We start from the raw sequence: 55,645 nt of genomic DNA on the forward strand, positions 1-55,645 counted from the left end.
AGGCCGCCCTCAAACAGCTGCGCCCTTGCTTCCCCGTCCACCCTGTCCCCACCGGCGGCTCCGAATGCGCCCCGCCCACCCGCCGGCCCCGGCACCCCGGACAAGACCTGCACCGTTGGTTACCTAGCCATTTCAGTACGGTGGTCCTGTTCGATGAGAAAAACCCTTTGTCGTCTCTGGACCTGCGATCGTCACTCATCACCGTCGGTAGTTCATGATCGGTGGGGGAGAGCGGCCCGCGGTGGGGCGCATTCGGAGCCGCCGGTCAAGGACGGTTCAAGAACCTGACCCCTTAGCCATCCGGATGCCATGGATGTCGATTCAGCCTAGGCCGGCGCGCCGGAGGCGGCGGCCTCCTCCAGGCATTCGATCAGCAGCGTCGTGCTGGGGGACATGGTCCGGTTGCGGTTCCAGGTGATGCCCAATGGGCGCATCAGCTTCGGGAAATTGAAGGGCAGCACCGATACCAGGCCCTGGCGCCGGTAGTGGTGGGCGATGTCGCGCGTCATGGTGGCGATGGCATCGGTTTCCTGGAGGTAGGCCAGCACGAACTGTACTGACAGCGCTTCGACGAAATCGGCCGGCATCGGGAAACCGTGCTGCTCGAAGGTGCGCTCCAGCGGCTCGTGCAGCAGCCCCTCGGACGACGGCAGTACCCACGGGCAATGCATGATGTCGGCCCATTCCAGGCGCTTGCGCCGCGCCAGCGGATGGCCGGGCCGGGCGATCAGCACCACCGGTTCCTGCGACAGCACCTTGCCGCCCAGTTCGGGCAGGGCGTGCTTCTCGGCCAGGCGCCCGACGATCAGGTCGAGTTCACCCTGCAATAACTGCGGCAGCAGGCGTTCCATCGTGCCTTCGCGCAAGAAGACGTTGGTCCGGGGTGCGCGCTGCTTGAGCAGCGCGACGCTGCGCGGCAGCAGGGCGGGGACGACGTTGGACAGCACGCCGACGCGGATGCGCCCCGTGTCGCCGTCCAGCAGCCCCTTGAGTTCGTCCCGCGCCTGGGAAAAATCGTTCAGCAGGCGGCGCGCGTGGCGGATCAGGCATTCCCCGTAGAGCGTCGGCGTCACGCCCTTGGGCGTGCGCTCGAACAGCTTCAGGTCCAGTCCTTTTTCCATCTCGCCCAGCATCTTGGACACCGCCGGCTGCGTGACGTTGATGTGCGCGGCGACCTTGCCGATATGGCGCAGCTCGTCCAGCGCCACCAGCAAACGCAGGTGGCGGGGCCGCAATTCGTTCCGTATGTACCAGTCGAGCTGCGTCATGCCTGCTTCCGTCGCACGAAGTGCGGGCGATCTTAGCACCGGCGAGGGCGGCGCCGTATCTGGGTGCGGTGCAGCATTACCCCGGGGTAATGACGTGGACCACATTCTTCATTGGACGCTCTCCGGGGCCGATTCCACAATGGCCGCCGACCAACAGGAGACAATCATGGGCCCGTCCCGTCCGTCATCGATGTTCGCTCATCCTTCCGCGCGGAACGCCCGGGCGCCGGCACGGCGCGCCGTGCTCGCGGCAGCCGCCGTGCTGGCGGCGCTGTCTTTCGCGCCGCCCTGCCTGGCCCAGGGGAGCGAGTCGTTCCCCTCCAAGCCGCTGCGGCTGGTCGTGCCCTTCGCGCCGGGCGGCGCGGCGGACGTGATCGGCCGTTCGGTGGCCGAGCAATTGCAGCGCGAGCTGGGCCAGTCGGTGGTGGTGGTCAATCGCGACGGGGCCGGCACCATCGTCGGCGTGAACTATGTGGCGAAGGCGCCGGGCGACGGCTACACGCTGTTGCTGAGCGGCGATGCCGCCACCATCAACACCGCCAGCGGCCGCACGCTGCCCTATGATTTCCTGCGCGAACTGACGCCGGTTTCGGTCCTGTTCTCCGGCGCCCAGATCCTGCTCGTCAGCAAGGACAGTCCTTTCAAGACCCTGCAGGACATGGTGTCCTACGCGCGCGCCAATCCGGGCAAGCTGCGCTATGGCAGCTCGGGCATAGGCACGTCCATCCACCTGTCCGAAGCCTCGTTCAACGCCGCGGCGGATATCGAGGCGCTGCACGTACCCTATCGGGGCGTGGCGCCGGCCATCACCGATCTCATCGGCGGCCAGGTGGATTACGTGATCGCCGGCTCGTCGCTGGCCACGCCGGCCATCCAGAGCGGCCAGTTGCGGGCCCTCGCGATCACCACCGCCAAGCGGTCGCCGATGCTGCCCGACATCCCGACCGCCAAAGAGCAGGGCGTGGATGTCGAGACGATGGGATGGTATGGGCTGTTCGTGCCGGCCACGACGCCGCCGGCGATCGTCGCCAGGTTGAACGCCGCCACGCTGGCGGCGCTCAAGTCGCCGGAGCTGTCCGAACGCTTCAAGTCCATCGGCGGCGAAGCGCGCGGCACCTCGCCGGCGGAGGCGGGCGCCTTCGTCAAGGCCGAGATCCGCAAGTTTTCGGAACTGATGCGCCGGCTCAACATCAAGCTCGACAACTGACCGTGCAGGACATGTCCATGGATAGCCCCGCTTCCGAAGCGGCCGGCGACACGGTGCTCGTGCGCCGCGAAGGCGCGGTGATGCACGTGTCGCTGAACCGGCCCGATGCCCGCAATGCCCTCAACACGCCAGTGCGCCAGGCGTTGGCCATGGCGTTCCGGCAGGCCGAGGCCGACCCCGGCGTGAGGGCGGTGCTGGTGACCGGAGAGGGGCGCCATTTCTGCGCCGGCGCGGATATCCGCGAACTGCGGGCGCGGACCATGCTGGAGGCCGGTTGGGCGCCCGAGCGTCTTGACACGATGGTCGAGACGCTGTCCAAGCCGGTGGTCGGCGCGCTGCACGGATACGTGCTGGGGGGCGGCCTGGAACTGGCCCTGGCGTTTACCGTGCGCCTGGCGTCCGAGGATTTCCGGGGCGGTTTTCCTGAAGTGAAGCTGGGCATCTTTCCCGCGCTGGGCGGCACGCAGCGCTTGCCGAGGCTGGTGGGGGAGGGGCGGGCGCTGGAGCTGATGCTCAGGGGCCGGATCGTCGACGCCCGGGAGGCGCTGGGCATCGGCCTGGTGACCGAGGTCGCGCCGGCGGGCGAGCTGCGCGAGAGAGGCCTGGCGCTCGCGCAGGAACTGGCGGCGGGGCCGCCGGTCGCGATGCGCGCCATCATGGAATGCGTCCGCCGCGCGGGCGACCTGGGGCGGGCCGATGGGCTCGACTACGAGCGGCGCCTGTTCGGCATCGTCTGCGGCACCGCGGACAAGGCGGAGGGCGTGGAGGCCTGGCTGGAGAAGCGCCCGCCGCGCTTTTCTGGCAGGTAGCCGGACATCAAGGCAGGACGGAGAACATAGTCATGAATCTGCAAGGCTTGCTGGAGCCTCGTTCCATCGCCATTGCGGGGGCGTCGGCGGATCCCTCGAAGTTGTCCGGGATGATCCTGGGTTTCTTGTCGAAGAGCGGTTTCGAAGGCCGGGTCTATCCCATCAACCCCCGCTACCAGACCATCGCCGACATGCCGTGCTATCCGTCGGTCGAGGCCTTGCCCGAGCCGGTCGACCTGCTGGTGTGTGTCGTCCCCATCGCGGCGGCCTTCGACTCGATCGAGGCGGCCGCGCGCCGCGGCGTCCGGTTCTGCGTGCTGATGACGGGCGGTTTCGGCGAAGGCCGCAGCGGCGACGAGGGGCGGGCCCGCCTGGCGCGCCTGCAAAGCCTGTGCCGCGAGACCGGCATGCACGTGGTCGGGCCCAATACCGTCGGCATGGTCAATTTCCGCAAGCGGCTGCCGCTGACCTTCGCGGACTGGTACGGCCGGGACACCGGCCAGCGCGGTGGCGTGGCCATCGTCACGCACAGCGGCAGCGTGGGCGGCCTGATCTTCTCGTCGCTCCAGCTCAACCGCATCGGCGTGGACTACTGGATAGGCCTGGGCAACGAAGCCACGCTGGAGACGGCCGATTTCATCGCCCATTTCAGCGCCGATCCAGAGATCCACACCATCATCTGCTACATGGAGGGAATCCGGGACGGGCGCAAGTTCATCGCGGCGGCCGAGGCGGCGCGGCGCACCGGCAAGCGCATCGTCGTGCTCAAGGCCGGCGAATATCCCGATTCCGTGCGTTCCACGATCGCGCACACCGCCCGGCATCCCACCGACCGCGACGTGTACGCGGGGGTCTTTCGCCAACTGGGCGTGATCCAGGTGGTGTCACTGTCGGAGCTGAGCTATGTGATGACGCTGCTGACCAGCGTGGGCGACCGGCTGGGGCCGCGCGTGGGCATCATCTCCGCCTCGGGCGGCGCCTGCTCGGTCATCGCCGACCACGTGATCCAGGCCGGCCTGGAATTGCCCGAGCTGCCGCCCGTCCTTCAGCAGGCATTGGATCGCGGCATTCCGGTCTATGGCTCGTCCAGCAATCCGGTCGACCTGTCCGCCGACGTGGTGGCGCGCGGGGAAATCCTCGGACACACGCTCTTGACGCTGCGCGAGGACGACAGCATCAATGTCTGGATGCTGTTCGGGCGGCCCATCATCGACCGCTATTACCCCATGCTGATCGAATTCGTGAATGCCACGGGCAAGGCGATGGTGGTCTGTTGCGGCGTGCCGCTGGCGCCGGACGTCCAGGCGGCCCTGTCCGAGCACGGCATCGCCGTGCTGCTCGATCCCGAGTTGTGCCTGCGCGCGCTGGCGCGCATCGCCTGCCGCCCGGCCGAGGAGCCCGTGCCCGCGCCGCCGCTGCCGGAGCGCACCGCGGATGCGCGGGTCCTCCGCGGCCGGCAGGCGGGCGAACTGCTGGCGCGCCATGGGCTGGAGGTCTCGGCGTCGGCCGCGCCCTGGCTGCGGGTGGAGATCGCGCGCGACAGGGATTTCGGCCCGGTGATCATGGCCAATTGGCTGCCGGCGTACCGGGTCGGCACGCACCGCGTGGTGCGCGCGCTGCCCGCTACCGGCGCGGATCTGCTGGCCCTGGTCGACGACCTGGGCGAGCAGTTGCAGGAATGGCCCGCCGAGCCGGTCGATATCGAGGAGGCGCTGGCCACGGTGGTGAGGGCCTACGAGCAATCCCCCGGCGTGCACGGGCTGGGCGTCGAGTTCGGCGGCGCCGACGGACGGGTGGTGGTCTGCGAGGCGTCCCGGCGCGAGACGCAGGCCGGTTGATCATGGACGAGACCTACATCGCCGGCGTGGGGGAGTTGCCGCAGGGCCGGTCGTCCTTGCCGGACACCATGGCGCTGCACGCGGAGCTGGCCCGCCGCGCGCTCGATGACGCGGGCATGGAACTGCCGCAGGTGGACGCGGTGCTGACGGTCCCGCCTCGCACCGATCCCTATCTGATCCACGCCGCCGCCCTGGCCGAACACCTGGGCATCGAACCCGCGGTGGCCTGGACCCTGGAGGCCGGGGGCGCGGCGCCCATGGCGATGGTGGAAACCGCGCGCGGGCTGATCCGCGGTGGCGGCGCGGCCACGGTCCTGATCGTGGCCGCCGACATGCCCCTGGGCGCGGCGTCGCGGGACGCGTACGTGAAGACCCTGGCCGAGGCGGGCCCGGTGCATCCGGAATGGGAGGTGCCCTACGGTCCCACCGTTCCCGCGATGTTCGCGCTGGTCGCCCGCGCCTACGCACAGCGCTGGGGCGACATCGACGAGCAACTGGCCGCCGTGGCGGTACACGACCGGACGGCGGCGGCCGCGCATCCCAACGCGCATCACCGGGAGGCCATCGATGCGGCGGCCCATCGCGCCAGCCGTGTCATCGCCGATCCGCTGCGGCTCCTGGACTGCGCGCCGGTGTCCGACGGCGGCGGCGCGCTGGTGGTGACCGGGGCGCCGGGGGCACGCCGGGTGCCGGTCCGGGGCGCGGGTTTCGCCACCAGCCACATGCATCTGTCGGCGGCCGCGTCGCTGACGGCGTTCTCGGCCGGCAAGGCGCTCGACACGGCATTGCGCCAGGCGGGGGCGGATCGGCGCGACATCGATCTGGCGCTGGTCTACGACTGCTTCACGATCGCCATGCTGGTGAACCTGGAGGACCTGGGGCTGGCCGGGCCGGGGCAGGCGGGCGGGGGATTCCTCGACGGCGTTTTTGGCCGGGAGGGCGCGCTGCCCGTGAATACGCATGGCGGCCTGCTGTCGCACGGCCATCCCGCGCGGGCCGGCGGCATCGGCAATGTGGTCGAGGCTGTCGTGCAGTTGCGAGGCGAAGCCGGCGCGCGCCAGGCCGGCCCAAGGCGGTTGGCGCTTGCGCATGGCATGGGCGGCGTGTTCGCCACGCATGGCGTATTGCTGCTGGGAGCGCCGTGATGATGTCTGCTTCTTCCGCCGGACTGCTTGCGCCGTACCGCGAGGCGGCCGGACGGGGCGTGTTCCTGCTGCCCCGTTGCGGCGATTGCGCTGCCTGGCAATGGCCGCCCCGCGCCGCCTGCCGGCGTTGCGGCGGCGCGCTGGCCTGGGGGCAGGCCAGCGGCGGCGGACGCCTCGCGACCTGGAGCGTGGTGACCCGGGCGCCGCGTCCGGAACTCCAGTCCGATGTGCCCTACGTCGTGGCCTTCGTCGAGCTGGACGAGGGCGTGCGCCTGTTTTCCCGCGTCGTCGGCGCTGATGCCGGCGCGTTGCGGGCGGGCATGCGGGTAGGCTGCCGTTTCGATCCGCTCTCCGATTCCGCCGTGCCGGTTCCCGTATTCGTCGTTGCAGAAGGTTGACATGGATTACCTGATTCCCGCGGAGTTCGTGCAGTTCGCCGACCTGGCGCGCCAGTTCGTGCGCAAGGAACTGTGGCCGCATGAAGAAGACGTGGAGCGTGCCGACCGCGTGCCCCCGGAGCTTGCCCGCGGCCTGCGGGCCAAGGCGGTGGAGCTTGGCCTGTTCGGTTTCAACATGCCCGAGGAGGCCGGTGGCCCCGGTTTGCCTTATCTGGCGCAGGTCCTGATACGCGAACAGTTGGGGCAGGCGAGCGTGGCGCTGGCCGACCTGGCCGGCCGTCCGCCCAAGGCCCTCCTGGCCTGCCGCGGCGAGCAGCGCGAGCGTCTGCTGGCGCCCGCGGTGCGTGGCGAGCAGGTCTGGGCCTTCGCGCTGACCGAGCCCGGTGCCGGGTCGGACGCCGGATCCATCCGGACCCGTGCCCTCCGCGTGGAAGGAGGCTGGCGGCTGACCGGCACCAAGCACTTCATCTCGCACGGCGATCACGCCGATCGTGTCATCGTGATCGCCAAGGCGCGGCAGGACGGTGGCGAGGCCCCGGCCGCCTTCGTCGTGGCGCACGGGGCGGCGGGTTTCTCGGTGGGGCGCGTCCATCGCAAGATGGGGTGGCGCGGCTATCCGGTGTGCGAGCTGGTGTTCGACGACGTGTTCGTCGCCGATGCGGATGTGCTGGGCGAAATCGGCGGCGGCCTGCGGCTGGGGCTGGCCAATATCCTGGAGTCGCGGATAGGCGTGGCCGCGCATTGCGTGGGCATGGCCCAGCGCGCCTACGATTACGCGATCGAACATCTGCGTGTGCGCCGCCAATTCGGGCGGCCTTTGGGCAGCTTCCAGGGCTTGCAGTGGATGGTGGCCGAGATGGCGGTCGACATCGAACAGTCGCGCGCCCTGCTCTATGCGGCGGCACGCGAAATGGACCGGGGTGCCGATGCACGCGCGGCCGTTTCCATGGCCAAGCTGTCGGCCACCGAGATGGCGGGCAGGGTGGCGGACCGCGCGCTGCAACTGCTGGGCGGCGCGGGCTACATGGCCGAATCGCCGGTGGAAATGATTTATCGCGATGTCCGCGCCTTTCGCATCGGCGAGGGCACCAGCGAAATCCAGAAGAACCAGATCGCCCGGGCGTGCCTGGGGCGGGAGATGTTCGCATGACAGTCGCGACGAACGGGCCGCTGGCGGATGTGGACCGCTGGACCCTGGGGCGGTTCGTCGACGAGATCGGCGCGCGTTTCGGCGATGGCGGGGCGATGGTGGCCAGCGACCGCCAGCACGGTCCCGGCCTGCGCCGGTGGACCTACGCGGAACTGGCGCGCGATGCATGCGCGCTGCAATGGGCCCTGATGCGGCAAGGCGTGCGGCCGGGCGACCGGGTCGGCGTGATGCTGTCGAGCTTTCCGGAGTGGGTGCTGTATCTGTTCGCCGTCACGCGGCTGGGGGCGGTGTTCGTTCCGATCAATCCGCGGTTCCGCAGCCGCGAGCTGCGGCACGTGCTGGGCCATTCCGGCGCCCGCGCGCTGATCGCCATGGGCAGCTACCTGGGCCACGATCACGCCGGCCAGATCGCCGAGGCCCGCGCGGATGCGGCGCTGCCGGCGCTGGAGACGGTGATCGGCGTGCACACCGCGCCCGCGGCGGACGCGCAGGATACGGCAGCCTTGCTCGACACGGGCCGGCGGTATCTGGACGAGCATGGCGTACCGCCCCGCGCGGACGACGCCGATGCCGTCGCGGTCTTGTTCTATACCTCGGGCACGACTTCGTTTCCCAAGGGCGTGCCGCTGACCCACGCGAACCTGCTGCCGCATTCGGTGCGCGGCGGCCGCTGGCTGGAGCTGCAACCCGGCGAGAGCGTGCTGACCCTCTATCCGTTCTTCGGGATCTCGGGCGGCGCCAACAAGGTCCTGTCCACACTGGGCGCCGGCGCGCGGCTGGTCTTCCAGGACAGCTACCGGCCGGACGAAGCGGCCGAGCTGCTGCGCGCGCAGCGTTGCACCGTCATCCACGGCGTGGACGTGCAGATCCGCGAACTGATGGCGGCGTGCCGGCGCGATCCCCCGGGCGATGAGCCCGAGCGCCGGGCCACCATCGCCTTCACCGCCGGGCTGGACGAGGCGCTGGCGCGCGAGATGGGGCCCGGGCTCGGCCTCCATCGTTTCATCCATGCCTACGGCATGACCGAAACCAACCCCATGATCCTGTACAACCGCCTGGACGATGCGTTCGAGGTCAGCGTGAAGGCGGGCGGACGCGTGGCCGAAGGCGTCGAGGTGCGTGTGGTGGATCCCGAGTCCGGCCTGGACAGATCGGCCGGGCAGGAAGGCGAGATCGTGGTGCGCGGGCCCACGGTCATGCGGGGGTACTACAACGATCCCGAGTCCACCGCCGCGGCTTTTCGGGACGGCTGGTTCCACACCGGCGACCTGGGCGTGCGGACCGCGGACGGCTTCCTGTTCTACGTGGGCCGGCTCAAGGACATGCTGAAGGTGGGCGGCTTCAACGTCGCCCCGCAGGAGGTCGAAGGGCTGCTGCGGACCCACGAGGCGATCGCCGACGTCGCGGTCGCGGCCGGCAGCGATCCGCGGCTGGGCGAGGTGCCCGTGGCCTTCGTCAAGCTGCGTCCTGGCATGTCGGCGGACGCGGACGGATTGATCGCCTGGAGCCGCGCGCGCATCGCCAATTTCAAGGTGCCGCGGGCCATCTATTTCGTCGACGAGCTGCCCTACCATACGGCGGCCAACGGTTCCAAGCTGCAGCGCCACGTCCTGCGGGAATGGGCGCGCCAGCGCGAAGCCTCAACCCTTTGATCACCCGGAGTGACCATCATGCGCATCTGGCACCAGAGCTTTACCGTACTGCAGGACTTGCCCGCCTATGCCGACGCGCTCAAGCTGCGCATCGGCGAGGTCGTCCGGCCCGACACCGAGGTCGTCCTGCACGGACAGATACCCGGCACCTACACGAGCGACTATCCCGGTTCGGACCTGGCCTACGGCGTGCTGTACTGGATGCACGGCCTGCAATGGCTGGCCGCCGCGCGCGAGGCGCAGCAGCAGGGCTTCGACGCGATGGTGCTGGCCAGCATCGCCGGTCCGATGGCGCGCGAGATCCGGACCATCGTCGATATCCCCGTGGTCGGATACGGCGAGGCCGCGTTCAATCTCGCGGGCCTGTATGGCCGGCGTGCCGGCATGCTGTTTTTCATCAAGGAACGGCTGGATTTCTGGCCCGAGCAATTGCGCCACTGGGGACTGGAGAACCGCTTCGCCGGCATCGAGCACGCGGGCGTGTCTTTCAAGGACGTGCTGGCCGGGCACATGGATCCGTCGCGGCGCGACGCGGTGGTGGCCCGCATCGTCGAGCAGGGCGAAAAGCTGGTGCGGGAAACCGGGGCCGATGTCATCGTGCCCGGGGAGTTGCCGATGAACCTGTTGCTGTCGAAGGCCGGGGTCGAGCGGATCGGCGGCGCCACCGTGGTCGATGGGTTGGCCGTCTCTTTCAAGATGGCCGAGATGATGGTGGACCTGCGACGCCTGAGCGGCATGCGGCCCAGCAACCACGGCTATTTCCACCAGTCGCCGGATCCGCGCCGTTTCGAGCAGGTGCTGCAGTTCTATGGCGTATCGGAGCTCGGCTCGAAAATTCCCGAGTGCTGAACGCGGGACACGAAGAACGATACGAGGAGACCTGACATGTGGATCCATCCTGCGTGCGCCGTCGGACGTCGTCCATGGCACCGGGTGTGCGCGGTGCTGGCCGCCGGGCTGCTGGCTGCCGGTACCGCCCTGGCCCAGCCTTATCCGTCCCGCCCCGTGACCGTTATCAACCCCTGGACGCCAGGAGGGCCGGCCGATGCCGTGGCGCGCCCCATCCTGCAGAAATTGTCCGAACGCCTGGGCCAGCAGTTCGTGGTCGAGAACCGCGCCGGCGCCAATGGCGTCATCGGTTCGGCCATGGTCGCCCGGGCCAGGCCCGACGGCTACACCCTGCTGTTTTCGCACGTGGGGCCGATCACCATCAGCCCGGCACTGCAACGCGACATGCCCTATGACCCGGTGAAGGACCTGGCGCCGATCACCCAGGTCGTGTCCGCGCCGCTGGTCCTGGTGGTCCGGCCGCAGTTGCCCATCCACGACCTGGGCGAACTCATCGCCTATGCGAAGGCGCATCCCGGCAAGCTGTCCTACGGGTCGGTGGGGCCGGGCAGCACCACGCACCTGGCGGGGGCGATCCTGGGCAAGAGGGCGGGCGTGGACCTGCTGCACGTGCCCTACAAGGGCGCGGCTCCGGTCATCACGGACATGCTGGGCGGGCAGATCGACATGGCGTTCCTGAACATCTCGGGGGCCGTGGCGTATCTGAAAAGCGGGCAGTTGCGGGGCATCGCGGTCAGCACGCGCCGCCGGTCGGCGTTGCAGCCGGAGCTGCCGGCCATCGTCGAGCTGTTCCCGGACTACGAAATCAACTCCTGGTATGGCCTGATGGCGCCGGCCGGAACGCCCCAGGCGATCATCGACAAGCTGCAGGCCGAGATCGCGAGCATCGTGAAACTGCCGGACGTCGTACGGCAACTGGAAGGACTGGGCCTGGCACCGGAGGGCACGACGCCCCGGCGCTACGCCGAGCAGATCCAGGCGGACCTGGCTCGCTGGCGGGAGGGCGTGAAAGCGGCGGGGTTGACGCCGGAGTGACCGGCGGCGAGCGGACTGCCAGGGCCCGCGCCTTGGGCGCGGGCGGGGGTTGGCGGGAACGGGTCCTAGACGGCCATGGGCGCCGTCAGCGGCGCGTGGTGTTCATATCCCACCAGCGAGAAGTCGCCCGGCTCCACGCGTTCGAGCCATTCCGGTTCGTACTTGCCGGTGAGGGCATGGTCGGGGATGCGGTCGGACAAGGCCAGTTGCGGCGCGGGGAAGGGCGTGCGGGTCAGTTGTTCCCGCAGCATGGGCAGGTGGTTCTCGTAGATGTGGGCATCGCCCATGAAATAGCTGAACCAGCGGGGCTGGTAGCCGGTCAGCCGGCCCACCAGATGCAGCAGCGCGGCGCCTTCGGTCAGGTTGAACGGCGTGCCCAGGCCGATATCGTTCGAGCGGATGTACAGGCACAACGAGATTTCGCGCGTGGTCGCGTTGGGCAGGAACTGGTAGAGCAGATGGCAGGGCGGCAGCGCCATTTCCTCGATCTGGGCCCAGTTCCAGCCATGGAAGAGGATGCGGCGGTCGCCGGGATTGGCGTGGATGGTGTCCAGGCACTGGCGCAACTGGTCGACGGCCTTGTAGAGCAGCACCTTGCGCGCGCCGTCCTCGTCGAACTCGGCCACGCGGGCATAGCCGCGGCCCAGCGCGTCCTGCAACTGGGCGGTGCGAGCCGCGTCGAGGACCTTGTAGGCGGGCCACTGGCGCCACTGGACGCCATAGACGGGGCCCAGGTCGTCTTCGCCTTCGCGATAGGGGTTGGCCAGCCACTGCGCGTTCTCGTTCGCGTTCTGGTCCCAGACCTTGCAGCCCAGTTCGCGGAATTCCGCGGCGCTGCGCGAGGCGCGCAGGAAGCCCACCAGTTCGCCGATGGCGGACTTGAACGCCAGCCGCTTGGTCGTGACGGCCGGGAATCCCTGGCGCAGGTCGAAGCGCAGCGAGGCGCCGGGCAGGCTGAGGGTGCGGACGCCCGTTCTGTTCACTTGCCACGAGCCGTTGTCGAGAACGGATTGGACGAGGTCGAGGTATTGTTTCATGGGCTTGGGCTGGGAGGTACGGCGGCTTCGATTATCGCATGTCCCCGCGCGCGGCCAGGTGGCGCGAAGTCCGCGTTACGCGGGCCGTGTTCCGGGACGGGCGTTGCGCGCCGGGGACCCTGGCACGAGTCCTGCGTGCGATAGTTACGGTTGTCAGTTCCCTGTTGCACTCATGCGTCTCGCCTCCATTCCCGATACCCTGCGCCGCCTCTGGGCGCACGACACCTTCGTCTACAGCCTGCGCGTGTTCATCGCCCTGGCCAGCGTCATGGCCCTGTGCGGGTGGAATGACCGGATGGATCTGGTCATTCCGGCGTTCCTGGGCGTCATCGCCTGCGCGCTGGCCGAGACCGACGACAACTGGCGCGGCCGGCTGCTGGCCCAGGTCGTCACGCTGGCCTGCTTCGCCGTGGCGGCCGTCGCGGTCAAGGCGCTGTTTCCCTATCCCTGGCTGTTCCTGGCGGGGATGGTGCTGTCCACGTTTTGCCTGACCATGCTGGGAGCCATCGGCGAGCGCTACCGCGCCATCGGGTATGCGACGCTGATCCTGGCCATCTATACCACCATAGGCGTGGAGCAGGGCGGCGGCGAGGGCGGCTTCTGGCACGAGCCGGCGCTGCTGATGGCCGGGGCGGCCTGGTACGGCCTGTTGTCGGTGCTGTGGGCGGCGCTGTTCGTGCACCAGCCCGTGCAGCAGCGGCTGGCGCGGCTGTATGCGGCGCTGGGGGACTACCTGGTGCTGAAGGGCTCGCTGTTCGAACCGGTGCGCGGGATCGACCTGGAGGCGCGCCGGCTGGAGCTGGCGCAGCTCAACGGCAAGGTGGTGGTGGCGCTGAACGGGGCCAAGGAGAGCATTTTCAGCCGCCTGGGCCAGAGCCGGCCGGGCCGCAAGACGGCCCGCTATCTGCGGCTGTACTTCATCGCGCAGGACGTGCACGAGCGCGCCAGTTCTTCGCACTATCCCTACGACGAGCTGGCCGACGCCTTTTTCCACAGCGACATCATGTTCCGCTGCCAGCGGCTGCTGGGCCTGCAGGGGCAGGCTTGCCGCCGGCTGGCGCGGGCGATCCGGATGCGCCAGCCCTTCGATGCCGGGGACGAGGCGCGGCAGGCCCGGGCCGACCTGGATGCCTCGCTGGATTACCTGCGCCGGCAGGGCCGGCCGGAATGGATGCGGTTGCTGCGGTCGGTGGGGGCGCTGTCGGCCAACCTGGCGGAACTGGACCGGCGGCTGGGCAGCGCGAGCAATCCCGACAAGCTGGACGAGCAGCAGCAGGACAACAGCCTGCTGGATCGTTCCCCGCAGTCGGTGGGCGAGGCCTTCGACCGGGTGCGGCTGCAATTGACGCCGGGGGCGCCGGTGTTCCGCTATGCCGTGCGGCTGACGCTGGCGATGGCGGCGGGCTACGGCATGCTGCATCTGGTCCATCCGCAGCAGGGCTACTGGATCGTGCTGACGACGCTGTTCGTCTGCGCGCCCAGCTATGGCGCCACGCGTACCCGGTTGGTGCAGCGGGTGCTGGGCACGGTGCTGGGGCTGCTGGTGGGGTGGGTGCTGTTCAAGCTGTTTTCCAGCCTGCTGGTGCAGGCGCTGTTCGCCGTGGTGGCGGGCGTGGCTTTTTTCGCCACGCGTTCGACGCGCTACATGATCGGGACGGCGGCGATCACGGTACTGGTATTGCTGTGTTTCAACCAGATCGGCAACGGCTATGACCTGTTCGTGCCGCGGCTGGTGGACACGTTGATCGGCGCGGCGATCGCGGGGCTGGCGGTGCTGGTGGTGATGCCGGACTGGCAGGGGCGCCGGCTGACGCAGGTGGCGGCCAATGCGCTGGCGGCGAACAGCCGTTATCTGCGCGAGATCATGATCCAGTACGAGACAGGCAAGCGCGACGATCTGGCCTATCGGCTGGCGCGGCGCAATGCGCACAATGCGGACGCGGCGCTGTCGATGGCGATGTCGAACATGCTGGCCGAGCCGGGGCATTTCCGGCGGGATGCCGATGCGGGGCTGCGGTTCCTGACGTTGTCGCATACGTTGCTGAATTATCTGTCGGGGCTGGGGGCGCATCGGGAAAGCCTGTCGGACCATGCGAGCGACGCGCAGATCGCGCGGATGACGATGGAGGTGATCGACGCGCTGGACGGGATTGCGGCGGGCTTGGCGGGGAAGGGCGGGCTGGCGGCCAGCAGCGAGGAGGAAGGGGCCTTGGCGCGGGCGCTGGAGCAACTGCCCGAGGATGATGCCGATGATGGGCACCGGTTGGTGCTGACGCAACTGGGGTTGATCGGTGGGGTGCTGGGGCCGCTGCGGAAAGTGGGGAGCCGGCTGGTCCGATTGGAGAGCCGGGAGGTGGAGCAGGAGCTTGCCGGGGCCGAGGCCCCGGGCGGGGGTGTGCGCTAGTAGCCGACGGCCTGGCCGTCGCGGCGTGAATCCGAGGCCGCGATGTAGCCTTCGTCGCCGCGATAGATCAGTTGGGCGGTGCCGAAGTCCAGGCTGTGGCGTTCCGAGACCTCGACGGTGTGGCCCAGGCTGCGCAGGCCGTCGACCACCGCGGCGGGCGTGTGGGCTTCCAGGCGGACTTCGCCGGGCTCCACGCGGAAGCGCGGGGCGTCGCTCATGGCTTGCGGGTTCTGGCCGAAGGCGCCCAGGCGCACCAGCATCTGCATGTGGCCCTGGGCCTGCATCGAGCCGCCCATGACACCGAAGGCCATGACGGGCTGGCCGCCGCGGGTGACGAAACCGGGGATGATGGTGTGCATCGGTTTCTTGGACGGGGCGACGCAGTTGACGTGGCCGGGGCGCAGGTTGAAGCCGATGCCGCGGTTGTGCAGCGAGATGCCGGTGCCGGGGACCACGACGCCGGAGCCGAAGCCCTGGAAGTTGGACTGGATGAACGAGACCATGGTGCCGTCCGCGTCGGCGGCGGCCAGGTAGACGGTGCCGCCCAGCTTGGGGGTGCCGGCGGTGGGGGTGCCGGCGCGGGTGGGGTCGATCAGGGCGGCGCGCTGCGCGAGGTAGGCGGGGTCCAGCAGGTCGTCCAGGCCCAGGCGCATGGCGGCGGGGTCGGCGATGTGTTCGTGCAGGTCGGAGAAGGCCAGTTTCATGGCCTCGATCATGGCGTGGTACATGGCGGGGCTGTCCAGGCCCATGCCTTCCAGATCCAGCCGGTCCAGCATGCCCAGCGCGGCCAGGGCGGCGATGCCCTGGCCGCTGGGGGGGATCTCGTGCAGGGTGTAGCCGCGGAAGTCCTGGCGCAGGGGTTCGACCCACTGCACTTCGTGGGCGGCCAGGTCGGCCAGGGTCATGGCGCCGCCGGTGCGCTGCGCGAAGTCGACGATCTTCTGCGCCAGCGCGCCGCGGTAGAAGCTGTCGCCGCCGGTCCGGGCGATGTCGGCCAGGGTGTCGGCCTGTTCGGGGAAGCGCCAGCGGTCGCCGGCCTGGGGCGTGCGGCCGTCGCGGAAGAAGGCTTCGGCGAAGCCGGGTTCCCGGGCCAGGTTGGGGGCCTGGCGGGCCCACAGGCGGGCGATCTGCGGCGTGACCTGGAAGCCTTCCCTGGCGTAGTGCAGCGCGGGCTGGACCAGTTGTTCGAAAGGCAGCTTGCCGAAGCGCTCGGACAGCGCGCGCCAGCCGGCGACCTGGCCGGGCACCGTGACGGCGTCCCAGCCGGTGACGGGCATGGTCGCGCGGCCGCGGAAGTGGTCCAGGGTCCAGGCGGCGGGCGAGCGGCCGCTGGCGTTGATGCCGTGCAGGCGTCCCTCGTGCCAGATGATGGCGAACAGGTCGCCGCCTATGCCGTTCATGACCGGTTCGACCACGGTCAGCACCATGGCGGCCGCCAGCGCGGCATCGACGGCGTTGCCGCCTTCGTACAGCATGCGCAGGCCGGCCTGCGAGGCCAGCGGCTGGCTGGTGCTGACGGCATTGGCCGCCAGCAGAGGCATCTTCTGCGAGGTATAGGGGAAATTCCAGTCGAAAGGCAGCATGGCGTCGCTTGCGGGTAGTCGTCCTGGAGCACAGCATACCAAGGGCCGGGCCGCGGCACTCCACTACAATGGACGCCGTCCGCCGGGCCGCGCCGGCGCGCCATCCGGGGCTTTCGTCGCGGCTGCTTCCTTGCCACCACCATGAACCGTATCCTGCCTCCCCTGTGCGCCGGCCTGCTGGCGCTGGCCGGCACCGCCGCCACGGCCCAGACCTGGCCCGCCAAGCCCGTGCGTATCATCGTCGCCTATCCGCCCGGCGGGGTCAGCGACATCGTGTCGCGCGCCCTGGCCGACAAGCTCGGCGGCCAGCTCGGCACGACCGTCATCGTCGAGAACAAGGCCGGCGCCGGCGGGACCCTGGGCATGGACGCGGTCGCCAAGGCGGCGCCCGACGGCTACACCATCGGCTTTTCCTCGATCAGCCCGCTGTCGCTGAATCCGCTGCTGGGCCGGGTCAACTACGATCCGTTCAAGGACATCGCGCCGGTCGCCAGCGTGATGTATTCGCCGGTCGTGCTGCTGGGTACGCCGGCGTTCCAGGGCAAGAGCCTGGCCGACGTGGTCGGGCAGGCGCGCAGCCGTCCCGGCGCGCTGCGCTGGGGCACCTCGGGCCTGGCCACGGTCGGCCACATCACGCTGGAGCAGTTCAAGCGCGCGGCCGGGGTGGACATCACCCACATTCCCTACAAGGGGGGCGGCCAGCAGCAGAATGACGCGCTGGGCGGCCAGTTCGAGCTGCTGTCCACCAATCTTGGCCCGGTGCTGAACGGCCACATCAAGGCCGGCAAGCTGCGGCCGCTGGCCGTGGGGGCGCCCGAGCGCATCGATTTCCTGCCCGACGTGCCGACTTTCACCGAGGCCGGCTTTCCCAAGGCCAACCTGATGTCGGTGTTCGGCGTCTTCGCGCCGGCGGGCACGCCCGAGGCGGTGCTGGGCCGGCTGAACGCCGAGATCAACAAGGCCCTGGCGCTGCCGGACCTGCGCGCGCGCCTGGTGGACAGCGACAATGTGCCCACCGGCGGCAGCGCCGCGGCCTTTGCGCGCCTGATCCGTGCCGAGTACGACAACAACCGCGACATCATCCGGCAGGCCGGCATCAAGCTGGAGTAGCGCCGGTTCCGGTTCGCCTTTCCCGCGCGAACCGGCCTACACTGTCTGCTTCGCCATAGGCGGGGCCGGCCTGGCCGGCCCCGCGTCCTTTTTCCTTTTCGTTCGTCCATCCATGGCCCAATACGTCTTCACCATGAATCGCGTCGGCAAGATCGTGCCGCCCAAGCGGCAGATCCTGCGCGACATCTCGTTGTCGTTCTTCCCGGGCGCCAAGATCGGCGTGCTGGGCCTGAACGGTTCCGGCAAGTCCACGCTGCTCAAGATCATGGCCGGCGTGGACCAGGACATCGAGGGCGAAGCCCGCCCCATGGCCAACCTGAGCATCGGCTACCTGCCGCAGGAACCCCAGCTGGATCCCGCGCACACCGTGCGCGAGGCGGTCGAGACCGGGCTGGGCGGCGTGTTCACCGCCAAGAAGCGGCTGGACGAGGTCTATGCCGCCTACGCCGAACCCGACGCCGATTTCGACGCGCTGGCTTCCGAGCAGGCCGAGCTCGAGGCCATCATCGCGGCGGGCAGCGGCAGCGGCAACGACGACATCGAGCACCAGCTCGAGATCGCCGCCGACGCCCTGCGTCTGCCGCCCTGGGACGCGGTGGTGGGTCACCTGTCGGGCGGCGAGAAGCGCCGCGTGGCGCTGTGCCGCCTGCTGCTGTCCAAGCCCGACATGCTGCTGCTGGACGAACCCACCAACCACCTGGACGCGGAAAGCGTGGACTGGCTGGAGGTGTTCCTGCAGAAATTCCCGGGCACCGTGGTGGCGGTCACCCACGATCGCTACTTCCTGGACAACGCCGCCGAATGGATCCTGGAACTGGACCGCGGCCATGGCATTCCGTGGAAGGGCAACTACAGCTCCTGGCTGGAGCAGAAGGAAGACCGTCTCAAGCAGGAGGAGGCCAACGAGTCCGCCCGCCAGAAGACCATCAAGAAGGAACTGGAATGGGTGCGCCAGAACCCCAAGGCGCGCCAGGCCAAGTCCAAGGCGCGTATCGCCCGCTTCGATGAACTGAGCTCGCACGAATACCAGAAGCGCAACGAGACCTCCGAAATCTTCATCCCGGTGGCCGAGCGCCTGGGCAATGAGGTCATCGAGTTCAAGAACGTCAGCAAGGGCTATGGCGACCGCCTGTTGATCGACGATCTCAGCTTCAAGGTGCCGGCCGGCGCCATCGTCGGCATCATCGGCCCCAACGGCGCCGGCAAGTCGACGCTGTTCCGCATGATCGCGGGCAAGGAACAGCCCGATAGCGGCGAAGTCGTGCGCGGCGGCACCGTCAAGCTGGCCTATGTCGAGCAGACGCGCGACGCGCTGGAAGACGGCAAGACCGTGTTCGACGCCGTGGCCGACGGCGCCGACATCCTGACGGTCGGGCGCTTCGAGATGTCGTCGCGCGCCTACCTGGGCCGCTTCAACTTCAAGGGCGGCGACCAGAACAAGACTGTCGGCAACCTGTCGGGCGGCGAGCGCGGCCGGCTCCACCTGGCCAAGACGCTGCTGGCCGGCGGCAACCTGCTGCTGCTGGACGAGCCGTCCAACGACCTGGACGTGGAAACGCTGCGCGCGCTGGAAGATGCCCTGCTGGAATTCGCCGGCAGCGTCATGGTGATCAGCCACGATCGCTGGTTCCTGGACCGGATCGCCACCCACATCCTGGCCTTCGAGGGGGATTCGCAGGTGGTGTTTTTCGATGGCAACTACCAGGAATACGAGGCCGACAAGAAGCGGCGCCTGGGAGAGGAAGGCGCCAAGCCCAAGCGCGTGCGGTTCAAGGCGTTGAAGTAGGCGGCGGAGCGGCCGCCTTCAGGGGCGGGTCGCGGCCGTTCGGGCCGGACCCGGCGTCTTCCCGTATCAGAGGGCTGATTGGGCCGGCGCGGGCAGCGTCATGATCACCGCCAGTCCGCCGAGTTCGGCGGAGCGGCCGAAGGCGATGCTGCCCCGGTAGGCCTCGACCAGGTCGCGGGTGATGGCCAGGCCGAAACCGGTGCCGGGGCGCGATTCGTCCCAGCGGCGCCCGCGCTCGATGTGGATGGCTTCGTCGTCGGGCAGGCCGGGGCCGTCGTCTTCCACCCGCAGGGTGAAGCTCCGGTCGGGACCCGGTCGGGCCTGGACGCGCACCCGGGTGCGCGCCCATTTGCGGCCATTGTCCAGGAGGTTGCCCAGCAGTTCGGTCAGGTCGCCTTCGTCGCCGGCAAAGCGCAGGCCGCCGGCGATGTCGACGTCCCAGTCCAGCGCCTGGGCATCGGGCAGGGTGGTCAGGGCGCGCAGGGTCTTGCGCGCGACGGCGGCGACATCGGCGGTGTGGCGGCCCAGCGCCGCCGCCATGCCGGCGCGGGCTCGCGCGAGGGCGCGGGCGACGTGCTTGTCCATGGCGCGCACCTGTTCGTCGATGTCGTCGGCCAGCCGGTCCTGTTCCTGGGCGCGTATCTGGCGCGCCAGGGCCCCGAGCACGGCCAGCGGCGTCTTCAGGCCGTGGGCGAGATCGCCGGCCTGGGTGCGCGCGCGTTCGACCGCGGCATCCTGGAAGGCGATGAGCCGGTTCAGGTCGTCGACCACCGGTTGTACTTCGTCGGGGACGTCGCGCGAGAGCTGGCGGCGCCGGCCCGCGTGGATGGCGCGCAGGTCGGTACGCAGGTTGCGGAACGGCCGCAGCGCCAGGTGGATGAAGCCGGCCATGGCGATCATGAGGACGATGCCCAGGGCGAACAGGGACGGCACGAGCAGGTTGAGGAAGGATCGGCGCTCGGCCTGCAGGTCGGCGCTGTCGAGCGCGACGGCGATGTGGACCGCGGTTTCCGGGCCCGGGTCGTCCAGCACGACGGTGCGCGTGATCGCCAGCAACCGCGCATGCTCCGGCCCGGCCACCCAGTCCGATCGAAGTTGCGCGCCGGCCCGCGCGGGCGCGACCTGCAGCGTGGTATCCCACAGCGAGCGCGAGCGCAACTGGCGGTTGCCGGGCGCGTCGATCTGCCAGTACAGGCCGCTGTAGGGTTGTTCGAAGCGGGGTTCGGCCAGGGGCGCGTCGAGCGCGATGCTCCCGTCGGTCTCGATGCGCAATTGCGCGGCCAGCGTCTTGAGGAAAACGTCCAGCTCGGCGGTGGCGCGGCGCTCCATCTGCCGGTCGAAGATCAGCGTCAGTCCCACGCCGCTGATGGCCAGCGCGAGGGCGATCATGAGCGCGGCGGCGCATCCCAGCCGGACGAGCAGCGAACGCCTGCTCATCGGCCCGGGTCGGGAATCAGGTAGCCGTGGCCGCGCCGGGTCTCGATCAGGTCCACGCCCAGCTTGCGCCGCAGCCGCGCGACCAGGGCCTCGATGGCGTTGGTGTCGCGGTCGCTGCCGGTCTCGTAGATATGGTCGATCAGCTCGCTTTGCGACAGGATCCGGCCGGGATGATGCAGGAAGTAGGACAGCAGGCGGTACTCCAGCGCAGACAGCGTCATGGCCGATCCATGCACGGTGACGAGCCGGGTGCGCGTGTCGATCTCGACCGGCCCGGCGCGCAGGATGGCGGACGATTGCCCCGCCGCGCGCCGCGTGATGGCCCGCAGGCGGGCCAGCAGTTCTTCCATCTGGAATGGCTTGGCCAGATAGTCGTCGGCGCCGGCGTCTATGCCTTCGACCTTGTCGCGCCAGCCGTCGCGGGCGGTCAGGATCAGGATGGGAGTGGTGATCTCCGAGGCCCGCAGGCGCTTGAGCACGGTCAGGCCGTCCAGCTTGGGCAGGCCCAGATCCAGCACGATGGCGTCGTAGTCTTCGGTGCCGGCGAGGAACCAGGCGGATTCGCCGTCGGACGCCTCGTCGACCGCGTATTGCGCGCGTTCCAGTCCGGCGCGTATGTCGGCCGCGATACGAGGCTCGTCTTCGACTACCAGTATGCGCATGGTTATTTGATCTTCAGGATTTCCAGGGTGCGGGCGTCGATTTCCAGCTTTTTGCGGTGGCCGCTGGGAGGGAGCACCTTGACCTCGTAGATCCAGATGCCGTCATCGCGATCGAGCTCGATCTCAATGATATCCCCGGGCACTTTATCGCGCACCACGCCCAGCACCGCCGACAAGGGGCGGATTTCCCCCTGCATCAAGGCGGCGCGGGCGCAGTCCTGGTCTTTCTTGCAGTTGTCCCGGTCGCGCGCCTGGGCGGGCGCGCAGGCGAGGGTGCCCGCCAGAAACACGGCGGCGAGGGCCGGCAGGAGCCGGGGACGAAGGCGGAGGTGAAGCAGGCTTGCAGACATGGACGGACACTAACAGGCGCTGGCTGATAAAACGCTGACAGGGGCGGTCAGGAAGGCGGGGCGCCGGGTGGCTATTCTGCCAGCCATGGATCAACACTCCCTACGAAAGAGGACCGTCATGCGCATCTTGCCCGCCCTGATTATCGCCGTTGCCGCCACCGCCGCCACCACCAGCGCCGCCCAGGCCGCCGACAAGTGCGCCTACGTGCCGCGCGAGCGCTGGATCCCCATCGACCAGGCCATCCGCAAGGCCGAGTCCCTGGGCTACGACGTGCGCCAGGTCGAGCCGGACGACGGTTGCTGGGAAGTGGAAGGCTTCGACAAGAACGGCGCCAAGATCAAGCTGTATCTCGACCCGGCCAGCGGCGAGGTGGTCAAGCCCTCGACCTGGCTGGGGCGCAGGGGACGCCAATGACGCTGCCCGGCGCCGGCGGGACCTGCCATACCGTGACTCCGAGGAGTGATGCCGTGAACCAGTCATGCTACGCCGGCCTCCATGAGTCCGGGCTTTTCGACACGCACTACGAACCCGGCAGCATAGGCGCCGACCTGGCGCTGCGCGGCCGCATCGAGGCGGAACTGGCCGGCCTGGGCGAGGCGCGCCAGCGGTGTTTCGGCTATGCCGCCTACGGCGCCATCGTGGCCGGGCTCAAGCGCGATTTCGCCATCGCCCAGCGCCAGCCCTGGACGGACATCTGGCACTGGCCGGTCGAACGGGCCGACGAGATCATCAACTATCTGCAGGGGCGCCATGCCGAAACGCTGGGCCATGCCGCCGGCCGGCGCCGGTCAGCGTAGTGCGAAGTGCACCATCCGCGCCAGCGGGATCTCGATGCCGGACTGTATGGGCGTCGGCAGGTTGAGCGGCTTGAGGAACATCTTTACGCTCATGTCCGCGCTGACATGGCTTTGCACGAGGCGGCGGGTCGCGCCATTGACGCGTTCGATGTAGGCCTTGTCGTTGGCGTGGCCGGGATGGCGGTGATTGAGCACGTGGCGGATGGCGCATTCCGCATCGTCGTTGCGGATTTCGAGCAGGCGCCTGACCAGCGCGCCCAGTACCTTGATCCTGCCGTTGCCTTCCTGCGTGTTGTAGCGGTTGAAATAACGGTAGAAATATTTGTAGTGCCGGACCTCGTCGGTCCGGATGTGGGTGGCGAGTTCTCGCAGCACGGGTTCGGGCGAGTATTCGGCCAGGCTGCGGTAGAGCGTCGCGGTGCCCATTTCCACCACGCAGCGCGCGGCCAGCTCCAGCGCGCGGGTCGGTTCGAATTCCTCCAGCGTGCAGCGCTGCGAGTATTCTCCGAAGAAGCTGTCGAAGGCGCGCTGCCAGTCGAATTCGGGCCAGATGTGTTCGATGTAGGCGCGCAGCGCGCGGCCGTGTTGCAGTTCTTCCGGTTCCCAGTGCTGTCCCAGCCAGCCGGCCACGTCGCTGTCGTCGTGGTAGTAGTCGACCAGGTTGCGGGTATAGAGATCGGACCCGCTTTCGACGAACGAGGCGCTGCACAGGAGAAAGAACAGCGCTTCGTCTTCTTTGACCATGGAGGGGGCTATCCGCCCGAAATCGATCTCTTCCAGGCGCCACGGAAGGCTAGTTGCAACAGCGTCCACCGAATTCTCCGAGTTCGACGTCTATCCAGGATAAGCCTATTTCCCGCGCGATTCGAGCCCCCGCGGGGTGTCGGGGAGCCGGGGGGCGCCAGGAGACGGTTACGTTGTGTCATGCTTGTCGAGTTCGTTCACAGACAGCCTGGGGCGAATCTGTCACCTTTGGTCCATGCCAGGGCACGATATCTGGTGCCATCCGTCTATAACAGACACTAGGGAGTCACTCATGAAAGCGAATCTTGTAGCCAAGCTGATGGTCGGCGCCGCCATTGCCGTGTCCGCCACGGGATGTGCCAGTTGGGACAGCATGTCCGGTCGCCAGAAGAGCACCGTGGTCGGTGCGGGCGTGGGCGGCGTGGCCGGCGCGGCGCTGACAGGCGGCGGCGTTCTGGGCACCATCGGCGGTGCCGCCATCGGCGGCGTGGTGGGCGACCAGGTCGGCAAGCGCCGCTGAGCGCCTGCGCGACGCCGGGCCGCTCGGCGGCCTGGCGATGGAAAATGAAAACAGCCCCGGTCCGGCAGGATTCGGGGCTGTTGTTTTTCTACTACTTTCTGTATCAATTATTCCGGCGTGATGCCGGCGGCCTTGACCACGCCCTGCCATTTGGCGAATTCCGCCCGCGACAGGTCGGCCAGCGCCTGGGGTTTCATGGGCCGTGGCGTGACCCCCTGCTTGACCAGGGTGGCCCTGACATCGGAGGTCTCCAGCAGGCGGTTGATTTCCTGGTTATAGGCGGCCACGGTCTGCGCCTTCATGCCGCGCGGACCCCAGACCGCATACCAGGCATCGGCGTCATAGCCCGGCGCGCCCAGCTTGTCGAGCGGCGCGATGGCCGGATAGCCCGGGTCCTGCTCGCGCCGCGAGGCGCCCAGGATCTCCAGCCGCTTTTCCTGCTGCAGGGGGACGGCCACGTGCATGGGCTGGAACATGGCCTTGATGTGGCCGGCCAGCAGGTCGGTGGTGGCGCCCGCCGAGCCTTTGTAGGGGACATGGACCATGTCCAGCCCCAATTGGGCGGTCAGCATTTCCATGCACAGGTGATGGAACGTGCCTTTGCCCGGCGAACCGTAGTTGACCTTGCCGGGGTTGCGCCGCACGTAGTCGATGAATTGCGCCAGGGTGCTGGCGCCGATCGAGGGATGGAGGCACAGCGCGAAGTTGGTCGAGCCCAGCATGGCCACGGGCGAGAAGCTCTCGATCACGTCGAACGGGACCGATGAATAGACCAGCGGCAGCGTCAGCGCCGTGTTGGTGCTGAACGCCAGCGTATGGCCGTCGGGCGCGGCCTTGGCCACGGCGCCCAGGCCGATGATGCCCGAGGCGCCCGGCCGGTTCTCGACCACGATCGTGCGGCCGATGCGCTCGGACAGCCTGGGCGAGAACAGGCGCGCGCACAGGTCGGGCGTGGTGCCGGGCGTGAACGGCACGATGAATTGCACCAGCTTGTCGGCCAGGCCGAAGCTGTCTTCGCCGGCAAAGGCGCTGCCGTAGCAGGGCGCCAGGGCGCCCGCCAGCATGGTGCCGACGAACTTGCGCCGAGGGATGGACGTGGAGTCGTTCATGAGGTGTCTCCTGAGAGTGGCCGCGCTCTGCGGCGCGGTGATGTCATTGGATTTCGTTGGCTCGCCTGATGCTGGCGATCATGGATGAATTGATGAGGTACTGGCGGTGGGCGTCGCGGTCGGCCACGGTGGCACGCAATTCGTCCAGGCGCTCGCGGCGCACTTCGGGATCGCGCTCTTCGAGCAGGCGCTTGTTGCGTATGGTGATGGCCTGCACGTATTCCACGTTCACCGTCCGGCGCTGGCGGTGATAGCGGTCCAGCAGATCGGACGAGGCGCCGTGCAGCAGGACCTCGGCCAGCTTGGCGGTGAGGTTCATGGCATCGTGGATGCCGCTGTTCAGGCCCATGCCGCCCAGCGGATTGTTGACGTGGGCGGCGTCGCCGGCCAGCATGACGCGGCCGTCCCGGAAGTCCTTGGCGACGCGCTGGTGCACGCGATACACGCTTTTGTAGGGCACGTCGTAGTCGAGGTCGGGCGACAGGAAGCCCTTGATCTTGCCCTGCACGAAATCGGGGTCCAGCACTTCGGTCTCGTCCATCTCGGCGGGGATCGGGAAGGCGATGCGCCAGATCGGCGGCGGGCCGTCGTGGGGCTGGATGAAGATGGCGCTCCATTCGTCGGGGTCGGCGATGTAGGCGTTGCCGGTGTAGCCCTGCTCGCGCAGGTCGTAGCGGGTGGCGAACACCAGGAAGCGCTCGGGCCAGGTGAAGCCCTCGAATTCCGTACCCATGGTCTTGCGCACGACGCTGCGGGCGCCGTCGGCGCCGATCACATAGCTGGCGCGTATCTCGGTGGTCCGGCCGTCGGGTCCGGCCGCCTGCACGGTCACGCCGTCGGCGTCCTGTTCATAGCCCAGGCATCGATGCGAGAACAGTATCTGGGCATGGGCGTGCTGCGCCAGGGCCTCGGCCGCGATGCTCGAGAGTTTGTGCTGTTCGACGTGCAGGCGGAACGGATAGGGAGTGAGATCGGCGATGATGCCCAGGTCGAACTGCGCCACCAGGCCCTGCTTGCGGTCGCGGATCTGCCATTCCGGCACGCGCAGGGCGCGGCTGCGCAGTGTCTCGCCTATGTTCAGGGTGTCGAGCATTTCGACAGTGGGCGGATGGAAGGTGCCGGCCCTAAGGTCCTGCGGAATATGGTCCTCGCTTTCGAGGACGATGACGGCTATGCCTTTCTGGGCGAGCGACAGGGCGGCCACCAGGCCCACGGGGCCGGCGCCGGAGATCACGACGGGATGATGTTCCATGATTCGTTCGATAGTTGCGGTGGGTCCGGGAGGCGGCTCAGTCGCGCTGTTCGCGCCATAGCGCCAGCGCTTCCTGGACGGGGCGGTCGGAGAAGCTGAACAGTACGGCTTCGTCCTGCGCATGGAGTTGGTGCGTGGCCCAGCTGGGAATGACGAAGACGTCGTTGGGCCCGGCCACGAAGCGGCGGTCGTCCAGCGTGACGGCCACGCTGCCTTCCAGGACGGCGAAGACGGTGCCGGCCGAGCAGCGGTAGGGCGCCGTGGCATGGCCGCGCGGCAGCAATTGCGCATACGCGCCCATGGTGGGCATGGGCGAGCGGCCCGACAGCGGATCGACGTAGCGCAGTTTGTAGCCGAGATGGGGGTCGGGCCGGTCGGCCGCCTGCAGCGCGCGCAGCGACGCCAGCGTGCGTTCGTAGGGGTAGCAGAACATCGGCGAGGCCAGATTGGGCGCGGGTGCGGCATCCACGGGCACGAGGCCGTTGCCGTAGCGCAGCACGTTGTCGCCGGCCGGGCGTTGCAGGGCCTGGCGATCCTGGGTGGACGACTCGGCGAAGCTGGCGTCCAGCATGGCAACCAGTTGCACGTCGAGCCCGTCCAGCCAGACCATGGGCGCATCGCTGTCGTTGCCATGGTCGTGCCAGGTCCAGGACGGCGTGGTGACGAAATCGCCACGATGCATGATGGTTTTCTCGCCGTTGACCGAGGTGTAGGCGCCATCGCCTTCCAGGATCAGGCGCAGCGCCGCCTGGCTGTGCCGGTGGGCGCGCGCCACTTCGCCGGGCAGGATGGCCTGCAGGCCCGCGTACAGCGAGGTCGTGATGGCAGCCTTGCCGCGCAGCCCGGGGTTCTCGAGGATGAGGACGCGGCGCTCGGCCTCCTCGGCCGTGATCAGGTCGGTGGCTTCGGCGATGTAGCGCCTGACCTGCGGGTAGGACCAGTGCGCGGCCTGGCAATCCGAGCGCGGTGTCTTGGTGACGAGGTTGTGCAGTTGCTCCCAGAGCGGGGCGAGATTGTCGGCGCCGATGCGGGCGTAGAACGCTTCGCGCTCCGCGCGGCTGGCCGAGGTCTTCCCGGTCGAGGGTGGGGTGTCGTTCATGGTCTCCTCCTGCCCGGACAGGTTGTGCGGCAGGACGTGCCTGCCCAGGGTGTTCAGCCGCGCACGGCGACGCGCATTTCGCCTATGCCTTCGATGCGCGCATGCATGATGTCGCCCGGCTGGACGGTGTTCACGCCTTCGGGTGTGCCGGTCATGAGGATGTCGCCGGGGTAGAGCGTGTACACGCGCGAGGCGATCTCTATGAGTTCGGCGATGCCGGTGATGAGGTCGCGGGTGTTGGCGTTCTGGCGCGGTTCGTCGTTGACGTGGATGGAAAAGGCCAGGGCGCCGGGGTCGGCGATTTCATCGGCGGTGACGAGGTAGGGGCCGAGCACGGAGTAGGTGTCCGCCGACTTGCGATAGCTGCGGTCCTCGGTGCCGCGCACGGTCATGTCGAGGCCGATGCTGTAGCCGGCGACGTAGGAGAAGGCGTCGGCGGCGGCGATGTCCTTGCCGCGCTTGCCGATGACGACGGCCAGTTCGACCTCGTGGTCGTTGCGGCGGCCGGGAAAGGCGATGCGCACGCCTTCGCCCGCGCCCACGAGCGACTGCGCCGATTTGAGGAAGACGCCGAATTTGGCGACGGGGCTGGCGAAGCCTTCGTAGTGGGCGACGTGGACGTTGTTGTGGATCTGGGCGTCGACCAGGGATTCGTCGACGTGGGCATGGTAGTTCAGCGGGGCGGCGATGATTTTCGCGGGCGTGGCGACGGGGCTGAGCAGCGTCACGTCGGCCAGCCTGGCCGTGGCGCTTCCGGCCTTGGCCGCCAGGATGGCGGGCTTGAGCGCCTCGAGGTGCTCGATGAACTGGTCGCCCGGCTCGACGGGCCAGCGCAGGGCCGGCAGTTGTCCGGCCACGCTGGTGACGTCGTGGACGATGTCTCCTTCCACCAGGCCGATGCGGCCTTCGTTGTAACGGCAAATCTTCATTCCGGTCTCCAGGCCCTTGGGTGTTGCGGATCGGGGTTTCCGATCGACGATCAATTTTGAGCGTGTTCAATTTTATTGAGGAGAGGCGCTGATCGTCAAGGACGTCCGGGATGAAAAAAACCCTTTCCGGGAAGGTGTCCGCCGCCAAGGCGGGCGTCGTGTTTCCGTCACCCTACCAGGCCGGTGATGAAAGAAGTAAGTATCCGCTTCAACGATGATTGCCGATTTACGGCCATCCTGGCTGGCGTGATCAAGAATTGTCTTATTGTCGAAAAATCATCAATTTTGACGATTGTCGTGCGGGAGCACGCCTCCTAGGATGGGGATGCTCATCGAGCCATTCCAACAAGACAACCAGGGGGAATCCAGATGCATTGTGTCCTGAAAACCACCGGCGCCGCTGTCGCGCTGGCCTTGCTGGCCGCCTGTGGCGGCAGCGACGATCCCAAGCCGACCTATTCCGAGACGCAGCTCAAGGAGCTCGGCATCGATGTCGTGGGCATCAGCCTGGGGTTGCCGCAGGTCACGGTCTTCACGGCCGGCCAGGTCCTCGGCTTCCTCGACGACGGCGCGCCAGGCGGCCCCCAGCCGTGCGAAGACGGTGGCACCTATACGGCCACGCTGACGCGCGCCGGCGGCGGCAGCGGCAGCATCCCGGCCAACGGCGACAAGGTCGACATCGCGTTCGACAAGTGCGAGGACGATGCCGCGCAACTGACCGGCAAGACGACCGTGACGTTCAGCGACGTCAGCGGCGACATTTTCGATACCGACGCGGCGGCGGCGGCGACGATGTCCTTCCCGTTCCGTGGCATGGATATGGACGGGGAGACCACGCTGGACGGCGATTTCGTGCTGAAGGCCGTCACCACGCCGGGCGGAGCCCCCGGCACGGACGATGGCACGAGCACGTTGAAGCTCTCGGGCTCGGCCAGGATCACCGAGAAGGGCTCGTCGATCGAGATCAGCGACTATGTCGCGGAGCTTGCCACCGACCATGCCACCGACACCGACACGTTCTCCAGGGTCGACTACCGGGCCAAGGGGGCGCGTTCGCCGTTGGGCGCGTTCGACTACCGGGTCTCGATGACCTCGCCGCTCGTGGCCAAGATCGCCTTTGGCGAGCTGATCAGCGGCGGCCTGCGGGCCAGGATGGATGCCGAGACGGTGGACACGACCATTGCCACTTCGGGCACGGGCGTCACGACGATCTCCATCAAGTCCTCGTCGGGCAAGAGCACGACCCTGAGCCAGTTGTAAGCGCGGCGCGGGCTGGCGGATTCACTCCGCCAGCTCACGCATCTGCGCATACAGGTCGTTCTTGCCCTCGAAGCCTATGCCCGGCAATTCGGGCATGACGATGTGCCCGTCCTGGACCCGCACGCCGTCGGGGAAGCCGCCGTAGGGCTGGAACAGGTCCGGATAGCTTTCGTTGCCGCCCAACCCCAGCCCCGCCGCGATGTTCAGCGACATCTGGTGCCCGCCGTGGGGGATGCAGCGGCGCGGCGACCAGCCGTGTGCGCGCAGCACCTCCAGGGTGCGCTCGTATTCGACCAGTCCGTAGGACAGCGCGCAGTCGAACTGCAGCCAGTCGCGGTCCGGCCGCATGCCGCCGTAGCGGATCAGGTTGCGGGCGTCCTGGTGGCTGAACAGGTTTTCGCCGGTGGCCATGGGGCCCGGATAGTACTCGGCCAGCGCGGCCTGCAGCGCGTAGTCCAGCGGGTCTCCGGCTTCCTCGTACCAGAACAGGGGATAGTCGCGGAGCATCTTGGCGTAGGCGATGGCGGTATCCAGGTCGAAGCGGCCATTGGCATCCACCGCCAGCTGTCCGCGTCCCTCGATCTCGGCCAGGACCGCCTCGATGCGCCGCCGGTCCTCGTCGAGGGCGGCGCCGCCTATCTTCATCTTGACCACGTTGTAGCCGCGGTCCAGGTACGATCGCATTTCCGCGCGCAGGGCCGACAGATCCTTGCCCGGGTAGTAATAGCCGCCCGCGGCGTAGACGAATACGCGCGGATCGGCCGTCGCGCCGTGGCGTTCGGCCAGCAGGCGGAACAGGGGCTTGCCCTCGATCTTGGCGACGGCGTCCCAGACGGCCATGTCTATCGTGCCCACGGCCACCGAACGTTCGCCGTGGCCGCCGGGCTTTTCGTTGGACATCGCGGCGGCCCACACGCGGTGCGGATCGAGATTGGTGCCGGCATCGTTCAGCAGCGACTGCGGATCGGCGTCCAGGATGCGGGGCGCGAAGCGTTCGCGGATCAACCCGCCCTGGCCGTAGCGGCCGTTGGAGTTGAAGCCGTAGCCGATCACCCGCTTGCCGTCGCGCACGGCGTCGGTGACCACGGCCACGAGGCTGCTGGTCATCTTGGTGAAATCGATATAGGCGTTGCGGATGGGCGAGGAAATGGGCTTGGTGACTTCGCGGATTTCGAGGATGCGGACGGACATGGAAACTCCAGGGGGCCGGGCGGATGGCCGGCTGCATGGACGTATCATGCCGTTTGCCGCACGGGGCGGCCAATGCTAGTTTTCTCTTTTTCCATGCTCTGTAAGCATCGGCCATGAACCTGATCTGGCTGGAAGATTTCCTGGTCCTTGCCGAGTGCGGCAATTTTTCGCGCGCGGCCGAACTGCGGCACATGACGCAGCCGGCCTTCAGCCGCCGCATACGCATGCTGGAGGACTGGCTGGGCGTGACCTTGTTCGATCGGGCCACGCATCCGGTCACCCTGACCGAGACGGGACTCTGGTTCCGGGCCACGGCCCAGGACATGCTGGCGCGCGTCGAGCGCATCCCGGACGAGGCGCGCCGGGTGGCGCAGGCCGGCTCGGCCACGCTGCGCTTCGCGGCCACGCATGCCTTGTCGCTGACTTTCCTGCCTGATTGGCTGCGCGGCCTGGAGGCCGGCCTGGCCCTGGGGCCCATCCAGTTGGTGTCGGACGTCGCCCAGCAGTGCGAGGCGCTGATGACCCAGGGGCGGGCGCAGTTCTTCCTGTGCCACGCGCACGAGCAGGCGCCGGCGCGGCTGGACCCGTCGGCCTATCCGTCGGTCAAGGTGGGCGACGACGTGCTGCTGCCCGTCTGCGCGCCCGATCGGCAGGGCCGGCCGCGCTTCGTGCTGGGCGGGGCCACGGGCAGGCGCGTGCCCATCCTGGCCTACAGCGCGGAGTCGGGCCTGGGGCGCATCGTCCGGGCCGTGCACGGGGCGGCGTTGGCGCGGTTGCGGGCCGATGTGGCGGTGACGGCGCACCTGGCGACGGTATTGCAGTCGATGGCACGCAGCGGCCGCGGCGTTGCCTGGCTGCCGGCCAGCCTGGTCCGCGACGAGCTGGATGAGGGGAAACTGGTCGAGGCGGCAGAGGCGTCCTGGCGCATCGCGCTGGACATCCGCCTGTACCGCCGCGGCGGCGCCGAGCCGGCCGCGGCCGAGGCGTTCTGGCGGGCCGCCGGCGCGCAGGCGCCGGGGCCGCGGGAGAGCGGTGGCGTCAGGTCGCCGAAGGCATCTCGATCTTGACTTCAAGCACTTCGAAGGTGTCCTGGCGCTCGAGGTTCACCTTGATGTCCTCCGGGTTGATCTTGACGTACTTCGAGATGACGGCCACCAGTTCCTTCTGCAACTGCGGCAGGTAGTCGGCCGAGGCGCCGGTGCCCGATCGTTCGTGGGCGAGAATGATCTGCAACCGTTCCTTGGCGACGCCGGCCGTCGAAGGCTTTTTCTGTCCGAGGAAAAAGGAGAGCAGCGACATCGATTATTTCCCTCCGAACAGACGCTTGAAGAGGCCGGGCTTCTCGTAGTCGATGAAACGCAGCGGCTTGTCTTCGCCCAGGTAGCGGTCGACGACGTCATGGTAGGCCTCGGCCACCGAAGTGCCCTTCAGGTGGATGGCGGGCAGGCCCTGGTTCGAGGCTTGCAGCACGTCTTCGGATTCGGGGATGACACCGATCAGCTTGATGCGCAGAATGTCCTCGACATCCTTGAGCGACAGCATTTCGCCCTCGGCCACGCGCTTGGCGTTGTAGCGCGTGAGCAGCAAGTGTTCCTTGACGGGTTCCTCGCTATTGACGGCGCGGCGCGACTTGGCCGACAGGATGCCCAGGATGCGGTCCGAATCGCGCACCGACGAGACTTCCGGGTTGGTCACGACCAGCGCGTCGTCGGCGAAATAGGCGGCCATCAGCGCGCCCGACTCGATGCCGGCGGGCGAGTCGCAGACGATGTATTCGAAGTCCATCTCTTTCAGGCCTTCCATGACCTTCTCCACGCCTTCCTGCGTCAGGGCGTCCTTGTCGCGCGTCTGCGAGGCCGGGAGGATGTAGAGATTGTCGAGCTGCTTGTCGCGGATCAGGGCCTGGTTCAGGGTGGCTTCGCCCTGGACGACGTTGATCAGGTCGTAGACCACGCGGCGTTCGCAACCCATGATCAGGTCGAGGTTGCGCAGGCCGACGTCGAAGTCGATCACGGCGGTCTTGTGACCGCGCAGTGCCAGGCCTGCCGAGAAGGCGGCGCTGGAGGTGGTCTTGCCGACGCCGCCTTTGCCTGAAGTCACGACAACGATACGTGCCATGGGGTGTGGATCCTTATGAGTTAGATGGGCAACGGTTCGACCAGCAGTTTCTCGCCTTCGAGGCGGATCAATGCCGGTTTGTCCTGGATGTCGGGGGAAAGGGCCGTGGCCAGCGTCCGGTAGACGCCGGCCACGGCGACCAGCTCGGCCTCGAGCCGGGTGGTGTAGATGCGTGCCTTGGTGTCGCCGCGGGCACCCGCCATGGCCTTGCCGCGCAGCGGGCCGTAGACATGGATGTTGCCGTCGGCGATGACCTCGGCGCCATGGCTGACCACGCCCATGACGATCAGGTCGGCATGGCGGGCATAGATCCGCTGGCCCGAGCGCAGGGGCTTGTCGATGATCATGGTCGGCACCGCGTGAGGCGCGGCGGGAGGCTGCTCGGCCACGGTTTCGGTGGCGGCCGGGGTGGCCGGCGGGCGCGGGGCGGGGGCCGGCGCTGCCTGGGCGGCCGGCGCCGGTTCGGCGGCGGGCTCCGGCGCGGGAGACCGGACCGGCGCGGCGGACAGCGACAGCAGGGCGAGGCCGGCCTCGCGGGCCGATTCGGCCAGTTCCGCCGGGGCCATGATTCCTATGGTCGGCAGGCCGTGCCGCTTCAGGGCCTCGGCCAATTGGTTCCAGTCGAGCGGTTCGGCCAGCCGCGAGGCGTCGATGACCACCGGCTCGTCTTCGAAGAAACCGGCGGCCTCTTCCATCCGCTGGTCCAGCGCGGCCAGCACGGCCTGGAGGTCGGAGGAATGCAGCACTACGCGGATGGCGTAGAGCGAGGTGCTCTTGATATCAAGTACGGGACTGGCTTCCATGGGCGGCGCCGGACGGCGCAAATGCGCAAAATACAGATTCTACCGGTAGGCGCCCCCGCGTGGGCGTTAGCGGTTGTGTCGGAGGGAAGCCCACCCCCTACCCGCTGACGCGGGCCCCCTCAAGGGGGCGGCGCTGGCGGACCGGCAAAGCCGGATCCGCGGCGCCCTGGATCTAGTACGAGTTTCCTGGATTGGATCACCGTTGCTGCCGCTGGCAGCCAGCGAAGCGCGGAGGTCAACCCAAGATAAAGGAACCAGACCCGGGAAACCGCGGATCTGGCTCCGCCAGTCCGCTGGTTTCGCCCCCTGGGGGGCGCCCGAAGGGCGTAGGGGGGACGACTACTTCCAGGTGTCGCGGAGGGTTGTTGTGCGGTTGAAGACCGGGGCCAGGGTGGACGAGTCCTCGCGGTCGGCGACGAAGTAGCCGAAGCGTTCGAACTGGTAGGAGGTGCCCGGCGTGCCGTCGGTGCCGGGCTCCAGGTAGCCCTGGATGGTCTCGACCGAGTTGGGGTTCAGGTACTCGATGAAGTCCTGGCCGCCGGCGCTGGGGTTGGCCTCGGTGAACAGGCGGTCGTACAGGCGGATCTCGGCGGGCACGGCCGTGGGGGCGTGCAGCCAGGTGATGTTGCCCTTGACCTTGACGCTGTCCGCGCCGGGGGTGCCGCTCTTGGTGTCGGGCAGGTATTCGGCCTGGACCTCGACCACCTTGCCGGCCTCGTCCTTGACGAAGCCGGTGCATTTGACCACGTAGCCGTACTTGAGCCGCACCATGTTGCCGGGGAACAGGCGGAAGAAGCCCTTGGGCGGGGTTTCCTCGAAGTCTTCCCGCTCGATCCAGAGCTCGCGTCCGAACGGGAAGGCGCGCCTGCCCATTTCGGGGTGGTGGGGGTGGCGGGGGGCCGAGCATTCCTCGGTCCGGCCTTCCGGATAGTTGGTGATGACCAGCTTGAGCGGGCGCAGCACCGCCACGGTCCGCGGCGCCTTGGGGTCCAGGTCGTCGCGCAGGGCCTGTTCCAGCAGCGAATAGTCGATCCAGGAGTCCGATTTCGAGGCGCCGGTGCGTTCGCACAGCAACTGGATGGCCTCGGGCGTGTAGCCGCGCCGGCGCAGGCCCAGGATGGTGGGCAGGCGCGGGTCGTCCCAGCCGCTGACGTGGCCGTCGTTGACCAGTTGCAGCAGCCTGCGCTTGCTGGTGATGATGTAGGTCAGGTTCAGCCGCGCGAATTCGTGCTGGTGGGGCAGGGGAGCCCGCAGCAGGCCCAGTTCGCGCAGGTGGTTCAGCAGCCAGTCGTAGAACGGCCGCTGGTCTTCGAATTCCAGCGTGCAGATGCTGTGCGTGATGCCTTCCAGCGCATCCTCGATGGGATGGGCGTAGGTGTACATCGGATAGATGCACCACTTGTCGCCCGTGCGGTGGTGCGTGGCGTGGCGGATCCGGTATAGCACAGGATCGCGCAGGTTCATGTTGGGCGAGGCCATGTCGATCTTCGCGCGCAGGGCCATCGAGCCGTCCGGGTGCTTGCCGTCGCGCATCTCGCGCAGCCGGGCCACGGATTCCCCGGGCGGCCGGCTGCGCCACGGCGAATCGGTGCCCGCTTCGGTCAGCGTGCCGCGCATGGCGCGGATTTCCTCGGGGCTCTGTTCGTCCACGTAGGCGTGGCCGGCCATGATCAGCGCCTCGGCCGCCTCGTACATGAAATCGAAATAGTCGCTGGCGTGGTAGTAGTGCTCCGTGCCGAACGCCGTCCAGTCATAGCCCAGCCAGCGCACGGCGTCGACGATGGCATCGACGTAGCGCTGCTCTTCTTTCTCGGGGTTGGTGTCGTCCAGCCGCAGGTGGCAGACGCCGCCGTAGTCGCGGGCGAGGCCGAAATTCAGGGCGATGCTCTTGGCATGGCCGATGTGCAGGTAGCCGTTGGGCTCGGGCGGAAAGCGCGTGCGGATGCGGGCGGGGTCCAGCGGCGCCTCGGCCAGCTCCGACGCCGATCCGGGATGGCCGGCCCAGTGTTTCTCGGCATAGCGCCCGGCGGCCAGGTCGGCCTCGACGATATTGCGCAGGAAATTGGTGGCCGGAGCCGGGGCAGGTTTGTTGGATATGGTCATCGTTGTATGCGTTGGACGAAGTGTCCCTGTTTCGATTTTGCCATAACGGGCCCTCCCTACGCCCGGACGGGCGCTCCTCAGGGGGCGGGGGGCCGGTACGGAAGGATCGCGACGGCCCGCAGGCCGCCGTCTGGCGGGGTTTCCAGGTCGAGACGGCCGCCGTGGGCGCGGGCAATGGCGTCGACCAGGGCGAGGCCCAGGCCGACGTTGCCGGTGCGGCTGCGGGCGGGGTCCAGGCGGGAGAAGGGACGCAGGGCGTCTTCGTAGCGATCGGGGCTGATGCCTGGACCATGGTCGCGCACGCCCAGCCGGGCCTCGCCGTTCCGGGTTTCCAGGGTGATTTCCAGCGGCGGGGCGCCGTGTTGCAGGGCATTCTGGATCAGGTTGTCGACCAGCCGCGCCAGGGCCACGGCATCGGCGTTGACCACGATTTCGTCCGCGGGGGGCGCCGGGTAGTCGATCTGGCAGCCGGTGCCCAGCCACGCATGGACGCGTTCCCGCAGCCAGTCGCCCAGGTCGATGGGCGTGAAGTGATAGGTGGCGCGGTCGGTGCCGCGCACGAAGCCGATGAACTGGTCGACGATGTGCTGCATGTCTTCGGCGTCCTTGCGCAGGCCGTCCCGCAGCGTGGGATCGTCGATCATCTCGGTGCGCAGGCGCATCCTCGACAGCGGGCCCTTGAGGTCGTGCGGCAGGCCGGCCAGCAGCGTGCGCCGCACTTTGTCAGATTCGTTCAGCGCGTCGAGCATGGCATTGAAGCGTTCGCCCAGGGCCTGGGTCTCGCGCGGCCCGGCCGGCTTCACCCGCTCCGGCTTGCCGGCCGCCAGGCGGTCGGCGGCATGCGCGAGCGAGGTAATGGGCCGCGTGATGTGCCAGGAGAACCAGGCGGCCAGCAACAGGATCGCGCCGACGCCGCCCAGCCACATGACGATCAGGGGGGTCTTGACGGGCGGGCTGATGCGCTCGAGCGAAATGACCAGCCAGGACCGCATGAATGGCTCTTCGTCGTTGCCCAGGCCGGGATTGAGCGAAATGAACAGGGCGGGTTCGGGTCCGCGCGACAGGGCCACCCGGGTCCCGTCCGCCAGTTGCATGTTCAGGCGCTGGATCAGGCCCCGCATGGCGTGGCGGGGATCGTCGTCGGCCCAGCGGGGAGCCTCCCGGGGGCCGCGGCGCTCGGGGCCGAAGCGGAACTCGCCGGTCCGGTAGTCGGGCGGCATGCGGCCTCCCGGCAGGGGTTCGAAACGGGGGCGGGGGGGGTGACCCTCGCGCCGCGGGCGCTCCTCGCCCGGCCGGGGCCGGGGGGGGATGGGGCGGGAAACCAGCCGCCATTCGCCCTGGGAGGCTTGCGCGACGAAGGCGGCGCGCTCGCTTTCGTCGATCTGCGCGATGGAGGCGCGCAGGGTGCGTATGGTGGTGGCCATGAGATCCGGCGTGACGTTCTCGAGGACGTTGCGGCGGTAATGCTCGATGGCCAGGAAGGTCGTGGCCTGCGCGACCAGCACGGCGCCCAGGATCAGCAGGACGAGGCGCGCGCGCAGCGAGCGCGGCACCAGGCGGCCGGCCCAGCTCCGCGCCGCGGGGGCGTTCATGGCAGGGGCGGCGAGGCCGGCGCCGGGTCGTCGTTCAGCGAGAGGGGCGCAAAGCGGTAGCCGATGCCCCAGACGGTCTGGATCCACGCCGGCTGCTTGGGGTCGTCCTCGATGGCGCGGCGCAGGCGCAGGATGGCGATGTCGATGGCGCGGTCGTTGCGCTCGCCGGCCTCGTCGTCACGCGCCAGGGCCAGCAGCCGTTCGCGCGAAAGCGGTTTGCCGGCGTTGCGCAGCAGGGCCTCCAGCAGGTTGAATTCGCCGCCGGTCAGGCGCACTTGTTCGGTGCCGCGGTGCAGCGTGCGGGCCTTGGCGTCGAAGATGAAGGGGCCGAACGATACCGGGGCATCCTTGACCAGCGCCGAGGGGCCGCTCTTGCGCCGCAGCACCGCCTCGATGCGGGCGAGCAGTTCGCGCGGGTCGAAGGGTTTGCCCAGATAGTCGTCGGCGCCGGATTCCAGGCCGATGATGCGGTCCACCGTTTCGTCGCGCGCGGTCAGCAGGATCACCGGCAGGTCCTCGCCGCGCTCCCGCAGCCGCCGGCAGGCTTCCGCGCCGTCGCCGCCCGGCAGCATGCGGTCCAGCACCAGCAGGGCGGGCGCGTACCGGGTGATGCGCATTTCCAGGTCGGTGGCGTCGGGCGCCAGCAGCGTGTCGTAGCCCTGTTTGTTCAGGTAGTCGGCCAGCAACTGGCGCAGGGCCGGGTCGTCGTCGACCACGAGCAATTTGGTGGCGGATTTTTCCATGGGGAAATGTTCGCGTGGCGGGGCCGGACCCGCAAGCTGCCTGAAATCGGTTGAAACAGATGGACCCCGCCGCGCAACCGGTCCGAAACGGGTCTGGAACAAGAATGCACTCACCGCCGCAGTCCGATGCGGTGTCGACAAGGAGTAACGCAATGACCAAGAACGCCCTTCGTACGATCGCGCTGTCGCTGGCCCTGGCTACCGGGGGCGCAGGCGTGCTGCAGGCCGCCCATGCCCAGGCCGCGGGGGACAATACCACGCAGGCCGAGCAGAAACCCGCGCCGGAACGCCATCGGGGCCCGATGGGCCATCATGGCTCCAAGGGGCATCACTTCCGGGGCGGCATGGACCAGTCGCCGCTGGCCATGCTGGGCCACCTGAAATCCAGGCTGAACCTGACCGATTCGCAGCAGAAGCTGTGGGATGCGGCGCAGAGCGCCAGCCGTGAAGCCGGACAGGCCATGCGGGCCCAGCGCGCCGAGGGCATCAAGGACCTGCGCACGCAGGTCGCCGCCGGTCCGCTGGACCTGCGGGCCCTGAGCGCCCGGCACGACGCCGAGCGCGCGGCTGCCAAGCCCAAGCTGGATGCCGCCCGGGACGCCTGGCTGGCCGCCTACGATTCGCTGGACGGCAAGCAGAAACAGGTGGTGACCGACGCGGTCAAGCAGCGCCTGGAGCGGGGCGACCGCATGCGTGAGCATCGCCGCCCGGACGCTCCGTCCAAGAGCTGATTCCGGGGGGCGAGGGCCGGCGCAGCGAGGCGCCGGCCCTCGCCTGGTGGGCAACGCCGCCGCCTGGCGGCTTTTTTTTGCGGGAATGGGGACGTCTCCCGCAGGACCCGGATTGCCGGCCGCTGACCTCTTTTTGTCCTGGTTCGCGCCGGGCCGGCTTCGGTCGGCCAGCCGACTTCGCTAAAATCATCTTTGATCGGCGACCCGCCCGAACCAGCCAGAGATGCCCATGCCCAAGCCCGATACGCTGTTGGCGCATGCCGGACGCGCTCCCGAAGCCTATGCCGGCATGGTCAATACGCCTGTTTTCCGCACTTCCACCGTCATCCATCCCACGATCGAGTCGTACGAGGCGCCGCGCGACCTGACCACGAAGCCGGTCAGCTACGGCCGCCATGGCACGCCCACGACCTTCGCCTTCGAAGAAGCGGTGGCCAGGCTCGAAGGCGCGCACCAGGCGGTGGCCACGCCCAACGGGCTGTCGGCCATCGTCGTGGCCCTGCTGGCGGTGCTCAAGCCGGGCCAGCACCTGCTGGTGGCCGATTCGGCCTATTCGCCGGCGCGCGGCTTCTGCGACCGCAGGCTGGTGCCCCTGGGCATCGAGGTCGAATACTACGACCCGCTCGTCGGCGCGGGCATCGCCGACCTGTTGCGCGACAACACCGGCGCGGTGTTCTGCGAATCCCCGGGCTCGCTCACGTTCGAAATGCAGGACATCCCCGCCATCGCGGCGGCGGCCCATGCCCGCGACATCCCCGTGCTGGCCGACAACACCTGGGTCACACCGTATTTCGCCTCGCCGTTCGAGCTGGGCGTGGATATTTCCATCCATGCGGGCACCAAGTACATCGGCGGCCATTCCGACCTGATGATAGGCGTGGTCGCCACCAACGAACGCTATTGGAAGCCGGTGCGGCAGACGGTGTACGACTATGCCTACAGCGTCAGTCCCGACGATTGCTACCAGGCCCTGCGCGGCCTGCGCACCCTGGGGGTGCGCCTGCGCCAGCACGAGCGCAACGCGCTGCAGGTGGCGCGCTGGCTCGAGGTCCAGCCCGAGGTCGCGCGCGTGCTGTATCCGGCGCTGGAAAGCGATCCCGGCCATGCGCTCTGGAAGCGTGACTACCGCGGCGCAACGGGCCTGTTCTCGGTGGTGCTCAAGCCGGTCGACGACGCCGCGCTGGCGCGTTTCGTCGACGGCCTGAAGCTGTTCGGCATCGGTTCGAGCTGGGGGGGGTTTGAAAGCCTGATCACGGTCGTGCACGCCGCGGCCTATCGCACGGCCACCCGCTGGCAGCCCGAAGGGCCCGCCGTGCGGCTGCACATCGGCCTGGAGGATCCGGCCGACCTGATCGCCGACCTGCGGCAGGGGCTGGACCTGCTGCAAGACGGCAAGGCCGCCGCGCATGGCTGACGGCAGCGCGCTGGAGGTCCTGAACAGAGTTTTCGGCTACGACCATTTCCGCGGACCGCAGCAGGAAATCGTCGATCACGTGGTCGCTGGCGGCGACGCGCTGGTGCTGATGCCCACCGGTGCCGGCAAGTCCCTGTGCTACCAGGTGCCCGCGCTGGTCCGCAGCGGAACGGGCGTGGTCGTCTCGCCCCTGATCGCGCTGATGCAGGACCAGGTCGACGCCTTGACCGAACTGGGCGTGCGGGCGGCTTTCCTCAATTCCACGCAGGACTTCGCCCGCGTGCGCGAGGTCGAGCGCGCCTTCGTGGACGGCGAACTCGACCTGCTGTACGTGGCCCCCGAACGCCTGCTGACGGATCGTTGCCTGGCCCTGCTCGAGCGCGGCCGCATCGCTCTTTTCGCGATCGACGAGGCCCATTGCGTGTCGCAGTGGGGCCATGACTTCCGGCCGGAATACCTGGGCCTGTCCGCGTTGCACGAACGCTGGCCGGACGTGCCCCGGATCGCGCTCACCGCCACCGCCACCCAGGCGACGCGGATCGAGATCGCGCAGCGGCTGGGGCTGGAAGACGCACAGCATTTCGTCTCCAGCTTCGACCGTCCCAACATCCGCTACCGCATCGTCGAAAAGAACGATCCGCGCCGCCAGTTGCTCGATTTCCTGAAGCAGGAGCACGCGGGCGATTCCGGCATCGTCTATTGCCTGTCGCGCGCCCGGGTCGAGGACACGGCCGAGGCCTTGCGCGCCCAGGGCATCGATGCCATGCCGTACCACGCCGGCCTGGAGGCCGCCACGCGCGCGGCCAACCAGGCGCGTTTCCTGCGCGAGGATGGCGTGGTCATGGTGGCCACCATCGCCTTCGGCATGGGCATCGACAAGCCCGACGTGCGCTTTGTCGCCCATCTCGACCTGCCGAAGTCGGTGGAAGGCTATTACCAGGAAACCGGCCGTGCCGGCCGCGACGGCCTGCCTGCCACGGCCTGGATGGCCTATGGCCTGCAGGACGTCGTGCAGCAGCGCCGCATGATCGACGAGTCGACCGGCGACGAGGCCTACAAGCGCCGCTCGGCTTCCATGCTGGAAGCGATGCTGGGGTTGTGCGAGACGGTGGAATGCCGGCGCGTGCGGCTGCTGCAGTATTTCGGCCAGGCTTCGCAAGCCTGCGGCAATTGCGATACCTGCCTCGAACCCCCGCAGGCATGGGACGGCACCGAGGCGGCGCAGAAGATCCTGTCGGCGGTCTATCGGCTCTGGAAAGAGCGCGGCCAGCGGTTCGGCGCGGGGCACGTGATCGACATCCTGCGGGGCAAGCGCAATGACAAGGTCGAGCAGCACCGGCATGACGAACTCAGTGTATTCGGCATAGGCGCGGACCTGAGCGAGAAGGATTGGCGCAACGTATTGCGCCAGTTGATCGCGCAAAGCCTGCTGACCGTGGACCACGAGGCCTTCGGCACGCTGGCCCTGACCGAGGGCAGCCGCAGCGTGCTCAAGGGCGAGCGCACGCTGATGCTGCGGCGCGAGCCCGCCAAGCCGGCCCGCGCCCGCGAAAGCTCGCGCGCGCGAGCCGCCGTCACCCTGCCCCCCGAGGCCGAGGCGCTGTTCACCGCGCTGCGTGCCTGGCGCGGCGAGGTGGCGCGCAGCCACGGCGTGCCGGCCTACGTCATCTTCCATGACGCGACCCTGCGGGAAGTCGCCCTGGCGCGGCCGGCCTCGCTGGATGAGCTGGGCGCGATCAGCGGGGTGGGCGCGCGCAAGCTCGAGGCCTATGGCCAGGAGATCCTGGAGCGGGTCGAGCGATTCTGATCCGGCACCCTGGACAAGACCGGGAGGAGAAAGCGAGCGCCGATCCAGCCTAGCGGGCCGGCACGGTCCAGAAGAAGATCCGCTTGTTGTCCACCGTCAGGGTCTGCTCGGGCGCCCAGTCTCCCATGTCGAACGCGTGCGACACGATGCGGGTCCCGGGTCTGAGCGCGAGCAGGGTGGGGCGCAGCTTGAGGTTGAGATGGGGCAGCAGATAGAGCGTGATGACCGTGGCCGGGCTCAGGTCCTGCTCGAACAGATCGCCCTGGATGAAGCGGACCTTGTCGGTGACCTGCTGGCTGCGCGCATTGTCGTTGGCCTCGCCGATGCGTTGGGGATCCAGGTCTATGCCTACGCCACGCGTGCCGAAGCGTTTGGCCGCGGTGACCGGGATGCGGCCGTCGCCAGAACCCAGGTCGTACAGGATATCGTCGGGGCCGACCCGGGCCACCTGCAGCATCGCGTCCACCACCGGCTGGGGCGTGGGCACGAAAATCACGTCGGGCGTGCGGGGAACGGGCTTGGCGGTTCCGAAGGACTGGCCCCAGGCGGGGCCGGTCGCGGCGGCGGCCAGGGTGGTCAGGCAGAACTGGCGGCGATTCATGGCGGCTTGGCTCCGGGAAGCGTGGCGGATCAGGATGCGGGCGGAGTGCTGCCGCGGGGCTGGGCGAGCATGAGCAGCGCGCCGACACCCAGCACGGCAATGCCCACCAGGGCGCCGATACCGGTATGGCGCAGGCTGGCGTAGAGCAGATAGCCGCTGGTCGCGATGAACAGCAGCGGCGTCAGCGGATACAACGGAACGCGGAAGGGGCGATGGGCGCCAGGGTCCTTGCGCCGGAGCACGAACAGCGCCAGGCCGCTCAGCACGAAGAACAGCCAGAACACCGGCGCGGTGTATTCGACCATGGTGGCGAAGCCGCTGCGGGTGAACGCCCCCAGCGCGACCAGCGCCAGCGAGATGGCCGCCTGGACCCACAGGGCATTGACCGGCGTGTTCCATTGCGGATGCCATTTGGCCAGCATGGAGAAGGCCGGCGTGTCCTGGCCGAAGGCGTAGGTGGTGCGCGAGGCGGTCAGGATGGTGGCGTTGGCCGACGTGAGCGCGGAGATCGCGATCAACAGCGCGATCAGCTGCGCGCCCGATTCGCCCAGCGCCCGCCGCATCATGTCGGCGGCGACGGCCGACGAGGCACCCATGCCTTCCTGGCCCAGCACGTTCAGGTAAGCCAGGTTGACCAGCAGGTAAAGCAGCGTGATCAGCGCCAGGCTCCAGAACAGCGCGCGCGGCAGGGTTCGTCCCGAGCCCGAGGCCTCGGCCGAGATGTAGGCGGCCTCGTTCCATCCGCCGTAGGTCAGCATCACGAAGATCAGGACCAGGCCCCAGTTGGCGACGCCGGATGACGAGGCGGCGGGCGCGGCGGCCGGCGCCGTCTCGGGCACGTACAGCAAGCCCACCGCGATGATCAGCAGGACGCCGCCCACTTCCAGGGCCGTCAGCAGGTTCTGGGTCCATTTGCCGGTGCTCAGGCCCGCCACGTTCACCACTGTCAGCACGATGATGATCGCGGCCGCGTAGATGGCCGGCGAAGCCGGCCCGAGATAGACGATCTGCGACGCGTAGTCGCCGAAGATGTAGCCCAGCAGGGCGATCGAGCCGGTGGGGATGACGGTCAGCCGCGCCCATGCGAACAGGAAGGACAAGCGGGTGCCGAACGCGCGCCGCAGGTAGTGGTAGTCGCCGCCGGCATGCGGATAGGTGCTGGCCAGTTCCGCGTAGCACAGCGCGCCGGCGACGGAGATCAGGCCGCCCACGATCCAGGCCATCATCATCGCGGAGGGAGATCCCGCATGCATGGCCACCAGCGACGGCGCGCTGAAGATGCCGGCCCCGATGACGATGCCCACGACCAGCGCCATGATGTCCAGCGTGCCGAGCAGCGGGCGCGAGGTGGGCTTGGCGGCGGCATCCGGGGTGGACGCATGCGGGTTCGATGCGGGTAACGCGTTGCTCATGACGGGAGGGTCCTCGATGCAGGGGCAGGGGTGCGTGGTCGTCCAGCGGCCGCAGGCCTCGCGCCCGGCGGCGCGGCGCGGGCGGAAAACTTACAGGTTCCTGAAAGTAATGGGGAAAGCGGAAAGCGGTCAAGCCCCGGGAGGCGGGGCGGCGCGGTTGCGGTCGAGCTGGTCGCGCACCATGGCGCGGAAGTCGCTGGGCGATGCGCCCGCGTGTTTGGTGAAGAAGCGCGAGAAATAGCCGGGATCGGAAAACCCCAGCGTCAGGGCGATTTCCTTCACGCTCAGCGACGAATAGGCCAGGTCGCGGCGCGCCTCGGTCAGCAGGCGGTCATTGACGACGCCCAGGGCCGACAGGCCCAGTTCGTCGCGGCAGATCCGGTTCAACTGCGTGGGCGTGATGCCCAGGCGCTCGGCGTAATAGGCGATGTCGCGCTGGTCGCGGAAACTGCGGTTCAGCAGGGTCTTGAAACGGTGCAGGTGCATGACGCCGCGCGAGCTGCGCCGGCCGGGCCGCGGGCCGGCCAGCGTGGCGATCTTGCGGGCCAGCAAGACCAGCACGGTGCCCAGCAGGGACTCCAGCAGCGGCAGCCGCCAGGCATGGGTTTCGTCGTACTCGGCCAGCAACAGTTCGATCGATTGCGAAAAGGGCGCATAGGCGGCTTCCCCGGTGTCGAACGGGACGTGGCGCGGCGCCTGGAAGTGGGGAAAGAGATCGGTGTGGTGCGCCAGCAGGCTTTCCAGTTGTTGCGTGACGATGGTGATGACCGCGCCGTCTATGTCTTCGGAAAAGCGGAAACCGTGTGCGTGCAGGGCGGGAACGAACAGGGCGCAGGGACCGTGGACAGTGAAGCGGCGATCGTCGAACTGGATGTCGGCGGTGCCTGACCGTATGTACAGAATTTGTACGAACAAGTCATGGCGGTGCAGTTTGATTTCCCAGTCGTACAGGCGGCTGCGCTGGGGGATGGATTCGCAATGAAGGCTTTCCGGGACAAGGTTCTTGCCGTGCTCGCCGTACAGGGCGTAGGTGGGGACGATGCTTTTCATGGCCGAGGTTCCTGGCGCGCAAGATGTTCGGATTATCCATGAAGATGTCTCCATAATCTATCGCGCGCAGCCGGCCCGGCTCTTAAGATGATTGAAAGTCAGAACCTATGCAGGAGACATGCCATGAGGGTCCAAGTCGCAATCATCGGGTCCGGGCCGGCCGGACTCTTTCTCGGGCAGATCCTTTCCCGGGCGGGCATCGAGACGCTCATCATCGAACAGCGCAGCAAGGAGTACGTGCTGGGCCGCATCCGTGCGGGCGTCCTGGAACAGGGCACAGTCGACCTGCTGGACGAGATCGGCGCCGGCCGCCGCATGCACGAGCAGGGCCTGGTGCACGGCGGCATCGAACTGTGCTTTGATGGCCAGCGCCACCGCATCGACCTGAAGACGCTGTCGGGCGGCAAGAGCGTCATGGTCTACGGCCAGACCGAAGTCACCCACGATCTCATGGATGCGCGCGAGGCCGCCGGCTATGCGACGGTGTACGAGGCCGAGCAGGTCCGCGTGCACGATTTCGATACCGGCCGGCCCAGGGTCACGTACCGCAAGGACGGCGTGGAGCACGTGGTGGAGTGCGACTTCATCGCGGGCTGCGACGGTTTCCACGGGGTGAGCCGCGCCAGCGTGCCCGCGTCCGCCATCAAGACCTACGAGAAGATCTATCCGTTCGGCTGGCTGGGCATCCTGTCCGAGACGCCGCCGGTGTCGGATGAACTCATCTACTCGAACCACGAACGGGGCTTCGCGCTGTGCAGCATGCGTTCGCACACGCGCAGCCGCTATTACGTGCAGTGCCCGCTGGACGACAAGGTCGAGAACTGGTCGGACGAACGGTTCTGGGACGAATTGCGCGGCCGGCTGGACGCCGAGGCGGCCGCGTCGCTGGTGACCGGTCCGTCCATCGAGAAAAGCATCGCGCCGCTGCGCAGCTTCGTGGCCGAGCCCATGCGCTTCGGCCGGCTGTTCCTGGCCGGCGACGCGGCCCACATCGTGCCGCCCACGGGCGCCAAGGGCTTGAACCTGGCGGTATCGGACGTACGCTACCTGTCCGACGCCATCATCCGCTACTACGGTGGCGACCAGCAGGGCATCGATACCTATTCCGCACGCTGCCTGGACCGCGTCTGGAAGGCCGTCCGCTTTTCGTGGTGGATGACCTCGCTGATGCACAAGTTCCCGGAGAACGGCGATTTCGGCCAGAAGATCCAGCACGCCGAACTGGGCTACCTGGTCGGTTCTCAAGCCGCATCGACCTCGCTCGCGGAGAACTACGTCGGGTTGCCGTATTGAGACCCCCCGTACGCGCTGGCGCGCCCCCCAGGGGGCGATGCGAGAGGACCGGCGGAGCCGGACCCTCCGCATCCTGGGTCTAGTGGGGTTGTCTCGGTGCGGAGCACCGCATGCTTGCTTTGATCCAGGGCGCCGCGGATCCGGCTTTGCCGGTCCGCCAGCGCCGCCCCCTGGGGGGCGCGCGTCAGCGCGTAGGGGGGGGCCTTTCCCCCAGGCCCTTCCAGCGCTTGAGGCGGTCGGAGTGGATGCCGAAGAGGTCCAGGGTGCGCAGTACGGTGTGGTTGACGATGTCGTCCACGCTTTGGGCGCCGGAATAGAAGGCGGGGACGGGGGGGAAGACGACGCCGCCCATTTCTGTGACGGCCACCATGTTGCGCAGGTGGGCGAGGTTCAGGGGGGCTTCGCGGGTCAGGAGGACGAGGCGGCGGCGTTCTTTCAGGACGACGTCGGCGGCGCGGGTGATGAGGTTGTCGGCGTAGGCGTGGGCCACGGCCGCGAGGGTCTTCATCGAGGTGGGGGCGATGACCATGCCGGCGGTCAGGAAGGAGCCGCTTGCAATGGCGGCGCCGACATCGCCGGGGTGGTAGACCACGTCGGCCAGCGAGGCCAGGTCCTTGCGGCCGAGTCCGTGTTCGTGCATGGTGTTGAGCACGCCAGCTTCGGACACGACCAGATGGCTTTCCCAGTCGGGCAGTTCGCGCAGCGCTTCGAGCAGGCGCAGGCCATAGATGGAGCCGCTGGCTCCGGTGATGGCGACGATCAGGCGTTGGCGCGGACGGTCGGCCGGCTGCGGGGTCATGGGGGCGGGTCTCCTCGTTTTATGGCGAATGGGGCGCTTGCGCCGCCGGTTCAGTGCCCCGAGTCACCGATGTGTCACGCGGGGCGGGCATAATTGTACGTTGAGTGATTGCGTCGCGAGCATAAAAAGAATGATGGTCGTGTTCCGTCTGCTGCGGGTCTGTGGGCTCCTGCTGACTGGTTTGCTGGTTGCGCCCGCGATGGCGCAAGAGTCGCCGCAGGTCGAGGCGGAGGATTTCGCCATCCATGCCCAATCGACCTATGTGTGGCAGCGCAAGCCTTCGTTCGCCTCCCCATACCAGGGGGAGAACTCGCTGTCGGGGGCCAGCGCCACGAGCTATTCGTTGACGGCCACCGTGGACGTGGGCGCCCGGTTGTGGGAAGGGGCCGAGGTCCATTTCAATGGCGAAGGCGCTCAGGGCGTCGCGTTCTCCGGCCTGCATGGCCTGGCCGGCCTGCCCAACGGCGAACTGGCCAAGACCGCGGGCTCGGACATGGTCTTCTACCGCGCCCGCGCCTTCCTGCGGCAGACCTGGGGGCTGGGTGGCGGGCGCGAGGCGGTCGAGCCGGACATGAACCAGCTCGCGGGTTTCGTCGACAAGCGGCGTCTCGTGCTGACGGCGGGCAACATCTCGGTGCTGGATGCGTTCGACGCGGTGTCGGTCAGCCATGACCCGCGCACGCAGTTCATGAACTGGTCCTTCATGGCGCACGGCAGCTATGACTATGCCGCGGATGCCCGCGGCTATACGTGGGGCGCCATGCTGGAATACATCGATGACGGCTGGGCGGTGCGCGCCGGCCGCTTCATGCAGCCCCGGGAGTCCAACGGCCTGCCGCTGGACCGGCGGCTGGGGCGCCACTACGGTGATCAGGTCGAGTTCGAGAAGTCGTACGCCGTGATGGACCGGCCCGGCACGCTGCGGGTGCTGGCCTTCCGCAACAAGGCGAACATGGGGAGCTTCGACGATGCGCTGGTGGCGGCGCGGGGCGGAACGCCCGATCTGGCGGCGGTGCGCAAGGAACAGGCCAAGCTCGGAATGGGAGTGAGCCTGGAGCAGGCGCTGACCGACAGCGCCACCGCCTTCGTCCGCCTCAACTGGGCCGACGGCAAGACCGAGACCTATGCTTTCACCGAGATCGACCGCTCGGTCTCGGGCGGCGTGGTGTTCGACGGCGCGGCTTGGGGCCGCTCCGGCGACACCGTGGGCGTGGCGGCCGCGATCAATGCGCTCAGTTCCTCCCACCGCGAATATCTGCGCCGCGGCGGGCTGGGCGCCTTTCTCGGCGATGGCAACCTGAACTACGGTACGGAACAGGTCGCCGAGGCCTATTACAGCTGGCGGCCCTTGAAGCGGCTCTGGATCACCGCGGACGCGCAATACATCCGGCATCCCGGCTACAACCGCGACCGGGGGCCGGCCAAGGTGTTCGCGCTGCGCCTGCACACCGAATTCTGAAGGCCCCGCCGGGCCCTTCTTTCTTTTACTCGGGCTGGATGTTGGCCTTGTCGATCACGGCTTTCCAGGCCTTCGCCTCCTGTTTGATGCGCGCGGCGAACTCGGCCGGCGTGCTGCCCAGCGGCGTGACGCCGATGTCGGTGTATTGCTTGCGGATGGCGGGGTCCTTCAGGACCTCGCGCAGCGCGCCGGAAAACTTGTCGATGATCTGCGGATCGGTGCCCACTGGCGCGGCCAGTCCCCACCAGTTGCCCGTGACGAGTCCTGGCAGGCCTTGCTCGGCCGTGGTCGGCACCGACGGCAGCATGGCCAGGCGCTCGCCGTCGGCCACGGCGATGGCGCGCAGCCGGCCGCTGGCCACGTGGCCGGCCACCGAGCTGAGCGCGGTCACGTAGAGCTGGATCTCGCCCGCCATCAGCGCCTGGACGGCGGGCGGCGAGCCCCGGTAGGGAACGTGGGTCAGCTGCACGTTGGCGAGCTGGCTGTACAGCTCGGCCGCCAGGTGAGGCGGGGTGCCGTTGCCGGGCGAGCCGAAGTTCAGCTTGCCGGGGTTTTTCTTCGCTTCCGCGGTCAGGTCGGACAGGGTGCGGATGTCGGACGAGCCATTGACCACCAGCACGGACGGGCCGTTGCTCAGCAGGGACACGGGCAGGAGGTCCTTGGTCGGATCGAAGCGCATGCCCTTGAACAGGTACTGGTTGGTGACGAAGTTGTTGGTCGCGCCCAGCAGGAAGGTGTAGCCGTCGGGGGCGGCGCGCACCACTTCGTCGGCGCCGATGTTGCCGGATGCGCCGCTCTTGTTGTCGATCAGGATGCGTACGCCAAACTGCTTTTCCAATTGCAACTGGACGAAGCGCAGGGTGATGTCGCCGGTATTGCCGGGCGCGTAGGGGACCACCACGCGTATGGGGCGCGAGGGCCAGGCATCGGCCGCGACGGCGGCGGTCGATGCGAGGGCGCAGGCGGCGGCGAGACTGGCGACCGCCAGCCGGCGGGCCTGGAACGGGACGGATTTCATGGGCAAACTCCTTCGGGGGGTGGTGCGACGATGTGGCCATCGACCACCGTCAACAGGGAATGCAGCGTGGCGATCTCGTCCTCGGCGCAGGTCAGCGGGTCGGCGTTCAGCATCGTCAGGTCGGCCAGCTTGCCGGGTTCGATCGAGCCTCGGACGTTTTCGTCGAATGTCAGGTAGGCGCCGCCTCGCGTGGCGACGTCCAGGGCTTCCTGCCTGCTCAGCGCCTGGCCGGGGGCCACGGGGCCGCCGCCGCGGCTGCGGCGCGCGATCGAGTGCCAGATGGGGCCGAACAGCGAGACCGGCAGGTTGTCGCTGCCGAAGGCGACGGCCACTCCGGCATCCCGCAGGCGGCGCAGCGGCACGATGTCGTCCTGGCCGCCGGCGCCGCGGCGCTGCATCCAGAGATCGCCGTCCTTATAGATATGGCGATTGGTATGCGTGGTCAGAACGAGGCCGAGATCGCGTATCCGGGCCAGGGTGTCGGTGTCGATCACCGGCTGGTGGCCGAGCACCCAGCGTTGGTCGTCGATGGGATGCTGGCGGTGGGCCTGCTCGAACAGGGGCAGCAGGTCGGGCCAGATGCCCGCCACGCGGATGCCGGCGCGGGCGGCCTCGGCCAGCAGCGGCGCCAGCGTGCCGGCATCCAGGGCGGCTCCCGCCTGGAAGCCGGCCCAGCCGGTACAGGGGTGATTGCCGGCCCGCAGCATGTTGTTCAGCGGATCCTTGTCGATCTCGGCATACAGGCCCTGTATCCGCAGCATCTCGTCGCCCCGGCCGCGGCGGGCCAGCCAGGCGCTCCATTCGCGCAGCAGTTCCAGCGCCTGCCCTTGGCCGCGAGGCCCCCAGTAGGGGCTCAGGACCAGGGTGGACCGCACGGTCGATGCGTCCTGGTTCCGGACCGTCCGGTAGGCGTCGATGACTTCGTCGGCGACGCCGTGTCCTTCGAACACGGCCGTGGTGCCGTAGCGGTTGTATTCGGCCATCGCGTGCCGCAGGCCGCTGGCGCGCTGCTCGGCGGTGAAGCCCGGGGCCGCGCGCATCAGCGTATGTTCGACGATGGGCACCAGTGTCCGTTCGACGAACCGGCCGGTGGGGCGCCCCGAGGCATCGCGTTCGATGTCGACATCGGGCGACGGCGAGGCCGTGGCCGGCGTCACGCCCGCCAGCGCCAGGGCGCGGCTGTTGGCGACCGAGACCAACGGCGCGCGGTTGCGCCAATATCCCCAGATGGGCCGGATGTAGACGGGATGGCCGGGACTGACCCGGTCCAGGTCGTCTCGCGTGGGGTAGCGGCCGTTGGCCAGCGCATCTTCCGGCTCGGGATACTCCGGTGGCCGGCCGACGGGCTGGGTCACGATCCAGGTTCCCGGCGGCGCCTTGGCGGCTTCGGCGGCGATGATGTCCAGGATGTCGTCCCGCGTGCGCGCGCCGGCCAGGCTGGGCAGATGGCGACGCAGGCCCTCGCGGTCCATGTGGGCGTGGCCGTCGGTCAGCCCTGGCAGCACCGCCTTGCCGCCCAGGTCCACCCGCCGCGCCTGCGGACCGGCCATGGCGAGTATGTCGTCATCGCGTCCCACGGCGGCGATGTGCCGGCCACGGATCGCGACGGCCGAGGCGATGTCGCCGCGGTCGTTGCAGGTGATGATCTTGCCTCGGTGGAGGACCAGGGTGGACGGCACGGCCGGATGGCTCCTGCGGTATGCGTTCCGCCCAATCTAGCAGAGTCGACTAATTGTAAAAATTGAAATATTCATATAGATTCATAGTGATTTTCAATACTTCCCGGGCGGGTCCGCACGATGTCGATATCCCTGCGCCAACTGGAGGCCTTCGTCGCGGTGTGCAATGAAGGGAACTTCAGCAAGGCGGCTCAGCGCATCCATATCTCCCAGTCGGGCTTGAGCATCCTGATACGTGAACTGGAGCAGAGCCTGGAGTGCCGCCTGTTCGACCGCAGCACGCGCCAGGTCAGCCTGACCGACGCCGGGCGGGAGTTCCGGGGGCCGGCCTCCCGCCTGCTGGCCGATCTCTCGGCGGCGGTCGGCAATGTCAAGGGGTTGGCGTCGCGCCAGCACGGCCACGTGACGGTGGCCGCCCCGCCCCTGTTGATGTCGCGCCTGCTGGTAGGCATCGCCGCCCGGTTCCGCAGCGCCTATCCCCACATCGCGCTGACGCTGCGCGATATTCCTTCCGAAGCCATCCCCGCGGGCATCGCGTCTGCCGATATCGACCTGGGCATAGGCATGCTGCCGGCGGACCGCGACGAATACCTGGCCGATCCGTTGCTGGAAGGGCCGCTGGTGGCGCTGCTGCCGCGCGACCATCCGCTGGCGCGCCGGCGCCAGGTGAAGTGGGCGGACCTGGCGGCGACGCCGTTGGTGGCCCTCACGCCGGAGAATTCCTTCCGGCAGTTCCTGGACGGATGCTTCGCGCGCCTGGACCTGCAACCGGAGATCGCCGTCGAAGTCGTCCAGTTGAGCACGGTCATCAGCCTGGTGGAGGCCGGCTTCGGCGCCGCCATCATGCCGCCCTACGGCGCGCTGGTGCCCGGCGAGGGCAATTCGGTGGCCCGGCCGCTGCGCGACCCGGTGGTCCGGTCGGAAATCGTGCTGATACGCGATCGTTTCCGGTCGCCTTCGGCCGCGGCGGCGGCCTTCATCGAAGTGGCGCGCGACGTCGTCGCGGGACGTTCCCGGCCGCCGCGCGTTACGTAACGCTCCTGTGTATGGTACGTAACGTTTCGGCCTCCCGCCCCGTGTGGCCGGATCGGGAATCGGTGTGACTATCGCACCGAAGACACATCTTCGGATTGCCGATATCCCGTTTGTTTTCAACGTTTCCGCCCCTTCGCGCACCCTGGTTCCGGGGGGCGCGCGGGCACGGTCCCGCACAGGTGCGAGGCTGATGGCATAGCTTTTGCTCAAAGCTTCCGCAAACGTGTTTTCCAGCATCGACCGACTCCCCATCCGGCGGATCGTGCGCTGATGGGATACCTATCTGTGGGGGCTGAAATTGAACAAGACCTATCGCACCGTGTGGAGCCAGAGGCTCGGATGTTGGGTGGCGGTTGCCGAAACCGCGCGAGCAAGAGGTAAGGGAGGCGCCGGCAAGGCGGGTGCGCTTGCCGTGGCGCTGATGGCCGGCGCATGGATGGCGCCGGCGGCGGCCGACGGCATGCACGGCGTTCCGGGCCTGTCGAACGCACGGTTGACCGAAGGCGCCGCGGTGGGCGTGATGAGCCAGATGCTCCAGGCCACGACCAATGCGGCGCCCAGGGTCGCCCCGGTCGCGGCGGGCGTGCAGCAGGCTGTCTCGCAGACGGCGGCGGCCCTGGCCGGCGTCGGTTCGTCCATCCTGCCGCCAGCCTCGGCATTGCAGCAGGTTCCCATCGCCGAGGCGGTGCCCTCGCTGCCCGTGGTGACCGAGGTCCTGGCCGCCACCCCTGTTCCGGCCGCCGTGCAGACCATCGCCGCGGCGCCCGCCGCGGTGGCCAAGCGCGTGGCGTCGGGCAAGGTCGGCAATGCCGTCGAGGCGGTGCCCGCCAAGCTTGCCGAGGTGCTGGCTTCCGCGCCGGCCGACAAGGCCAGGAATTCCGTGTCGCCTGCCGACGGCGCCGTCGCTTCGGCGGCGTCGCTGGGATCGGTCGCCACGCTGTCCAACAGCGTGCCGGCCTCGCCCATGTCGCCCCTGAGCGGCAACGGCACGCCGGGCATCCTGCCCACCGGCGGTTCGCTGTTCCCCAACAGTTCCAACCGCCAGACCATGGCGGTCGCGGCCTCGTCGGGCTCGGAGCCCCCGCCGCTCAATCCGCCCGCGCCCACGGGCCTGGTGATCGGCACCGCCGGCCTGCTGGGCGGCGTCGGCCAGGGCCTGCAGCCGCTGACGATGAGCCTGTTCGGCCAGAAGGAAGCCTGGCTGCGCTCCGGCGCGCTGAGCGTGAACCGCGAGAACATCAACGCCCGGTTCAGCGTGGTCAACCTGCTGGGCATCCCCATCCTGGACCTGGCGCCGGTGACGGGGACGTTGCAGGGCACGCTGGGCGGATCCCTGCCCGAGCAGAAACTCACCCTGCTGGGCGGCGTGACCTCGGGCAACTACATCACCAACATCAATTCCGGACTGACCTATAACAACGGCTTGCTGCTGCCGGGAACGCAGCCGCCGTCGTGGGTCGACAAGAACAACTGCCTGAATGTCCTGGGCCTGGCCGGCGCCACGTGCTGGGACGTGCCCGCCGCGCAGAACAACCAGGTGCTGATCGGCGACGGCGCCTCGGCCAACGGTTCGCAGGAAGTCGTGATCGGCACCAACGCCAAGCACATCCTGCCCAACGAAGACGCGGGCGCCATCTTCACCGATCCCAACATGCCGGGCGTGCCCGATACCAACTACGCGGCGCGCAAGGGCCACTCGGTCCTGATCGGCGACAGCACCTACGGCAACGCCAACGGCCAGACCATCGTCGGCGCCAGCGCGTCGTCGACCGTGGCGGGAGGCGTCGCGCTGGGCTTCCAGTCGGTGTCGGATCGCGAGGGCGGCGGCAAGGAAAGGTTCTCCAACGTGGCCGTGCCGGTGCGCGGCGCGGTATCCGTGGGCTCCACGGGCAACGAGCGGCAGATCATCAACGTGGCGGGCGGCACGGCCGATACCGATGCCGTCAACGTGCGCCAGCTCAAGGCCGTGTCCGACCAGATCGACAACGTCGATGTCAACTCGGTCAAGTACGACGACGCCACCCGTGGCAAGGTGACGCTGGCCGGCGCGGGCGGCACGGTCGTGACCAACGTCAAGGCCGGTGCCGTGAATGCGACCAGCACCGACGCGGTGAACGGTTCGCAGCTGAACGACACCAACACCAACATCACCAACGTCGACAATCGCGTGACGAACGTGGACAACCGCGTCACCAACATCGACAACAGCGGCACCAAGTACTTCAAGGCGAACTCCACCCTGGCGGCCGCGTCGGCCGCCGGCACGGACAGCGTGGCCGCCGGCGGCGCATCGGTTGCTTCCGCGGCCAACGCCGTCGCGCTGGGCAACGGCGCCAATGCCAGCCTGGCCAACAGCGTCGCCCTGGGCGCGGGTTCCACCACGACCGTGGGCGCGCAGTCCGACTATGTGGCCTATGCGCTGACCGCGCGGCAATCGTCGGCGGGCGAGGTCTCGGTGGGCAGCGCCGGCGCCACGCGCCGGGTCACCAACGTCTCGGCGGGCAGCGCCGACAACGACGCGGCCAACATCGCGCAGTTGAAGGCGGTGGACAACCGCATCGGCGACGTGGACAAGCTGGCGGTCAAGTACGACGACGACACCAAGACCAAGATCACGCTGAATCCGGGCGGCACGGGCACGGTGATCTCGAACGTGGCCAAGGGCGCGGTGATCTCGACCAGCACCGAGGCGATCAACGGTTCGCAACTGTGGGGCTGGACTCAGGACGAGACCAACGTCATGAGCAACCTCAGCCTGTACAAGCGGATCAACGACATCAGCGTCGATACCAAGTACTTCAAGGCCAACTCGACCCTGGCCGCGGCGCAGGCCGTCGGCACGAACAGCGTCGCCGCGGGTCCGGCCGCGGTGGCCAACGGCGCCAACGGCGTGGCGGTCGGCAATGGCGCGACCACGGCCGCCGACAATAGCGTGGCGATGGGGGGCGCATCGACGGCTTCCGGGGCGGCGTCGACGGCGGTGGGCTCCGATTCCAAGGCCACCGGCGCGCAGTCGACGGCGATGGGCGCCGGTTCGACCGCCAGCGGCGCGAATGCGACCTCGGTGGGGTCGGGCTCCAAGGCCACGGGAACGGATTCGACCGCCATCGGCGCCAATTCCGAGGCCAAGGCGAACAACAGCGTCGCGCTGGGAGCAGGCTCGGTGGCCGACCGCGACAACACCGTATCGGTGGGCGCCGCGGGCAAGGAACGCCAGGTCACCAACGTGGCGCGCGGCACGGAGGATACCGACGCCGTCAACTACGCGCAGTTGAAGGAAGTCTCGGGCGACGTCACCAATATCAAGAACGACGTGACGAACATCCAGGAAGGCAAGGACGGGATGTTCCAGATCGAGAACTCGCT

At 68.4% G+C, this 55,645-nt stretch carries 48 protein-coding genes (1 of these 48 cut by a window edge); 24 read left to right on the plus strand and 24 right to left on the minus strand.

The genetic code is table 11. The features are described from left to right. Positions 1–326: 326 nt before the first annotated feature. Positions 327–1,268 (minus strand): LysR family transcriptional regulator, encoded by a 942-nt coding sequence (locus tag AC1Q6E_RS22045; protein WP_296560609.1) that lies wholly within the window; start codon positions 1,266–1,268, stop codon positions 327–329. Positions 1,269–1,434: 166 nt separating this feature from the next. Here AC1Q6E_RS22045 and AC1Q6E_RS22050 point away from each other — a divergent pair, with 166 nt between their 5' ends. The 9 genes from AC1Q6E_RS22050 to AC1Q6E_RS22090 are packed head-to-tail and all read left to right on the plus strand — an operon-like array spanning position 1,435 to position 11,351. Beyond that, entirely contained in the window at positions 1,435–2,475 is a 1,041-nt protein-coding gene (locus AC1Q6E_RS22050; protein WP_296560607.1) for a Bug family tripartite tricarboxylate transporter substrate binding protein, read from the plus strand. A 17-nt stretch (positions 2,476–2,492) separates the two neighbouring features. Continuing rightward, positions 2,493–3,284 carry an enoyl-CoA hydratase/isomerase family protein gene (locus AC1Q6E_RS22055; RefSeq protein ID WP_296560605.1) on the plus strand — a complete coding sequence of 264 codons (792 nt, stop codon included), beginning with the start codon at positions 2,493–2,495 and terminating at the stop codon, positions 3,282–3,284. A 32-nt stretch (positions 3,285–3,316) separates the two neighbouring features. Beyond that, entirely contained in the window at positions 3,317–5,122 is a 1,806-nt protein-coding gene (locus AC1Q6E_RS22060) for an acetate--CoA ligase family protein (RefSeq protein WP_492573527.1), read from the plus strand. 2 nt (positions 5,123–5,124) lie between these two features. Continuing rightward, a complete protein-coding gene (locus AC1Q6E_RS22065; protein ID WP_492573528.1) occupies positions 5,125–6,267 on the plus strand; it encodes a thiolase family protein in 1,143 nt (380 codons plus the stop codon). Beyond that, positions 6,267–6,665, plus strand: a complete 399-nt coding sequence (locus AC1Q6E_RS22070) for a Zn-ribbon domain-containing OB-fold protein (protein ID WP_296560600.1) — start codon at positions 6,267–6,269, stop codon at positions 6,663–6,665. Before AC1Q6E_RS22065 ends, AC1Q6E_RS22070 begins: the two co-directional genes overlap by 1 nt. 1 nt (position 6,666) lies before the next feature. Then, a complete protein-coding gene (locus tag AC1Q6E_RS22075; protein ID WP_152793953.1) occupies positions 6,667–7,815 on the plus strand; it encodes an acyl-CoA dehydrogenase family protein in 1,149 nt (382 codons plus the stop codon). Then, positions 7,812–9,467, plus strand: coding sequence for a class I adenylate-forming enzyme family protein (locus AC1Q6E_RS22080; RefSeq protein WP_152793955.1), 1,656 nt, complete (start codon positions 7,812–7,814; stop codon positions 9,465–9,467). Before AC1Q6E_RS22075 ends, AC1Q6E_RS22080 begins: the two co-directional genes overlap by 4 nt. Before the next feature lie 18 nt (positions 9,468–9,485). Beyond that, on the plus strand, positions 9,486–10,316 hold the full coding sequence (locus AC1Q6E_RS22085) for an aspartate/glutamate racemase family protein (protein WP_152793957.1): 831 nt from the start codon (positions 9,486–9,488) through the stop codon (positions 10,314–10,316). Between the two features lie 36 nt (positions 10,317–10,352). After that, positions 10,353–11,351: a Bug family tripartite tricarboxylate transporter substrate binding protein gene (locus AC1Q6E_RS22090; protein WP_152793959.1), complete on the plus strand. Its 999-nt coding sequence runs from the start codon at positions 10,353–10,355 to the stop codon at positions 11,349–11,351. 65 nt (positions 11,352–11,416) lie between these two features. On the opposite strand, the gene AC1Q6E_RS22095 is transcribed toward AC1Q6E_RS22090, so the two are convergent. Continuing rightward, positions 11,417–12,388: a thymidylate synthase gene (locus AC1Q6E_RS22095; RefSeq protein ID WP_152793961.1), complete on the minus strand. Its 972-nt coding sequence runs from the start codon at positions 12,386–12,388 to the stop codon at positions 11,417–11,419. 172 nt (positions 12,389–12,560) lie between these two features. Here AC1Q6E_RS22095 and yccS point away from each other — a divergent pair, with 172 nt between their 5' ends. Continuing rightward, a complete protein-coding gene (yccS, locus tag AC1Q6E_RS22100) occupies positions 12,561–14,792 on the plus strand; it encodes a YccS family putative transporter (RefSeq protein WP_492573529.1) in 2,232 nt (743 codons plus the stop codon). Here yccS and ggt read toward each other — a convergent pair. Further along, positions 14,789–16,375, minus strand: a complete 1,587-nt coding sequence (gene ggt, locus AC1Q6E_RS22105; RefSeq protein ID WP_296560595.1) for a gamma-glutamyltransferase — start codon at positions 16,373–16,375, stop codon at positions 14,789–14,791. The genes yccS and ggt overlap by 4 nt on opposite strands. 141 nt (positions 16,376–16,516) lie before the next feature. Here ggt and AC1Q6E_RS22110 point away from each other — a divergent pair, with 141 nt between their 5' ends. After that, the gene (locus tag AC1Q6E_RS22110; RefSeq protein WP_152798722.1) at positions 16,517–17,485 is read left to right on the plus strand and encodes a Bug family tripartite tricarboxylate transporter substrate binding protein; all 969 of its coding nucleotides are present in this window, start codon (positions 16,517–16,519) and stop codon (positions 17,483–17,485) included. 112 nt (positions 17,486–17,597) lie between these two features. Beyond that, positions 17,598–19,271, plus strand: a complete 1,674-nt coding sequence (gene ettA, locus AC1Q6E_RS22115) for an energy-dependent translational throttle protein EttA (RefSeq protein ID WP_152798720.1) — start codon at positions 17,598–17,600, stop codon at positions 19,269–19,271. Between the two features lie 66 nt (positions 19,272–19,337). On the opposite strand, the gene AC1Q6E_RS22120 is transcribed toward ettA, so the two are convergent. The 3 genes from AC1Q6E_RS22120 to AC1Q6E_RS22130 are packed head-to-tail and all read right to left on the minus strand — an operon-like array spanning position 19,338 to position 21,720. Further along, on the minus strand, positions 19,338–20,708 hold the full coding sequence (locus AC1Q6E_RS22120; RefSeq protein ID WP_296560589.1) for an ATP-binding protein: 1,371 nt from the start codon (positions 20,706–20,708) through the stop codon (positions 19,338–19,340). After that, positions 20,705–21,370, minus strand: a complete 666-nt coding sequence (locus AC1Q6E_RS22125; protein ID WP_152798716.1) for a response regulator transcription factor — start codon at positions 21,368–21,370, stop codon at positions 20,705–20,707. Before AC1Q6E_RS22125 ends, AC1Q6E_RS22120 begins: the two co-directional genes overlap by 4 nt. Before the next feature lie 2 nt (positions 21,371–21,372). Then, the gene (locus tag AC1Q6E_RS22130; protein WP_152798714.1) at positions 21,373–21,720 is read right to left on the minus strand and encodes a PepSY domain-containing protein; all 348 of its coding nucleotides are present in this window, start codon (positions 21,718–21,720) and stop codon (positions 21,373–21,375) included. A 118-nt stretch (positions 21,721–21,838) separates the two neighbouring features. Here AC1Q6E_RS22130 and AC1Q6E_RS22135 point away from each other — a divergent pair, with 118 nt between their 5' ends. Together AC1Q6E_RS22135 and AC1Q6E_RS22140 are read left to right on the plus strand one after the other, a co-directional pair. Next, positions 21,839–22,135 (plus strand): PepSY domain-containing protein, encoded by a 297-nt coding sequence (locus tag AC1Q6E_RS22135; RefSeq protein ID WP_296560583.1) that lies wholly within the window; start codon positions 21,839–21,841, stop codon positions 22,133–22,135. A gap of 53 nt (positions 22,136–22,188) precedes the next feature. Continuing rightward, positions 22,189–22,518: a hypothetical protein gene (locus tag AC1Q6E_RS22140; RefSeq protein ID WP_152798710.1), complete on the plus strand. Its 330-nt coding sequence runs from the start codon at positions 22,189–22,191 to the stop codon at positions 22,516–22,518. Here the strand turns inward: AC1Q6E_RS22140 and AC1Q6E_RS22145 are convergent. Then, on the minus strand, positions 22,510–23,262 hold the full coding sequence (locus AC1Q6E_RS22145; protein WP_296560581.1) for a ferritin-like domain-containing protein: 753 nt from the start codon (positions 23,260–23,262) through the stop codon (positions 22,510–22,512). The two genes, AC1Q6E_RS22140 and AC1Q6E_RS22145, sit on opposite strands and share 9 nt — an antisense overlap. 292 nt (positions 23,263–23,554) lie before the next feature. On the opposite strand from AC1Q6E_RS22145, the gene AC1Q6E_RS22150 reads away from it, so the two are divergent. Then, complete coding sequence (locus tag AC1Q6E_RS22150; protein WP_152798708.1) at positions 23,555–23,782, plus strand: YMGG-like glycine zipper-containing protein; 228 nt, start codon at positions 23,555–23,557, stop codon at positions 23,780–23,782. A gap of 107 nt (positions 23,783–23,889) precedes the next feature. Here AC1Q6E_RS22150 and AC1Q6E_RS22155 read toward each other — a convergent pair whose 3' ends face one another. From AC1Q6E_RS22155 to AC1Q6E_RS22170, 4 genes are read right to left on the minus strand one after another with little or no spacing between them, the layout of a single operon-like run. Then, the gene (locus tag AC1Q6E_RS22155; RefSeq protein WP_152798707.1) at positions 23,890–24,891 is read right to left on the minus strand and encodes a Bug family tripartite tricarboxylate transporter substrate binding protein; all 1,002 of its coding nucleotides are present in this window, start codon (positions 24,889–24,891) and stop codon (positions 23,890–23,892) included. 43 nt (positions 24,892–24,934) lie between these two features. Beyond that, on the minus strand, positions 24,935–26,143 hold the full coding sequence (locus AC1Q6E_RS22160; RefSeq protein WP_492573530.1) for an FAD-dependent oxidoreductase: 1,209 nt from the start codon (positions 26,141–26,143) through the stop codon (positions 24,935–24,937). Between the two features lie 37 nt (positions 26,144–26,180). Beyond that, positions 26,181–27,242: a gentisate 1,2-dioxygenase gene (gtdA, locus tag AC1Q6E_RS22165; RefSeq protein WP_296560575.1), complete on the minus strand. Its 1,062-nt coding sequence runs from the start codon at positions 27,240–27,242 to the stop codon at positions 26,181–26,183. Between the two features lie 53 nt (positions 27,243–27,295). Beyond that, positions 27,296–28,171 carry a fumarylacetoacetate hydrolase family protein gene (locus tag AC1Q6E_RS22170; RefSeq protein WP_152798701.1) on the minus strand — a complete coding sequence of 292 codons (876 nt, stop codon included), beginning with the start codon at positions 28,169–28,171 and terminating at the stop codon, positions 27,296–27,298. A 369-nt stretch (positions 28,172–28,540) separates the two neighbouring features. Here AC1Q6E_RS22170 and AC1Q6E_RS22175 point away from each other — a divergent pair, with 369 nt between their 5' ends. Continuing rightward, entirely contained in the window at positions 28,541–29,431 is an 891-nt protein-coding gene (locus tag AC1Q6E_RS22175) for a hypothetical protein (protein WP_296560573.1), read from the plus strand. 21 nt (positions 29,432–29,452) lie between these two features. Here AC1Q6E_RS22175 and AC1Q6E_RS22180 read toward each other — a convergent pair whose 3' ends face one another. After that, entirely contained in the window at positions 29,453–30,622 is a 1,170-nt protein-coding gene (locus AC1Q6E_RS22180; protein ID WP_296560572.1) for a mandelate racemase/muconate lactonizing enzyme family protein, read from the minus strand. A gap of 113 nt (positions 30,623–30,735) precedes the next feature. Between AC1Q6E_RS22180 and AC1Q6E_RS22185 the strand changes: the two genes are divergently transcribed. Next, positions 30,736–31,689 (plus strand): LysR family transcriptional regulator, encoded by a 954-nt coding sequence (locus AC1Q6E_RS22185; protein WP_152798695.1) that lies wholly within the window; start codon positions 30,736–30,738, stop codon positions 31,687–31,689. Here the strand turns inward: AC1Q6E_RS22185 and minE are convergent. The 6 genes from minE to AC1Q6E_RS22215 all read right to left on the minus strand — a co-directional run bounded on the left by minE (position 31,661) and on the right by AC1Q6E_RS22215 (position 37,981). Next, positions 31,661–31,921: a cell division topological specificity factor MinE gene (gene minE, locus AC1Q6E_RS22190; RefSeq protein WP_152798693.1), complete on the minus strand. Its 261-nt coding sequence runs from the start codon at positions 31,919–31,921 to the stop codon at positions 31,661–31,663. The two genes, AC1Q6E_RS22185 and minE, sit on opposite strands and share 29 nt — an antisense overlap. A gap of 3 nt (positions 31,922–31,924) precedes the next feature. Next, positions 31,925–32,740: a septum site-determining protein MinD gene (minD, locus tag AC1Q6E_RS22195; RefSeq protein ID WP_152798691.1), complete on the minus strand. Its 816-nt coding sequence runs from the start codon at positions 32,738–32,740 to the stop codon at positions 31,925–31,927. 20 nt (positions 32,741–32,760) lie between these two features. Beyond that, entirely contained in the window at positions 32,761–33,543 is a 783-nt protein-coding gene (gene minC, locus AC1Q6E_RS22200) for a septum site-determining protein MinC (protein ID WP_492573531.1), read from the minus strand. 339 nt (positions 33,544–33,882) lie between these two features. Continuing rightward, on the minus strand, positions 33,883–35,646 hold the full coding sequence (locus AC1Q6E_RS22205; RefSeq protein ID WP_152798726.1) for a glutamine--tRNA ligase/YqeY domain fusion protein: 1,764 nt from the start codon (positions 35,644–35,646) through the stop codon (positions 33,883–33,885). Between the two features lie 77 nt (positions 35,647–35,723). Then, complete coding sequence (locus AC1Q6E_RS22210; RefSeq protein ID WP_296559553.1) at positions 35,724–37,238, minus strand: ATP-binding protein; 1,515 nt, start codon at positions 37,236–37,238, stop codon at positions 35,724–35,726. Continuing rightward, positions 37,235–37,981, minus strand: coding sequence for a response regulator (locus tag AC1Q6E_RS22215; protein ID WP_152798728.1), 747 nt, complete (start codon positions 37,979–37,981; stop codon positions 37,235–37,237). Before AC1Q6E_RS22215 ends, AC1Q6E_RS22210 begins: the two co-directional genes overlap by 4 nt. A 152-nt stretch (positions 37,982–38,133) precedes the next feature. On the opposite strand from AC1Q6E_RS22215, the gene AC1Q6E_RS22220 reads away from it, so the two are divergent. The 3 genes from AC1Q6E_RS22220 (at position 38,134) to recQ (ending at position 41,933) form a co-directional block, all read left to right on the plus strand. Continuing rightward, positions 38,134–38,712, plus strand: coding sequence for a Spy/CpxP family protein refolding chaperone (locus tag AC1Q6E_RS22220; RefSeq protein WP_152798729.1), 579 nt, complete (start codon positions 38,134–38,136; stop codon positions 38,710–38,712). A gap of 229 nt (positions 38,713–38,941) precedes the next feature. Next, positions 38,942–40,126, plus strand: a complete 1,185-nt coding sequence (metC, locus tag AC1Q6E_RS22225; protein ID WP_492573532.1) for a cystathionine beta-lyase — start codon at positions 38,942–38,944, stop codon at positions 40,124–40,126. Beyond that, positions 40,119–41,933 carry a DNA helicase RecQ gene (recQ, locus tag AC1Q6E_RS22230; protein ID WP_152798733.1) on the plus strand — a complete coding sequence of 605 codons (1,815 nt, stop codon included), beginning with the start codon at positions 40,119–40,121 and terminating at the stop codon, positions 41,931–41,933. The genes metC and recQ overlap by 8 nt, the downstream gene beginning before the upstream one ends. A 49-nt stretch (positions 41,934–41,982) precedes the next feature. Here recQ and AC1Q6E_RS22235 read toward each other — a convergent pair whose 3' ends face one another. The 3 genes from AC1Q6E_RS22235 to AC1Q6E_RS22245 form a co-directional block, all read right to left on the minus strand. Beyond that, a complete protein-coding gene (locus AC1Q6E_RS22235) occupies positions 41,983–42,534 on the minus strand; it encodes an SAM-dependent methyltransferase (RefSeq protein WP_152798735.1) in 552 nt (183 codons plus the stop codon). 29 nt (positions 42,535–42,563) lie between these two features. Beyond that, positions 42,564–43,946: an APC family permease gene (locus tag AC1Q6E_RS22240; protein WP_152798737.1), complete on the minus strand. Its 1,383-nt coding sequence runs from the start codon at positions 43,944–43,946 to the stop codon at positions 42,564–42,566. A gap of 129 nt (positions 43,947–44,075) precedes the next feature. Then, positions 44,076–44,996 carry a helix-turn-helix domain-containing protein gene (locus tag AC1Q6E_RS22245; RefSeq protein WP_296559547.1) on the minus strand — a complete coding sequence of 307 codons (921 nt, stop codon included), beginning with the start codon at positions 44,994–44,996 and terminating at the stop codon, positions 44,076–44,078. A gap of 123 nt (positions 44,997–45,119) precedes the next feature. Here AC1Q6E_RS22245 and pobA point away from each other — a divergent pair, with 123 nt between their 5' ends. Beyond that, on the plus strand, positions 45,120–46,289 hold the full coding sequence (gene pobA, locus AC1Q6E_RS22250; RefSeq protein ID WP_296559545.1) for a 4-hydroxybenzoate 3-monooxygenase: 1,170 nt from the start codon (positions 45,120–45,122) through the stop codon (positions 46,287–46,289). A gap of 184 nt (positions 46,290–46,473) precedes the next feature. Here the strand turns inward: pobA and AC1Q6E_RS22255 are convergent, their stop codons facing one another. Next, a complete protein-coding gene (locus AC1Q6E_RS22255) occupies positions 46,474–47,088 on the minus strand; it encodes a UbiX family flavin prenyltransferase (protein WP_152798743.1) in 615 nt (204 codons plus the stop codon). Positions 47,089–47,221: 133 nt separating this feature from the next. Here AC1Q6E_RS22255 and AC1Q6E_RS22260 point away from each other — a divergent pair, with 133 nt between their 5' ends. Continuing rightward, positions 47,222–48,547, plus strand: a complete 1,326-nt coding sequence (locus tag AC1Q6E_RS22260) for a carbohydrate porin (RefSeq protein WP_296559557.1) — start codon at positions 47,222–47,224, stop codon at positions 48,545–48,547. A gap of 25 nt (positions 48,548–48,572) precedes the next feature. Here the strand turns inward: AC1Q6E_RS22260 and AC1Q6E_RS22265 are convergent, their stop codons facing one another. Both AC1Q6E_RS22265 and AC1Q6E_RS22270 read right to left on the minus strand, forming a co-directional pair. Further along, entirely contained in the window at positions 48,573–49,565 is a 993-nt protein-coding gene (locus AC1Q6E_RS22265) for a Bug family tripartite tricarboxylate transporter substrate binding protein (RefSeq protein WP_152798747.1), read from the minus strand. Then, positions 49,562–51,244 (minus strand): amidohydrolase, encoded by a 1,683-nt coding sequence (locus AC1Q6E_RS22270; protein WP_152798749.1) that lies wholly within the window; start codon positions 51,242–51,244, stop codon positions 49,562–49,564. Before AC1Q6E_RS22270 ends, AC1Q6E_RS22265 begins: the two co-directional genes overlap by 4 nt. A 120-nt stretch (positions 51,245–51,364) precedes the next feature. On the opposite strand from AC1Q6E_RS22270, the gene AC1Q6E_RS22275 reads away from it, so the two are divergent. Then, positions 51,365–52,279: a LysR family transcriptional regulator gene (locus AC1Q6E_RS22275; RefSeq protein WP_492573533.1), complete on the plus strand. Its 915-nt coding sequence runs from the start codon at positions 51,365–51,367 to the stop codon at positions 52,277–52,279. 298 nt (positions 52,280–52,577) lie between these two features. Then, on the plus strand, positions 52,578–55,645 hold the 5' portion of the coding sequence (locus AC1Q6E_RS22280; protein ID WP_492573534.1) for a YadA-like family protein. It continues 853 nt past the right edge of the window; 3,068 of the gene's 3,921 nt are visible here — the first part of the coding sequence; the start codon lies at positions 52,578–52,580; the stop codon falls past the right edge of the window.

Source organism: Pigmentiphaga sp. MLSB6-MA01 (assembly GCF_058793475.1).

What these genes read in the sequence shown, in the direction of transcription:
- AC1Q6E_RS22080 (WP_152793955.1), top strand. Translation starts at nt 7,812, where the DNA reads ATGACAGTCGCGACGAACGGGCCGCTGGCGGATGTGGACCGCTGGACC.
- AC1Q6E_RS22085 (WP_152793957.1), top strand. Translation starts at nt 9,486, where the DNA reads ATGCGCATCTGGCACCAGAGCTTTACCGTACTGCAGGACTTGCCCGCC.
- minD (WP_152798691.1), bottom strand. Translation starts at nt 32,740, where the DNA reads ATGGCACGTATCGTTGTCGTGACTTCAGGCAAAGGCGGCGTCGGCAAG.
- yccS (WP_492573529.1), top strand. Translation starts at nt 12,561, where the DNA reads ATGCGTCTCGCCTCCATTCCCGATACCCTGCGCCGCCTCTGGGCGCAC.
- pobA (WP_296559545.1), top strand. Translation starts at nt 45,120, where the DNA reads ATGAGGGTCCAAGTCGCAATCATCGGGTCCGGGCCGGCCGGACTCTTT.
- AC1Q6E_RS22160 (WP_492573530.1), bottom strand. Translation starts at nt 26,143, where the DNA reads ATGGAACATCATCCCGTCGTGATCTCCGGCGCCGGCCCCGTGGGCCTG.
- gtdA (WP_296560575.1), bottom strand. Translation starts at nt 27,242, where the DNA reads ATGAACGACACCCCACCCTCGACCGGGAAGACCTCGGCCAGCCGCGCG.
- AC1Q6E_RS22265 (WP_152798747.1), bottom strand. Translation starts at nt 49,565, where the DNA reads ATGAAATCCGTCCCGTTCCAGGCCCGCCGGCTGGCGGTCGCCAGTCTC.
- AC1Q6E_RS22050 (WP_296560607.1), top strand. Translation starts at nt 1,435, where the DNA reads ATGGGCCCGTCCCGTCCGTCATCGATGTTCGCTCATCCTTCCGCGCGG.
- AC1Q6E_RS22180 (WP_296560572.1), bottom strand. Translation starts at nt 30,622, where the DNA reads ATGTCCGTCCGCATCCTCGAAATCCGCGAAGTCACCAAGCCCATTTCC.
- AC1Q6E_RS22055 (WP_296560605.1), top strand. Translation starts at nt 2,493, where the DNA reads ATGGATAGCCCCGCTTCCGAAGCGGCCGGCGACACGGTGCTCGTGCGC.
- AC1Q6E_RS22215 (WP_152798728.1), bottom strand. Translation starts at nt 37,981, where the DNA reads ATGGAAAAATCCGCCACCAAATTGCTCGTGGTCGACGACGACCCGGCC.
- AC1Q6E_RS22045 (WP_296560609.1), bottom strand. Translation starts at nt 1,268, where the DNA reads ATGACGCAGCTCGACTGGTACATACGGAACGAATTGCGGCCCCGCCAC.
- AC1Q6E_RS22150 (WP_152798708.1), top strand. Translation starts at nt 23,555, where the DNA reads ATGAAAGCGAATCTTGTAGCCAAGCTGATGGTCGGCGCCGCCATTGCC.
- AC1Q6E_RS22095 (WP_152793961.1), bottom strand. Translation starts at nt 12,388, where the DNA reads ATGAAACAATACCTCGACCTCGTCCAATCCGTTCTCGACAACGGCTCG.
- minC (WP_492573531.1), bottom strand. Translation starts at nt 33,543, where the DNA reads ATGGAAGCCAGTCCCGTACTTGATATCAAGAGCACCTCGCTCTACGCC.
- ggt (WP_296560595.1), bottom strand. Translation starts at nt 16,375, where the DNA reads ATGCTGCCTTTCGACTGGAATTTCCCCTATACCTCGCAGAAGATGCCT.
- AC1Q6E_RS22220 (WP_152798729.1), top strand. Translation starts at nt 38,134, where the DNA reads ATGACCAAGAACGCCCTTCGTACGATCGCGCTGTCGCTGGCCCTGGCT.
- AC1Q6E_RS22065 (WP_492573528.1), top strand. Translation starts at nt 5,125, where the DNA reads ATGGACGAGACCTACATCGCCGGCGTGGGGGAGTTGCCGCAGGGCCGG.
- AC1Q6E_RS22130 (WP_152798714.1), bottom strand. Translation starts at nt 21,720, where the DNA reads ATGTCTGCAAGCCTGCTTCACCTCCGCCTTCGTCCCCGGCTCCTGCCG.
- AC1Q6E_RS22255 (WP_152798743.1), bottom strand. Translation starts at nt 47,088, where the DNA reads ATGACCCCGCAGCCGGCCGACCGTCCGCGCCAACGCCTGATCGTCGCC.
- AC1Q6E_RS22275 (WP_492573533.1), top strand. Translation starts at nt 51,365, where the DNA reads ATGTCGATATCCCTGCGCCAACTGGAGGCCTTCGTCGCGGTGTGCAAT.
- ettA (WP_152798720.1), top strand. Translation starts at nt 17,598, where the DNA reads ATGGCCCAATACGTCTTCACCATGAATCGCGTCGGCAAGATCGTGCCG.
- AC1Q6E_RS22075 (WP_152793953.1), top strand. Translation starts at nt 6,667, where the DNA reads ATGGATTACCTGATTCCCGCGGAGTTCGTGCAGTTCGCCGACCTGGCG.
- AC1Q6E_RS22260 (WP_296559557.1), top strand. Translation starts at nt 47,222, where the DNA reads ATGGTCGTGTTCCGTCTGCTGCGGGTCTGTGGGCTCCTGCTGACTGGT.
- AC1Q6E_RS22090 (WP_152793959.1), top strand. Translation starts at nt 10,353, where the DNA reads ATGTGGATCCATCCTGCGTGCGCCGTCGGACGTCGTCCATGGCACCGG.
- AC1Q6E_RS22135 (WP_296560583.1), top strand. Translation starts at nt 21,839, where the DNA reads ATGCGCATCTTGCCCGCCCTGATTATCGCCGTTGCCGCCACCGCCGCC.
- AC1Q6E_RS22205 (WP_152798726.1), bottom strand. Translation starts at nt 35,646, where the DNA reads ATGACCATATCCAACAAACCTGCCCCGGCTCCGGCCACCAATTTCCTG.
- AC1Q6E_RS22235 (WP_152798735.1), bottom strand. Translation starts at nt 42,534, where the DNA reads ATGAATCGCCGCCAGTTCTGCCTGACCACCCTGGCCGCCGCCGCGACC.
- AC1Q6E_RS22070 (WP_296560600.1), top strand. Translation starts at nt 6,267, where the DNA reads ATGATGTCTGCTTCTTCCGCCGGACTGCTTGCGCCGTACCGCGAGGCG.
- AC1Q6E_RS22175 (WP_296560573.1), top strand. Translation starts at nt 28,541, where the DNA reads ATGCATTGTGTCCTGAAAACCACCGGCGCCGCTGTCGCGCTGGCCTTG.
- AC1Q6E_RS22210 (WP_296559553.1), bottom strand. Translation starts at nt 37,238, where the DNA reads ATGAACGCCCCCGCGGCGCGGAGCTGGGCCGGCCGCCTGGTGCCGCGC.
- AC1Q6E_RS22240 (WP_152798737.1), bottom strand. Translation starts at nt 43,946, where the DNA reads ATGAGCAACGCGTTACCCGCATCGAACCCGCATGCGTCCACCCCGGAT.
- AC1Q6E_RS22145 (WP_296560581.1), bottom strand. Translation starts at nt 23,262, where the DNA reads ATGGTCAAAGAAGACGAAGCGCTGTTCTTTCTCCTGTGCAGCGCCTCG.
- AC1Q6E_RS22110 (WP_152798722.1), top strand. Translation starts at nt 16,517, where the DNA reads ATGAACCGTATCCTGCCTCCCCTGTGCGCCGGCCTGCTGGCGCTGGCC.
- AC1Q6E_RS22120 (WP_296560589.1), bottom strand. Translation starts at nt 20,708, where the DNA reads ATGAGCAGGCGTTCGCTGCTCGTCCGGCTGGGATGCGCCGCCGCGCTC.
- AC1Q6E_RS22170 (WP_152798701.1), bottom strand. Translation starts at nt 28,171, where the DNA reads ATGAAGATTTGCCGTTACAACGAAGGCCGCATCGGCCTGGTGGAAGGA.
- metC (WP_492573532.1), top strand. Translation starts at nt 38,942, where the DNA reads ATGCCCAAGCCCGATACGCTGTTGGCGCATGCCGGACGCGCTCCCGAA.
- AC1Q6E_RS22125 (WP_152798716.1), bottom strand. Translation starts at nt 21,370, where the DNA reads ATGCGCATACTGGTAGTCGAAGACGAGCCTCGTATCGCGGCCGACATA.
- AC1Q6E_RS22185 (WP_152798695.1), top strand. Translation starts at nt 30,736, where the DNA reads ATGAACCTGATCTGGCTGGAAGATTTCCTGGTCCTTGCCGAGTGCGGC.
- recQ (WP_152798733.1), top strand. Translation starts at nt 40,119, where the DNA reads ATGGCTGACGGCAGCGCGCTGGAGGTCCTGAACAGAGTTTTCGGCTAC.
- AC1Q6E_RS22060 (WP_492573527.1), top strand. Translation starts at nt 3,317, where the DNA reads ATGAATCTGCAAGGCTTGCTGGAGCCTCGTTCCATCGCCATTGCGGGG.
- AC1Q6E_RS22245 (WP_296559547.1), bottom strand. Translation starts at nt 44,996, where the DNA reads ATGAAAAGCATCGTCCCCACCTACGCCCTGTACGGCGAGCACGGCAAG.
- minE (WP_152798693.1), bottom strand. Translation starts at nt 31,921, where the DNA reads ATGTCGCTGCTCTCCTTTTTCCTCGGACAGAAAAAGCCTTCGACGGCC.
- AC1Q6E_RS22155 (WP_152798707.1), bottom strand. Translation starts at nt 24,891, where the DNA reads ATGAACGACTCCACGTCCATCCCTCGGCGCAAGTTCGTCGGCACCATG.